Source organism: Candidatus Nitrosopumilus sp. (genome assembly GCF_028278985.1).
Classification (GTDB): domain Archaea; phylum Thermoproteota; class Nitrososphaeria; order Nitrososphaerales; family Nitrosopumilaceae; genus Nitrosopumilus.
In genome coordinates this window covers 1-56645 of sequence record NZ_JANQTA010000002.1, presented here as the reverse complement: position 1 = coordinate 56645, position 56645 = coordinate 1, and the positions used below count along the sequence as shown (strand labels likewise).

The window sequence follows — 56645 nt, the reverse complement described above, 5'->3', positions numbered from 1 at the left end:
AAACTTTTTGATCTGCTAATTGTAATAATTTTGCAATCGATGAAGTTGTAACACCCTTTCCAAGGCCAGACATAACACCGCCTGTGACAAAAATAAACTTCGTCTGCACATTAATGAAACGAATGTCTGGTTTTTGTATGTTTTGTCGATCATGAGATTGAAATAGAGGTGATGCTCAATTAGATTATGCGCTCATTTTTGTTGGGTCTGGCAATTTTATTCTCACTTGCATTTGTCTTTGATGGTGTTGCATTTGCTGAAAAGTATGAAATTATCATTCCTTCTGGTGCATCAGACCCTGGTGCTCCGTTCTTCTGGTCAGAAAAATCCACAGGTGTGACAACGGGAATAATTACTGTACATCCTGGTGACACTGTGGAATGGCATAATGCAGACACTGCATTTCATACTGTAACTACTGTAACTGAAGAAAGTTACAAATCTGGTGAGTTTGTTGAGGATGGAGTTATTGATAGTGGTTTCTTTACTGCTGGAAAATCATTCACTCAAAAATTTGATGAACTTGGGGATTTCTACTATTACTGTATTATTCATCCATACATGTTTGGAATCGTGCATGTTGTCGAGGATTCAGGTAGTGTTCAATCCATTGATGGTGTAGGTTCAGGTTATACTGAAGATGGGTTGGGTTTTGAAGTAAAGTACATTCTGGATACTAATCTTCAACGTGCCGTTCACATCAATCCTGATGAAAGTACTGTGACCTTTACTATTTCTGGAGATACTCTAAATGATCAAATCACTCTTGTCTTACCCTCAGAACTAATTGAAAACCCTAATGCAGTATGGGTTGATGGGACCATGACTGATTTTGAAACTGAAGAAACATCTTCAGGCTTGAAATTAATCATCCCAATTGAGCCACATGCAAAACAAATCAAAATCATGGGAACTCATGTGATCCCTGAATTTGGTTTTCTTGCAGTTGGAATTTTGAGTGTTGGCTTAATTTCAAGTGTATTTTTGATTCGTTCTAGACTCTCTATTTTCTAATACGATCTTTACAAATGTAAAATTATTTTGAAATTTTTTAACGTACTTTAGGAATCCTAAACATCATTTTTTTATTTTTCATATACTATACTTTATTGAGAACATCTAGAAATGGTGGTTATTGCGGAAATAGAGTTCCCCGTAATACAGTCTGTATACCCAACCACCTTTCTTAGACGGGTTGATTAGAGTATTGTTTCTTTTTTAAGTTGTTTTGTAAATGATGAAATTTTTGACTCTAATTGTTTTTCTGGGGTTTTTTCTATTAATTTCAAATATGCGCTACCAACAATCACTGCATCTGCCCCTGCTTTGATGTATTTTTTAACATCTTCTGGTGTTGAAACACCAAAACCAATCCCCACTGGAATTTTCCCTTTAGTTTGTTTTTTGACTTTTTTGATTGCATCTAACGTGTATTTTTTAATTCCAGTTTTTACTCCGGTTGTTCCAAACACCGCAACAAGATACAAAAATCCCGAAGATGCTTTTGCAATTTTATCTATTCTTGTTTTGTTGGTGTTTGGTGAGATTAAGAATATTGTATCGGCATAATTTTTTGTGGCTTTAAGATATTCTTTTGATTCTTCAATGGACATGTCAGGTAGAATGAATCCGTCAATACCAGCTTTTTTTGCATCAGTGATGAATTTTGAAAATCCTTTGTGATATAGAATATTGGTATATGTCATCAATACAAGCGGAATATCTGTCTCTTTTCTGATTTTTTTGACAATGTTGAAGAATTTACTAATTTTTGTGCCTTTTTCAAGTGAAATTGTGCTTGCATTTTGGATTACAGGACCATCTGCTAGAGGATCTGAAAATGGAAATCCTAATTCAATAATATCTACTCCTCCTTTAACCAATCCTCTTACAGTTGCAAGTGTTGATTTTTCATTTGGATATCCTGTCATGATATAGGAAATCAAAGCTTTTTGATTTCTTGCATTTAGCTCTGTAAATTTTTCTTTAATCCTTGACATTTTTATTCAAATAATTTTGCACTTCTTCGACGTCTTTATCTCCTCTTCCAGAAAGTGTAACAACGATTGATTCTGATTTTTTTCCTTTCTTTGCAACTTTGATAGCTTCTGCAATTGCATGTGCTGATTCTAATGCTGGAATGATTCCTTCTGTTCTAGTTAACATCAAAAATGCATCAATAACTTCCGTGTCTGTTGCTGCATGATATTTTACACGTTTTGTATCTTTAAAGTAAGAATGTTCAGGTCCTACACCTGGATAATCTAATCCTGCTGAAATACTATGTGTCTCAGTAATTTGACCTTCATCATCTTGTAACAAATATGTCATCATTCCATGAAGAACTCCTTTACTTCCTGCAGATAATGTTGCAGAATGTTTATTTGATTTTATTCCATGTCCAGCAGCTTCTACTCCGATGATTTCTGCATTAGTATCTACTAGTGGATAAAATGTTCCGATTGCATTTGAACCTCCTCCAACACAAGCAATAACATTATCTGGAGTTCTGTTAATTTTTTTCATTTGTGATTTTATTTCATTTCCAATAACACTTTGAAAATCTCTAACCATAACAGGATATGGATGAGGTCCAACAGCTGAACCTAGAAGATAGTATGTTGTTTCAACATTGGTAATCCAATCCCTTATTGCCTCGTTAATTGCATCTTTGAGGGTTTTTGAGCCTGATTTTACCGGATGTACTTGTGAACCAAGTAAATTCATTCTAAACACATTGAGTTTTTGACGAATGGTGTCTTTGTATCCCATGTATACTTCGGCCTTCATTCCAAGTGCAGCACATGCCATTGCTGTTGCTACTCCATGTTGTCCAGCTCCTGTTTCAGCAATGATTCTCTTCTTTTTCATTTTTTTTGCTAAAAGGGCCTGACCTAACGTATTGTTGATTTTATGTGCTCCTCCATGAAGCAAATCTTCTCTTTTTAGATAGATTCTTGCACCACCTAATTTTTCTGAGAGATTTTTTGCATAGTATAATGGAGTGGGTCTTCCAGCATAAACTTTGAGATAATAGTCTAATTCTTTTTTGAATTCTTTATTGTTTTTGAATTTCAAATAATTTTCTTCTAATTCCTCAACAGCTGGAACAAGTGTTTCTGGAATAAATTTTCCTCCAAATTCTCCAAATTTACCATTTTTAGGATATTTCAATATGCTTTCACCAATCTCCTTACTTGTTCTTCAATGTTGTCACTTTTCATAATGCTTGATCCTATCAAGAATGCTTTGGCACCACATTTTTTCAAATACTGTATGTCTTCTGGTGTTTCAATTCCACTTTCAGATAAGATTGGACGAGAACCATCAAAATTTTCAAGAACTTTTTCAGTAGTTTTAAGATCAATCTCCAAAGTATCCAAGTTCCTGTTATTGATTCCAATTAGATCTGCATTTGTTTCTAATGCATTTTTGAATTCATTTTCAGTATGAACTTCAAGTAATATCTTTAATCCTTTTTTGTGTCCATAGTCTATAAACTCGTCAATTTCATCTAGAAATCCATTATCAAATAATGATTGAATTAGCAACATGTAATCTGCACCTATTTTTTCAGCAGCATCAATTTGGATTTTATCAATCATGATGTCTTTCATTAATAGTGGAACATCAACTGCCCCTCTAACTTTGATAAAATATTCTGGTGATCCGTTGAACAAATGTGGTTGGGTTAGAATTGAGAGAGCTTTTGAGCCTCCAGAAATCATCTGTTTTGCTACGCTTGCCGGGTCGGAAATTGTCCTGATTTTCCCTAATGATGGTGATGAAAATTTGATTTCAGTTAACAGAGTTGGATGGGGATTTGAATTGATAATTTGAACAAAGTCTTTACTAGACTTTTCAAGATTAACATCTACATCATATGTTCCATCATCTATTGCTGTTTGAGAGTTGTTAACTAATTTTTTTAAAATATTTTCAGCCATTATGCAATCTCCTTTAATTTTGAAATGTCTCCTGTATCTTGAACAAAATTCTCTAACAATTTGAATGCTGCTCCACTATCAATTGTATTTAATGCCATTTCAACTGCTTCTTCAAAGTTTGTAGTCTTGTTAGATACAATCAATCCCCCTGCTGCATTTAATGCACATGTTTCAATCATTGCTTTATTTGCTGTGTTGTTTAATACTCCAACAAATGAACCAATTGCGTCTTCTTTTGTTTTAATTTGAATATCTTTGAGATTAGATTTGTGCAATCCAACTACTTCTGGTTCAATTGCGTTCATCAGGACTTTATCATCTCTTAGAATGCATACTCTATTAGTTGAACTAGTTGAAAATTCATCCATTCCATCATCAGAACGAACTGTCATGATATTTTCAGCTCCTTTTCTTTTTAGTATGGCAGGAAGCCTATCAAGATACTCAATTGAAAAAACTCCGACTAGTTGGTTTTTTACATTTGCAGGATTTGACAGTGGTCCTAAAAGATTGAATGCTGTTCTTTTTCCTAATTGCTTTCTTGCTGGTCCAACATGTTTCATAGCTGGATGGAATTTCTGTGCAAACATGAAGCAAATATTGTGTTTTTCTAGAGTTTCGGCAATTTTTACTGGTTCTTGATTTAAGTCATATCCAAAATATTCGAAAATATCTGCACTACCTGAAACCCCTGAACTAGAACGATTTCCATGTTTTGCAACTTTACCTCCTGCAGCAGCTACCACAAATGATGCTGTAGTTGAGATATTGAATGTCTGAAGTTTGTCTCCTCCTGTTCCACACATGTCAATGATGGTTCCGTCTGTTTTAGGCTCAATTTTTAGTGATAATTCCTGCATTTTATCAAGCATACCGAGTAACTCGTCATCTGTTTCTCCTTTTTCAGTAAGATTTGACAAAAACTCCATATTTTCTTCTAGGGTTGTATTTCCAGAAAGAATGTCTGTCATGGCATTGTTAATCTCATCGTATGTAAGATCTGTTTTATTTTGTAACTTTGAAATTATTTCTGCAATCATTTACTTTTCACCTGATTTACAAAATTCTCTAAAATCTTTTTTCCATCTTCAGTCATAATTGATTCTGGATGAAATTGAACTCCTTCAATTAGAAATTCTTTATGTCTTATTGCCATTATTTCTCCATCATCTGCTGCAGTTGCTGTAACTTCTAGAATGTCTGGGATTATTGTTTTGTCACCTACTAAGCTATGATATCTAGTTGCTCTAAATGGATTCTTTACATCTTTGAATAATTCAGAATTTTCATGGTTTACTGGGCTTGTTTTCCCATGTCTAACACATCCTGCATTTGTCACTTTACCTCCAAATGCATGAATGATACCTTGATGTCCTAAGCAAACTCCAAGAATTGGTGTTTCTTTTCCCATGTCTTTGATTACATCACTACAAACTCCAAAGTATTTTTTATCTTCAGGCGTTCCAGGACCTGGAGAAATTATAATTGCATCGTAATTTGATTTTTTGATTTCATCTAATGTAATTTTGTCATTTCGTATTACATCTGAATCCACATCAATTTCCCCCAAATATTGAGCGATATTGAAAACAAATGAATCGTAATTATCAATGATTAAAAATTTCAATTTGATGCCTCCTTTAATGCTTGAAGCATTGCCCCTGCTTTGTGTTCTGTTTCTTTGAATTCATTTTCTGCAATTGAATCTGAAACAATTCCTGCTCCTGATTGAACAAATCCCTTACCATCTTCAATGAAAATACTTCTTATGGCAATTGCAAAATCACAGCATCCATTGTATGAAAAATATCCAACGGCTCCAGCATATGGTCCTCTTGCTTCGTTTTCTAATTCATCAATTATTTCCATGGCTCTTACTTTTGGTGCGCCTGAAACAGTACCTGCAGGAAAAACTGCCTTAAAGGCATCAAACATGTCATTTTTTGAGGCTAAATTGCCTACTACGTGAGTAACAATATGCTGAACATGACTAAATCGCTTGATTTGCATTAAGGATTCAGGGTGGACTGTACCAAATTTGCATACTCTTCCAATATCATTTCTTCCTAAATCTACTAACATTGTATGCTCTGCTAACTCTTTTTCGTCATTAAGTAACTCTTCGGCAAATCTTTTGTTCTTCTCTTCATCATCAGTGATTTTTCTTGTTCCTGCAATTGGGAATGTTTCCACTTTATCATTTGTTATACGAACTAGCATTTCTGGAGATGCACCTATGATAGTTTTTTGGTTTTGTTTCAAATGATACATGTATGGTGAAGGATTTAGTTTTCTCAAAGTTTTGTATAATGTCAAATCGTCTCCTGATGATTCAAAAGCAAATTTTCTTGAGAGTACTACTTGGAATATATCTCCATCATGAATGTATTTTTTTGCCTTGTTTACCATTTCTGCAAATTCTTCATTATCTGAATTTGGGATGGCCTCTGTTGCTTTATAATCACTAAATTCATCTTCAGATATTTTGAATTGTTCAAATCGATTCTCATCATAATAAAAATAAAATAATTTTTTGTGTACATTATCATACAGTATTCCATCATCATATATTCCAAATTCCATTAGTGGTTGAATTGAAGAATTTGAATCAGGAATATTTTCTACTAATCTGATTGCATCATAATTAACAACTCCTACTGCTCCTCCAAGATATCGATAACTTTGATCACCTGATTTCTTTAACAATTTTTTAATTTCAGAGAATGGATCATCTGTTTGGATTGTTTCTGTTTTGTCTTTTGAAATGATTTCTATTCTATCTGAATACCCTTTGATGATTTTTTTAGGATCAAATCCCATCACTGATGTCTCAGCCAAAACTTCGGGACCAGTTAATGATTCAAAGAGAAAAGAGTGCTCATAATTTCTAGAAATTTTGTTATAAATTTGAAATTGGTTTTCAGTTAACTCTAGGGGTATTACATTCGGTTGAGAGTTTCCAAAGATGTCCACCCATAGACGAAATTAATTTGGTTTATTATTTAAACTGATTAGAATTACTCTGGAACTAATTTTTTGTCTGAATTTGTTGATATTTTATGCCTAGACAGGTTACCGTATAGTACGGTACCTTTATATCATATTTGATCTTATACATGGTATCATGCAGGAGGTAAAACATGCAATCTTACACAAGATGCATCAAGTTTCAAATCAAAAAACTACACAATCGTCAGTTTCTCTAGTAGAATGTTATGTTTGTGGAAAAGGACTACAAGATGGTCATCGTATTACTGCCAAAACTTTGCCACATGGAACGGTTCTCTTTTGTGATGTTCATTATTCATTACAGTAACTCCTAATTTTTTCTTTTTTTTCTAATAATTTTTTATCCGACCTAATCAAATCATGTTTGTGCCATTAGATAAAATGCCAAATCCAGAAGAGTTTGTTCCTACACACAAATCTATGGTATTACATATCCAGAAAAATCCAGTTTCATGTATTATTGACCCCAATTCTAAATTGTCAGATTTTGAATCTCTATTGGATAACCCACATGTAAAAGCAAAACTTGTCGGATTTCTAAACAAAGATGAAGAAATTGGATTGTTAATTGGATTCAAATTAATAATCTCTTCTGAAGACAAATCTTTTGAATATACTGTTTATCCAAATGAGCAATTAATTGACACTTTAATATTTAATGACATTATCTGCATCATAAATTCTGAAATGGATCAATTATTTTCCTTAAAAATTAATACTGATCAATTTGTTAAAACTAAATCCGAGTTTGATAAATTTCAAAATATGCTAAAATAATTTTTTAACCATTAAATTACAATGAAATTCAGATTGCACATGGTAAATTTTTCTCAAATGTTAAAAACTCGTGAACCCACATTGCTAGATCGAGAAGATGGCCATTGGTATAAAACAAAATTTGATAATGTTTACCCATCTGTAAACACTATACTTTCAGCAACTGCATCAGATGAGAAAAAGAACAGTCTTGCTTCTTGGAAAGAGAATGAGCCGGCTCATGAATATATCACTGCTCAGGCACAAGATATAGGCACACAATCCCATCAAATTATCGATGATTACCTTAGCAATTCTTTGGCTATTGAAGAATTTGATTTATTGCCAATTGCACATTTTCATAATCTAAAGCCATATTTAGAAAATATTTCAGAAGTGGTTTGTATTGAACAAAGAATGTATTCTGATAAATTAAAAGTTGCAGGAACTAGTGATTTGATTGCAAAATACAATGGAGAACTCTCTATAATTGATTACAAAACTAAGAGAAAACCTCAGGTTGATGAGTACATGTACGAATACTATTTACAAACAACTTGCTATGCGCAAATGTTTGAAGAAGTAACTGGGCAAAAAATTAACCAAGTAGTAATTCTAGTCAGCAGTGAAAAAAATACACGCCAGGAATTTATCAAAACATGTGATGATTATGTTGAACCAATGAATGAAAGAATTGAGAAATATTATATCAATAATTTATCCTAAACTAACTTCTAGAACATGCACATTTGACATAAACAACTTTGAATTCCCCATCTGATTTTATGTTATGTGACATTGGTCTTCTACAATGCTGACATTCTGTAAATCCGTGATATTCTTCTACTTTGACAATTTTGTACTGCCATGATTTTGTTTTCTCATCCCAATAAACAGAATTAATTTCATTTGGGGTTTCCATTTCTAATCTAATTTTGATTTTTTAGTATTTCAATTATTTGGATCTTGGTCTACGTCTTGGATTCTTTTCAAAAAATTTTTCCACATTCTCATTCCATTTTTTTACTTCTGGTAAACCTGATCTAGGGTGTGGTCTTTTTCCATTATTGGATAAAATATCATCATTTGATTTGTAAAATTGATCAATCTCTGAAATCAGCACATCTAAGAATTTTGAAGCATCTATGCACTCTTGACTTTTAGGATCCCTGTGTGTCGTTATTGATTTTACAAGCGTATCTATCTTTGATGTCTTTATCTTGTATTCATAGAGTACTCTATTTTCAAATGATATCATATCGTTTGACTAAAAATTACCTTATGTAAGTGAATACGTTCTTGAATTTATTCAGACCAGATTTCTTGTTTTTTTAACCATGAGATTAGTTCTCTGTATAACTTGCTTTTACTCATGTTTAGTACACCAATTTCAAGATTCGTAGATGATTTGACAGTTATTGAATAGTTGTCATATATTGCAAAAATTATTTTATCCAAATACATCTCATTTTGCATCTCTTTTTTTGCCAATTCTTCAGATTCTGTCATGGCAAAACTTGCAAACAAAACACCATCTACCCAATAGGCATTAGCAGATTCTAGTGATGACATCATGCTGATCAGATCATCCAAATCCAATTTGATCATATCACGAACATAGATCTTATCGTAAGTTTTGTGAACGAATTCTGTCATGAAAAATCTGTATTCATTTGTTTAATGAATATTTGGTATGGAGGATAACCTTAAGTCCAAAATCATTTTAGACTGATTATGACCTCAGAAAGATTTGAAACAGTTGATGTTGAATCTAAAGTAAGAGAAGGTTATTTCCATAAAGTTGTTAAAGATTTAGAAACTGGATTGGCCGTTTCTTGCTCTTGTAAATGCTGGACTAAGGGAAACAAACCATGTGCTGCTATGAGATCTATAGGCTATGAAAGTCCATCAAATAACAAAATTTAGAAATTTTATAACTAGTTTTTAGCTTATTTGAAACATGAGTGATAGTTCTAAAGACTTATCAGAGCATGATCTATTTGTTACAGAATTCCCTAAAAATGGATATGGAATTGTAGATTATCTGCAAGGAAGAGTCCACTTTGCCTTGATGGATCAAATGAAGTTAATGTCTACATCTGGAATGAAAAAAGAGGATATCAAAAAAACAATTCTTTCAAATATTACTGAAATAATTGATAATTTTAATTCTTCAAAAAGTTCTTGATTCTAACTTTGATGATTCAGCCATGATAATTTTGTGACATTTACAATAACAGTTAGTGTGTGGCATATCATTGGCCATTCTGTATTTGCATTCCTTTGTATGCTCTATGCCTGACATCTCTTCAAAGTTAATATTTTTACTAAAAAATTTTTCTTGAACACAGAATTATTTTTAAGGATAATTAACGTATTAGTGGCATGTATGATGGAAAATGCCCTTTTTTCAAATGGATTGATAGAATCTTTGGAAAACCTTCATCAGACGACACTTTTGATAATTAGACAGACTCCATCTTTTTGTATTCAAAATATTCTTTGATTAATTCATTTAATTCTGTGATTGATTTTTGATCACTGAAATCACTCTCTTTTAATAAGTTCCAAGTTTTTTCAATTTCTTGTTTTAAAACAAACATCATTCGTTTGTCATCACAATGCATATTCAAAATTATTAATTCATTCTAATGAATCTATCTAAAATTAAATTTCCTTTGTGTTGTTTTTTGTTTTAAGATGACACCAACACTTTGGACTGCATGTGAACTCTTGTTTTTTTAAATCATTCATCAGATATCAACCATGAAATTCCTATTGCATCTTCCCATGATGTTTGGTGATTGTTTTCTTGCATATTGGATGTTGGAGAAATTTCTATTTAACGCGAATGAACGATTTATCAGTATTAATTCTACTAACAAATCAGTAGTGATTCTTTAAATTCGATTTTTCCTTTAGATGATACCGACCATAGATGATGTTTGATTCAAATTTCTGATTTGAATCTCATCATTTTTGTTTATTTTCCACGTTTGCAGTTTTTTCGTAAAAGTACTCTTGCTTTTTCAAATCTTTTTCAGAAATAATTCTACACTTGCGCATTGGAACTAGTCTTGAGATTTGTTCATATGTATTCATGTCTCTGACATCTGCTGCATATGCAATTTGTAATAATGGTGATTTTTCTTCAACCATTGGCTTGGCTTGTTCATATCCCCCACTTTGTCTCATACCTGTTCTAAACAGGCCAATATGGCTTTCTTTTTTAGAAATTTGGGGGTCTTGATAACAGCAAATTGCAAATTCATCGTTTTCTTTTTCAATAATTGTTAATCTGGTGAACTTGTCACTCCAATCTTCAACTTCTTTAGCAACTATCATTGCTTCTCTTTTATCTTCAAATACAGTTGAAATTACCAATCTGTCTTTCTCGTATGCCCAGGAAATTCCATAAAAATTTCTTTTCCACTCAATCTCAAAAGACATGTTTTTTCTAAAATTAATTCAAATTTAATTCTTGAATGTCCTTTAGCAATTACTTAGATGATCGCCACTATGTCTTAATTTTAAAATAAAAAAATTTGAACTAGCAAATTTTTTCACATTCACACTGTCTACTTGTAAATATATTCATGAATGCTGAGAAACGGGAATTTTTTATTTCAGGTTTAGTTTTGCCTACAATTTTGAATAATTTTATTCCTGTTTCTGCACTAGTTCCTTTTAGTGCCCATGTTCCATTTTTCATCAAATATGGTTGTGGGTTTTTCATTGATACCTTTTTTCTGGCTTTGATATCATATGCTTCAATTGTTGACATTGGCTCTTTTGAAAAAATGAGTATTATTGAAACAAAGTAAATTTTTTGTCATCTTTTACATGAAAAATAATTTTTCATCGAGCCTGAAGGATAATTATGGGATAACGATAGGCATAGTTTCACAATCACATTCTTCTCGTTTTCCACAAAATGGACAGTTGCAGTCACAATGAAGCAGTGCTTGATGACATGAAACACATTTTGTGTATTCTGCAAAATCATCTCGTATGGTCAATCACCTTCATGCTTAATTTTGGAATTTATTATTGATAAATGACCTGTTAAAAATTCTTAAAATTAATTTTATTTTCTTACTAAAATCAAACATTTGTTTGTACTTTGGTTGATCTTTCTTTTATAATTCGAGCCTGAATTAATACTGACGCCTTCGTGTAGTAGTCTAGGCATGCTATAAACGACTACTATTCCAAGACGTCTATCGCTTTTTCAAAATTGCATCTTCAGGGGTCTTGTCTTTATTTGATTCCCAATGCCAATCATGATGTTTCTTCCAATGTTTTTCTAACTCTTCACTAGTTGGTTCTTTACCTAATGGGGTGCCACATAATTTACATTGTTTCAATTTAATCCTCTTTTGGCTTGATTACTGGATGACATTGTGAGGGCATGATGTCATCATCAGATTTTTTTGGTTTTGATTTTTTATGAAATTTTTTTCTTGATACTCTTTTTCTTTTTTGTTCTGAATTTAAAATGACATATGTCTTACCAGTTTGACATAACTTCATTTCTCCTGAGAACTCATCATGAATGGATTCAATTTTTCCATCTGTAAGTAACTCTCCGATAACATCCCATGTTCTGTCTTCGGAAATTTCAAATTTCTTAGAAATTGTTGAAATTTTTGTAAAATATCCGTTATCAGAATTTCTCAAAACAAATTTTTCAACTTTTTGTTCTGTGGTGAGTGGCTTTCTCTTCTGATTAAATTTTCTAAAAGGTCTTTGGGACATATTTTTTATCCTTATCTCTATGAATTAATTGTATCTGGATCATTGTTTCCAGGCAGATATTTGTCTCCTAATTTATCTAACATTTTTTCATCAAATTCTTCTTGTAGTCTTGTTAGATACATTTCAGCTTCTGTCTCATCCTCTGGAATTCCAGTATCAATATCATAATTGAATCCAGTAGCTAAATGATAAAATTCTTCAAAAAATTCTTTACAATCAATAATGTCTGCATCAGAGTCTATTTCTACAGAAAAACAATCATTCTCTAAATCAAAATTCAAACAAATTTCTTCATCAATCATCATGTCGGCAAATACTCCCATCAAATATGGGATATGGTTTTCTTCTATCTTCTCTTTTCCTTTATTTGCAACAAGTAATCTGCATCCTTCAGACAAGTGATCAAATGATCTTACAACTGTATCCCTTAGAACAGAATCCTTGTATCCTAATTTGGAATTCCATGAACCTATTTTTTCTCCTGGTTCAACATATAGCAAATCAAAAGTTAGATCTTCGTTTAGTTGATCAAATTCCCAGATTTGTTTATTTGTCCACATTGGAGAATACTTTTCAATTAATTTTCTAGTTGATTGTTCCATTTGAATTACCTAATCTCAAATTATGTGAGCCCTGATTTTAGGAATTCTATAGTACATTCTGCCAACTCCACATCTGTGTGTTTTTCTAATTCATGTTTACAGTTTGGGCAAATTCCGTTAATTTCAGCAGGAAATCCGTCTCCAACTTGTTTCATACAACATTCCATAAGTTCTGCTGATGAATGTGATTCCATTGATAGTTTACAGGTTGGACACTCTGTCATGATCTATTGAAAATGTACTTAGTTTATTTTACTTTTGAAATCTTGGCCACAGATGATTTGGTAATCTATGCCGATTACGTAGATACGCGATTACCAATTCCCAGCTAATCTATGGCAATACTACAAGTAGGAAAATAATTCATAAAATCTGAGATGTGTAAAAAAATTGATCATTTCAAAAATTATCTGCATCTAATATTGAGCCTAAATTAGTAGAAACTTTTAGTTAGTAAATAAACTCAAAAACTCTATTGAAAGGTGTCCTTGTAGGCATAATTGTAGTTGCCCTCTTTGGCATGATTTGGTATTTGGATCTAATCCCACTAAAATCTCAAAGTGAATCTATGGGATTGACTCCAACTGCTGAAAAAGTTCAACAATTTGCAGATTCTATTTCCCCAACTGATGACGAAATTGTCTATTACTCTATCCAAAAAGTACCTGATGTTCCTGATTTTAGTATTCCACATTCTGCCCTAGATATAGCAATTGAACAATGGGAATCTGCCAACCCTGGAATGAAATTTGTAGAATCTGACACTCCAAACATAGAGATTCGTTGGCAAAAATTTGCATCTTCAACTCATACTGGTCTTGCAACATGTAATACTGTTCTATTTGGAATTCTTAGTCACTGTGTTTTGGATATCTCAATTGGTGTAGAAGATTGCCATGGAAATTTTGTTCAAAGTGATGAAAACATGGTTGCAAATATTTTGATGCATGAGATTGGACATGCCTTAGGATTAGGACATACTGCAGAAGAAGGACATTTGATGTATTCAACAATCAATCCCCAAACATCATTTAACACATTAGGGTATGACATTCCAAATCGATTTGAAGAACTTTATGTTGGACAACAAGGATTGTTGCAAGAGCAAAAAATAATTTTAGAAGAAATTTCAACACTTGAAACAAAAATTTCTAGAACTGAATCACAATATGAGGAATATCTTAAACAATATCAGTACTATGAAGGAAAAACTCTATCAAATGATGAATACCAAAAAGCTCAAAGAGCTTATGATGTTCTGACACGTGAAACTGAGAAATTAAATACAATTATTGAAGAACAAAACCAACTGATTTCTAGATATAATGAAATAATCAAAGAACTTGGATGTAGTCCTAACTTTGAAATTTCTTTCTAAGAATACAGTAATGCAAAACCTGCAATTAATGCTGCTATCGAAATTCCCATCCAAATGTAAAATCGTGAATTCATCTATAATTTCTAAAATTGGTCTGAAATTAATAGGTAACAATGAAAATTTGTTCTAAGCCAAAAATTCCACTTTTGTGATTATACTGCCTGGGAGCCTAAACTAAAAAAAATTAGAGCTGTTGTTAGGTTTTTACAAATTCTGGAATCCAAATAACAATTCTGCTCTCATTAGATATGGATTGGGTAGAATTATTACTAAAAAAATCGTGCGAGAATACTCTAACTAAAGGAGAAGTATTACACAGTTTATTCCACATGATTGAAGTAAACGAAAATACATTAAATCACATTCAATCAGATACACGCGATTTTGGTCCCGAATTAGAAGAATTAAAGCAAACAGAAATCAGAGATTTGGATTTTCATTTAAAATATTATCGAAGTCTTGTAAATTACATCAATTCTATTCCAGAAAATAAAATTATTGAAAATCAATCCTGAGTTTCCCAGATAACCTTGTATGAAACAAGATTTTTTGTAATTGATTTTCTGACCGGATTTCCCCATTCTGAAGAAGTATGTCCTGAATTTAGTTCAGATACCTCATCCCAGTTGAATTTAGGCAGTTTGGCTGTTTCCATGAACAGATTTTTCATAAATTGTAATTAAAAAGACTGTATACAGTGCAAGACAAAATTAATGGATGGCCGCAAAGGCTTGATTGAATTTTTGTTGTTCAGACTGATTATTTCCATATTCAGTTAGAGAATCATATTCTTTTCTTTTCTGAGAAAGAATTTTTTCTAATTTTTCAACTTCTTGAGAAATCAATATTCCTGAATCTTCTTTTGCATTTTGTTTTCTTTGCTCCTCATTCTGCCCTCTAGTTGCAAATTTTTTATCATAAAATACATCAATAATTTTTTGAACATTTTCATGACGTATTTTTTCAGCTAAATCAAAATGCCCTTGTTCATGTAATAGTAATGAATCTGTTATTTCTGATTCTCGTACCCAAGATAGTAACTTATGAAAATGAACATGAATCTGGAGATCTTCAATGTAGAACAATATCTCACGTCCCATTTTTTCAGAATTCACAGTCCAAGTATAATGATATCTGATGTAACTGTGAGAATCCTCATAAACTGCAGGATTTGATTCTGCTTTAAAATCAGACCATGATAGTAGTCGATCTTTAGACCAAACTACAAGATCTTTTTCACTCATAATTACATCTGATTAGATTAACATAAAATTATTGAGTTTTTGCAAGTCCTAATTCCTTTTTCCATCTCGTCCGCTAAACTTACCAAAAGATTGAGGCGTATCAAAGCCAAGCCAGCAAGAATTATTTTTTAATTGTGATTCATGCAATTTTTGATGTTCTTGTAATTTAGCATCCCCCCACTGTCCGTCATAGAGAAAATCACATTTTTTTAATTCTGAGCCTTCTTTAGTGCCCTTACAAATTATCAGCAAGATCATTTACTCGACATTTTCATACAAAAATATTTTGATAAGAGAAAGTGTTTGACGGCAAATGAATCTAGGGTATGGTCGGTTAAGGCAAACGTAGGAACGCCGTCAAACGGATGACTCAATTTGATTAATGTAAAAAAGACTAAAAGAAAACGTGTGTGTAATTTGAACACACATCAAATCTAGGTAAAATTAGGCTCAATTTTTCTAGTTGAAAATGGATCGTTTTTTCAACCCATTTTGAGCAAATATTACGACTCATTTTATTTTATGAATTATTCAAAATACTAGTCAAGAATAAACAAGAAAGCATGAGGTTGCCTGTTTGGTGATATGTAACTCCCAAAGAGTCGATGATTTGGCCAAACTTGCATGCTTTCTTATTCTAAACTTTTAATTCATCTTTGATTTGTTCTGAATCTCATTTTTGTTTTAGTAGCTGGTTTAGACTGAAAATCATTGATAATTGAATTACTTTCAAAATTAAATTCAAAATATGTTTTTAATTAATTTTTGAAAATCCTTTATTGATCAAAGAACAAATAAGCTCTAATGTTTTTCATGAGCTCCTATTGTCAATAATGCTGTATTGATAGATGAAATATCTGCAACAAACTTATCATCAGATGAAGTAATAATTACAATATCTTCTTCTTCTGGTTCAAGTGCTTGAATAAGGTCATCTCGGATTTCTGGTTCATCTGGAAAACAAACAACTTTGTCTCCACAAAAAACAAATTCCCCTTTTCTGTAAATCAAAGTCAAAGAATCACTTGCACCATATATTATTGCATAATCTCTTTGTTGCATTCCATTTCCAATGTCGTCAATAAATGCACTCTTTAACAAAATGGCAGAATTGTGTTTTCCATTTGTTAGACAACATTTTTTTAGAAATGTTTGTGATGGCATAATTTCTCGGAAATATTCTGCAAATCTTTTTCCTTTTTTTGTTAGAAATGTTCCAGCTTTAATTGATTCTACCAATCCAGCTTCTTTTAGATGTGAAATTAATGTTCGTACCGCACCTTCACCAATTTTTAGTTCTTGACAAAAACTTGCACGACTAACATACTGTTGAGATGATAAAAGTAAAATCGATTTTAGAACGTGCGGCGTACTAAACGTTAAAGATTTACTATTTCCTTTTTTTGTGATAACTTTTTGCAAGAGTTTGATCTGCTGATGCAATATTTCCTTTCATGCCTATGAGTATTTAAATTGGATGGTATCTCCAAAGACTTATTAAGAATTTGAAAATTCTTAATAACTCATGAGTAAGAATTCTTCAATTTATGCAATAGGTGGAGGAGTAGCTGCAGTAGCCATTGCAGTAATAATTGCAGTAACAATGTACTCCGGCGAATCTGAAAATTCTCAGACAATGAATGATTTGGTTGATCAAACTAATCAAGAAATTACTAACGTACAAGATACAAAGATAATTGCATATGCATCGTTTTATCCATATTATGAATTTACAAGAAATGTAGCAGGTGATGTTGCTATAGTTGAACAATTTATGCCATCTGGAGTTGAAGCACATGATTGGGAACCTCGTCCACAAGAAATTGAATCTATGAAAGATGCAAGTGTTTTAGTATACAACGGATTAGGTATGGAGCCATATGTAGATCAAATGATTACTTCTGGAGAGTTTGACAATGTTTTGTTCATTAAAGCATCAGAAGGTGTAGAATTGATCAAGCCTGAAGGACATGCATTTGAATGGGCAGGTGTCTTTGATGTTGCTGCAGGAACATACACATGGTCATTTGCAAAAGTTGATGGTGATTATGCAGATCCTGCAATGAAAATGATTATTCTTGAATCTGATGATATAGAGTCTTCAGAAGAATTGGCTGAAACCTTATTGGAATCAGATAATATTGAATCCAAAAATGATGGTAACGAATTAGTTGCAAAAGAAGTAGCATATCTTCTTAATTTTGATGAATCAAAAGAGATGACAGTTTTTAGTGTAAATATAGAAAAAGATGGTAAATATGCATTCTTTACAGAACACATGCCTTTTGAGTTTGAAGCAGATGAGCATTTCTTTAAAGATGCATCCAAAATTGATGTTGAACCAGTAATGCAAGAACCTGACGGAGGACATGGTCATCACCATCATCATCACCATGCCGTCGAATTTGATCCACATATTTGGCTAGACCCAGTATTGGTAAAGCAACAAGTAAACAACATTAGAGATGGCTTGATTCAGGCTGATCCACAAAACAAAGAACAGTATCAAGCCAACGCATTTGCCTACAATCAAAAATTAGATGAGTTGGATATGAACATCAAATCCTCACTATCTTCATGTAGCAAAGACACTATTGTTCCATATCATAATGCATTTACATATCTTGCAGAACGACATGACTTCAAGGTTCTGGCTCTTAGTGGTATGGCACCACATGCAGAAGCATCAGCTGCAAAGATTGCAAAGTTTGTCAACTTTGTAGAAGAAAATGACATCAAGGTAATCTTTTCTGAAGAAATAGTTGATCCTAGACTTGCAGAAGTTATTGCAGAAGAAGCAGGAGTAGAAGTATTGGTACTGAGTCCTATTGAAACTCTAGCCCAAAATGAGATTGGAAAAAACATTACTTATCTTGATAAGATGGAACATAATCTAGATGTTTTGAAGATAGCACTTGAATGTCAATAACTAATCTGTTGAGGCATTGACTAATTCAAAGTCCTTCAAGTTTTTTTGGATTACTTTCGATGGTTGCAGTTTATACTTTCTTAATTCCTTGGATTTTTGTTTGGATTAGAAAGAATCATCAGATACAAAAGAAAAACTCGTATGAAATTGTTGTTTATGATACTGAAGGCCAAATCATATTTCTTGATGATTTACGTACAAAATTTCAAAATAATGATGTTGCATGGAGCTTTATGAAAGAATACAAAGTCTTGTATCCCTTCTATGATTTTGGTCTAGTCTCGATTGACAATGTTGTAGATGAAACTACAATGATCAAATACTTGTGATAAAATTTTTCATTATTCTTACTTGTTCTTTTTTGCAGCTTCTTTTTTTCTGTTCATTATCTCATTATTTCGTTCAATATCTGAATGAATCTCCACATGTTCAAATAACTCTTCTTTTGAATCAAACATCTGCTCACAGTAGTAGCATTGATGCATTGTATTATTACGGCAATCTAAGATAAAAAATTTCTAAGATTCTAAGATTATAGAATAAAAAGAAACTTGTGGATTAACCACCAGATTTGTATTCTGCTCTTACTTCAGCTGCTCTGTCGCCAAATGGGTCTTCATGCCATTGTTCTTTATTCAATTCAATCAATCCATCTTCTGACGAAAATGAGCCTTGTTCTGAAGCAGGTGCTAGCACTGCATCCTCAGGAAGATAATTTTGTTGATTATCGTGTGCATAAACCATTATCCCTGCCATAGCTGCCACACCTATTGCAATTCCTGCATAAATCATTGCATTGGACATAGAGTAACTTTGATTTTTTTGTATTAATCCAGTATGTCTTCAGTGCATTGCAATGAATGTCACTGTGTTTCTACTTCAATTTGAGAATTACATGATGGCAATTTTCCATACTCATTTTTGAAATCTTCAATTAACTGTGCTTGCCTTTCTTTAGGATTGTCTGTAAATTCTCGCTGATATGACGCAGTTTTCTGTTTGCATTCGTTTCCATCAAAATCTTGATCTACATATTTTGTAAATGTCTCTTCTAAATTATTTGTCTCACCAATATAGATTGGTTCTTTACTTCTACTATACAGGACATAAACTCCTGGAACTGGTTTTACAAATTTTGCACTTTCAATCCAAATCCTCATTTTGTCGTCTAGTAATTCCATGAATTACAGAGATCTCACTATGTATTAAATTAGATTACAAGAATTATGATATTACAAGAACCTTCATGCTTTTAATATTGATTTGAAAGAAGGATAACCCTGTCTCTTTTAGAAAAATTCCCCTCAAATTTTACCCCGAGAGAAATTCAAAAAGAAATACTTGGCGAGATAGAAGAGAAATTAAAATCTGGTTACAAAAAAATTATCTTGTGTGCTCCAACTGGAGTAGGAAAATCCCTTGTTGGTGCAGCTGTGTCTAATCATTTTGATAGCTCCTTTACGGTTACTGCCTCTAAGCATTTACAGGATCAGTACATCAAAGATATTCCTTTTCTCAAACCTGTAAAGGGAAAACAAAATTTTCCGTGTTTGAAATTAATGTCTGCTGAAAAAGTGGATAATCCAAGACGTGCCATGCGTTGGGGTCTTACATGTGACATGGGACAATGCCAAGAAAGAACTAGCAAAAACGGTAAAGAGGTAATTGAAGTATGTAAATTCAAGCCTACAATTCAGCAAGTCGAAGAAAATTCATTTGATTCAGAATCTTGTCATTACTATCTTCAAAAATATGAGGCACTAGTCTCTAAACATTCGCTATGGAATTATCATGCTTTTTTTCAAATCATGAAATTTAATAAAAAACTGTTTGAAGAATATCTTGATAGAAAAGTCTCTATTTTTGATGAGGCACACAAAATTGAAGATCAAATAATTCAGTTTGTAGGATTTGATATTTTTAGCGGTCAGGTAGATGAATGCCGTCTAAATACTGAAAAATACAATTTTACTGATTTGGATTCAATGATAAAATTAACTGATGATATTGCATATTCGTATGCAAAACAAATCAAAGACATCAAAGAAAGTGCAGCATTTCAAAACAATCCTGATTATGAATTAATTACAAAATTAGAAAGACGTTATGATAGAGCAGCTCAAGCCAAAATTGATATTTCCTCAGACAAAGATAATTTTGTCGTAAATGATCCTGTTAAAGACCTTAATGGAAATTTCAGAACCATATCTGTAAAACCTGTAGACATTTCTAAATTTGCAAAAACATTTTTTGAAACTGAACATCAAATTTTCATGTCTGCTACAATTGACAAAACAAGCTTTTGTGAAAATATGGGTTTTGACAAAGATGAAGTTGGGTTTGTTGACACCGATAAATCTCCATTTGCATTAGAGAATCGTAAAGTTGATCTTTTGAACATAAGACGTCTTAGTTATGGTTCTACAAATGAAGATGAAATTGAAGTAATCAAAGTAATTGATAGAATTTTAGATGAGCATTCTACTGAAAGAGGACTAATTCTGACTTCTTCTATTCCTCGATGTCAGAAAATACTACGATACCTTTCTCCCAAGAATACCAAAAGAGTTAGGATTTGTCATAGTGTAAATAAAGATGGAAAAACTCAAGATGAGGTGATTTCTGAGCACGCAACTGACCCTACTGGAGTCTTACTCTCATCATCCTTGTGGGAGGGAGTTGATTTGAAAGATGATTTGTCAAGATTTCAAATCATAGCCAAAGTGCCTTATCCAAATTACACTGAAAAAAGAACAAGAGCAAAAATGGAAAAATTCCCTTTATGGTATACTTCTCAAACTCTGACAAAAATTTTGCAAGGATTTGGGCGCTCTATAAGGAGTGAAGATGACTGGGCCCGAACATATGTTCTTGATACTGCAGTAAACAATGTATTTTTCAAGGCTCAACAAATGATCCCAAAGGCCTACTATGATGTTCTGGGGTTAGAAGATCTTGAGTAAAATTGGCTTTGATCGATACTGGTTTTGACCTTCATCTTTGATAGTCATAATTTGCTCCAAACTTCATGGGGTGCAAAGAGGGATATGTTCATCATTTCACATGGTTTGAAGTTTTATCAAAAAAAATGTGTGTTCACTGTTTACAAGAAGAATCCTAATTTGTATTCAGACTGATTTCTGAATATGATCGTAACATCACAAAAGATTATTCAATAACTAATTTCTTTGACTTTTGATGAGTGGGCCTGATGTTGTTCCCGATCGATTAACAAATCCATTAAATCGACCAGTAATTGGATTAATTGTAGTAATTGGGTTAGTTCTTTATTTTGTTTTTAATTCTATAACTGATGAAGAATTATTTCCAATTGTTTTTGGTGTTTCTGTAGTACTTCCTGGAACAGTGGCTTTCTTTTCTTTTGTTACTGCAAAACAATACCATCCTGGAATTTTATCAAAGGCATATCTGTCTTTAGGCTTAGGATTTGTTTGTTATCTCATTGCTGAAATTCTTTATTATACTCTTGAATTATTGGGCATTGAACCATACCCTTCTATCGCAGATGTGTTCTTTTTTGCATTATATCCCCTCACTTTAGGCCATTTAGTTTTTAATATCAAATTTTTTCATTCAAAATTCACTACATTCCAAAAAATCTGGCTTCCTCTAATTCCGATAATTGCCGTTTCTGCATATGTTATTTTATCATTTAATATTCCTGATGCAGAATTTTCTTTTGACTTTTACTATGGATTTATTTTTGTCATTGCAGCATCTGTTGTTCTATCTTTTACAGTTTTAGGCGCATCTATTTTCAAACAAGGAGTTCTTGGAGCTGTTTGGTTGCTTCTGGTGATTGGCCTAATGCTAAATACGGTTGGTGATATTTGGTATTGTAATTTAGAAATTTTTGGTGCATATTATGATGCACATCCTGTCACTATCTTATGGGATGTTTCAAACATGTTTATGATATATGCTCTGTATAAACATCGAAAAACATTGTAAATTTTTCCTCTAAATGATTTCTTTAGATTAAGGAAAGTTTCCTTCATCAAGCAGTTCTTTGTACATTGTTTTTTCTAGTCTAGTTTCAGCAGCACCGCATTTACTGCACATTCCCGTATCGTCTGGATCTTCTTCAATTTTCCTTTCACATTCTACACATTTGTGAATGCCTTTCTTGAACCCCATTACTAGAAAATAGACTAATGTACATAAAATAATTACTAAATGAAAACCTGTAGTAGACAACAGTGTGAGAAAAAGTAAATCTTTTCAGCTCTTTGGGAACAACATGGATCTAAAAAATAGATTTTTAGTCAACTTTATATAATTTTATGAAATTAAGTGTTTATGAATAAATATGGATATTCCCTTCAAGGGGAATGGTTTATTCAAGCAGTGCTATCGGGAATACGACGATACCTATATGGTAATGATAAAAATGATCATTTTTGCCAAGCAATTGAAAAATTAGTGGAAGAACAAGGAGGAGCCATGGAAGAACTTCTTAGCTTAATTGATATGTCTTATCATCGAATGTCAAAAAAAGAACAATCCGAAATTACTGGCACATATGCAGGTACAGACATTAAATTAGATCCTGAGTATCCTGATTTGGTACAAAAATTACAAAGTATGAAGGTTGTTGAACAACTATCATCAGTAGATACATGGTTTGATAACAAAAATAACGGATACGTAATAAAAGATGGAGTTTTAGATCTTGAAAACAAATTTTCTGTAGCAGAAATTGAAAGAGAAACTTTGCGTAAATTACTTGGAGACCAACCTATCAACAATGAAAATGATTCTGGAGATACGCCGCCACCTACAATTTATGGTGAACATGTGGATAAAGATAATTCTCAATGCTGTGATCATATTTCCATACTTTTAGCATGGATGAGAATTGATGATTCGCAAGACTGGGGAACAACAGGAACTGACGAAGTTTATGTTCAAGCTGCTTCAGCAGGAACAGAAGTACAAGAGCTTAAAACTAGACAATGGCCACAAAATTCTTCTGGATATCAATCCTATGAAGCCTCTACAGAAATGCATCCAATTGGATTTGAACTAGCTAAGATAAAACCAAATTCCCAATGTAGAGTAGATTTTGGAACAAGTATACAATTTTGGGAGCATGATTTTTCAGCTTATGAAGATACTCTAAAGAAAGCATCAACATACATTACTCCATTTTTGATTGGCCAATATCAGTTGGTATTACCTCCAAATATCGAAGAAGGGGTAATCGATGCATTTCTTGGCATAATTGCTTGGTTAGGGCTTAGTGATGATCATATGGGAGAAATCAATATGACGGTGTCAGGAAGTCTAAAGCAAAATGTAAGATTCTCAAGCATTTTTACTTTTCCAAGTGTTCCTTACAGATTAATAAGTGCAAACAGATTTTCATATATTGTAAATGAAAGGCGCGGTGACCCAAGCAGAATCGAGTTTTGGAGACGGGCATACAGCCATGGTGGAGTTTGGACCTATCAAGTCGAGGCAAAAAAGGTCTGTACATAATTAATTGATTTAATAATTTTTGGCCTTTTATTATTTTCAGAAATGTTTAATATCTTATTTTATGAAATATTTACATGGCATATGAAAATGAAACTATTCATACAATTCATGAATTTTCAGAATTCCTAAAAAATGATCCTAAGAAAAAACTAGAATTTGAAAAAAATCCAATAGAATTTCTTAGTACCCTTTCTATGCCTGCAGGAACTAAATCTGCTATTGCAGATATGTCATATTTCATTTACGATGTATTAAACAGAAAAGATAATTCAAATACCAAATTAACAACTCCGCTAGATCTTAATGATGGAGAAATTGATAGAGATGAAAATTCTAAGGTAGTTTTTACTGAACCACCTCGACTTCGCTCTATAACTAGGAAAGACTGTCGTTTTGTAGTAGTTGGTAGAAGAACAGTAGAAACAACTGTTATTGATGCATCTGCATTAGATGTGCTGGTAATTCCAGATGAAGTTACTACTACTGTAGAACTTAAGAGTCATTTGGAATGGGCATTGAGAGCAGGTGTATCTGCAGAATTGTCAGCAGCTGTTACCTCAGGAGCATTTTCAGCTTCAACTACAGCTAATATGTCTGCTGAAACTGTGCGACAACATGTAGAAACTTTTTTGCAAACATCTACGCTAAGATTTGTCCATTATAGAATTATTTTCTCTGGACCACTTTATGTTAGAACTCATTTGTCAATAACTCAGGACTGGGCCTGGGATGGTAAAGATTGTGACACTCCAATCCCTCCTGCTGAATCCTTAACTCATACAGTTATTGGAGACCCTACCTCTGTAATGATAAGCACAACATTTCATATCTATGATTTTTTTACCGAATCTGAAGGTATTCAGGTTAAAGAGCAAGATGCAATTAATAAGGCTAAAGCAGAATTGCAACTAAAACTCCAACATACAAAGGCTTTACCAGAACCTCCTTTCCCAACTGATGCGATTTATCCTTTGAATTTTTCATCTTCTTAGAAAAACTGCTTTGTGCTTACATTGTTTCTTTAGACTAAATCTATTTTTTTTGAATAACTTATGATTACATTACTTTCAAAAACATTTACTTTTTTGTAACCTTTAGTAGATAACAGTAATTTGATAAAGTTAATTTGATTTTCTTCCTGCTATCTCTGAATCATTTTTGTGATCGCGATCTATAAAGTTTGTGGACAAATTGATCATTTAATCAAATTTTGGAGTTGTGATTGCTCCCTGGGCTGAAGAGCCTACAAGTGAAGCATATTTTGCCAATGCTCCTGATGTGTAATTTGGTTCAGGCTTTTTCCATTCTGCCTTTCTTTTTGCCAACTCTTCTTCAGATACATGGAGGTCAATTACTGTAGTTTCTGTGTCGATGGTGATTTCATCATCATCTTTAATCAAAGCAATTGGTCCACCTACGTATGCTTCTGGTGCAACATGTCCTACCATGAAACCTCTAGTTCCACCTGAAAATCTACCATCAGTTACCATTGCAACTTTTTTTCCTAATCCTTGACCTACAAGTGCTGCAGTAGTTGCAAGCATTTCTCTCATTCCTGGACCTCCTTTTGGTCCTTCATATCTGATAACAACAACATGACCTTCATCAATTTCTCCTTTGGAAACAGCATCAAATGCATACTCTTCTCTATCAAACACTCTAGCTTTACCTCTAAATTTTGTCATTTCAACTCCTGCTGTTTTGATTACAGCTCCTTCAGGTGCAAGTGTTCCTTTTAGAATTACTGCTGTTCCAACTGAATGAATAGGGTTACCCACTGGCCTGATAATTGATTGTTCAGGTTCTGGAATATTCATTGAATCCAAATTCTGCTGAATTGTCTTTCCTGTGACTGTAATACAATCTCCATTAAGTAATCCTTGATTTGCTAATTTCTTTAGAACAAATGGAATTCCCCCAATTTTATCAAGACTGTTCATTACATAATTTCCCCCTGGTTTCATGTCTGCAATATGTGGTGTCTTTTTTCTAATTCTCTCAAAATCATCATAAGTTAATTTGACTCTAGCTTCGTTTGCCATTGATAACAAATGCAAAATTCCGTTAGTTGAACCCCCAACTGCATTTAACATTGTAATTGCATTTTCAAATGCTTCATAGGTCATAATTTCACGTGGTTTAATTCCAATTTCTAATAATTTTGAACAAGCAGCTCCTGTGTCATAGACCATTTTTTGTCTTCTTTCATCTTCAGCAGGAGGACTAGCGCTTCCAGGCAATGCAAGACCTATTGCTTCAGAAATTGATGCCATTGTGTTTGCAGTAAACATTCCTCCACATGAACCTGAATTTGGACATGCAGTATTTTCAATATCTTTTAACATTTCAAGTGAAATTTGTCCTGCATCATAAGCTCCAACTGCCTCATAGACATCAACTACTGTGAGTTCTTTTCCATCTAAAATTCCTGGCATAATTGTTCCGCCGTAAACAAAGACTGATGGAAGATTTAATCTGGCCATTGCCATCATTGTTCCGGGTAAACTCTTGTCACAACCAGCAATACCTACAACTGCATCATACTGATGTGCTCTTACCATGAGTTCAATCGAGTCTGCAATAACTTCTCTTGAAATCAGAGAAGATTTCATTCCTTCATGTCCCATTGCAATTCCGTCACTTACTGCAATAGTTGAAAATATTCTTGGTGTTGCACCATTTTCTGCAACTCCTTGTTTTGCATGTTCTGCTAAGGAAGGTAGTAAAATGTTACATGGTGTTGCTTCATTACCTGTATGACAAACACCGATGAATGGCTTACTAAGATCATTATCATCTAATCCCATGGCTTTGTACATTGCTCTGTGAGGAGCCCGTGCTGTTCCACCAACTACATTTTGACTAGATATTTCCATGATACTGAATTCTTGCTTGCTATAATTTAGACTTTATCAAGATTCTAGATGTACAAATTACATTATTATGAAAATCCTTAATTTCTATTGGATCAAAATAATTTTGTTGGTTTGCTTTAGATGTGATGGCAAAGGTAAAATCAAAAATGAATTTGGTATTATGGAGAAATGTGAATCATGTCAAAAACCAGATATGTCATTTGAAAAAGTCGAAAAAGAACCTGATTTTAATGAAGAAGGTTACTGAAAAACTCTGAGTTTAAATTGATTCAATTTAAAAATTAATTATGGAACAAAAAGCCCTTCATTGTCCTGTCTGCCAAAGTAACAAAGCAGAAATTGCTGGTGAAAATGTAAAACTTAGCGGCAGATTTGAAGACAAGGAATTTCTTACAACAGAACTAACAGTTCTTCGATGCAGTAAATGTGGTTACTATATGCTATTTGATAAAATGGCTCAATTTACTGCAAAAGATGAATAATCTTATTTGATTAATTCTTGGTTTTCTAATTGTAATAACTGTCCTTCAAGTTCTTCAGGAGTTTCAGCACCATATGAAATTAGAATTCTATCGTCTTCCATAATTTCATAATCTCTGATATCTGATACTTGTTGTCCATTAATGTAATAGACTAATTTGTAATCATCGTTGGTACAGAAACTTCTACCATCTTGGAATTCAAAACATTGATCATCCATACCTAGAGATAGTGTTTCAAAGAGATATCCTAACGTGACACCTGTTGCATGTTTGTGAATTGTGGAACCATCTCGTCCTTCAAAGTGAATCCAGCTTGATTTGATTTGATATGCTGGAGCTGAAAAGTCAAACTCATCTCCAAATATTTTTACCAAAATTGCTGCATGTGCGTGGTCACTACCTAATGCACCAGCATTTTCTGGGCCGCCTACAGCTGAATCTGAAATGTCCATAAACAGAATTGCTGAATATCCTACAATTGCTGCAATAACACCTAAAACACCAACTGCAATCATTGTCTGCTTTCTTTGTTGAGTCTTATGTTTTGCAGCAAAGTTTTCACGTTTTTGCTCTCGCTCACGTCTTTCTTTTCGGCCCATAGTTAATCAAATTCAAAAATTTGCCCTAATTAACCATTCGATGTTTTTTGATTATTGTTCATTTTGATTAAAACCAATAAATAAAATCAGATATTGGAAAATTTATGGGCTGTATTTTTTGTGAGATCTTAGATGGAAAAAGAGATGGTCACTTTATTTATGAAGATGAACACCATGTTGCATTTTTAGATAAATATCCAATAGATGTTGGACATGCCCTTGTGATTCCAAGAAAGCATTATGAACGAATTACAGATATGGATTCTCAAGAAGTAGGTAATCTGTTCTCAATTGTTCCAAAGATTGCAAATGCAATTTTGGAGGCAGCAAGCGCTGATGCATTTAGTTTGGCTCAAAATAATGGAAGGGCAGCAAAACAAATCATTCCTCATGTACATATTCATATTATTCCAAGATACAATAGCAAGGGTACAATTTGGACAAAGAGACAGATTTCAAAAGATGAAGAACTCTCTGAACTTGCATCAAAAATTAAAAAATTACTTACTTAGTATGCCCTGGATTGTATCTTAGAATTGCACCAATTTTACCTAAACTCTCAAGCATATGCCCGTGTTCTGCACTACCTGAAATAACCTCTAACTGAGAACCAGTCTTGGCTGCAAGTAATTCGAGATAATCCACAATATCTTGTTCTATTACCTCTACTTCCATGGCTTTACAACTTGGGCAAGGATTACTTGTAAATTCTGTTTTTTTGGGAATTACTAGTGGTCTTTCAAGAATCTCTTCTCTAGAATTTTGACATCTTTTACAGGTTGCTTCAATTCTAATCAAATTTGTATTATCGTTGATAATTAGGGTTTGAACAACATTGTTTTTTAGAAATTCTATTACTTCACTTAATCCGTATGATCCTTTTCCTGTATTTCCGTTAATTTCTCTAAATAGATCTTCGATGAGTTTTTTCTCTTCTACCATTCTAAAGTTGCCTAGGATGTCTGCTGATTTTGCAAATGCTTCTCTGATTCCTTCTGCTCCAGAATATGATGCATCTATTGTTGCAATGATGTTATTTTGTAATCTGTATTCGAGGTAATTTCCATTAATGAAATCTTCCTTAGTTGGTCCAGGTCCTGAAACAATCAATCCTTTGACTGGATAGATATCAATAAAATATTCTCTTGTAGTTTGAGCAACTCTGTTAAAATAATATGTTAATTCCATTTCTCGAAGTTTTTGGAATCTTTTTGCAGATTGCCCTCCTTGCCTGTGTTTTCCTGCAACACCTGACCCTGTTTGCGATAGAACTTCAATTTTGTCTCCGTGCAATAACCCCCAACCCGCATCTTTAGAATCAATTGACAAAAATCCAATTAGATTGTCATCTTTTAGCATGTCTTTTAGAATATCTACATGGAAATGATCATCACATCGATAGAGGTACTGATTCAAATCTTTTGGAGGGTCTACTTCCCAAACAGTTACAACTTCACTGCCAAGCGGACCTCCCTCTTCAGGTGGCAATGCACCACAAAACATTACCAATCCTCTTTCTGGAGTTTTTTTGTATAGTTTCAACCTCTGAACAACTTTTCCTAAAGAATCAACTACATGTGATCTTGTAAGATCTGATTTGATGTTATCTGCAGTTCCTTGTTCTTGTTGTAAAGTTCCTATAATTTCGTGAAGCTGTTTTCCTTTTGGAATGTATACTGTAATTAGCTCTGTTCCTCTACCTGATTTCTGTGATAATTCCTCAAGGGTTTTCCTAATTTTGTATAGTTTTACCGAATCTTGTTTTTCGATGTTAATTTTACCCATTTGTTTTCCTCCTTTTTATGCTGTATTAATTTTGATTGATTTGATTACAAATCATCAATAGTTTTCAAAAAAACTTCTAAAGGCTGGTTTCCTCTAATTTTGATGATTTTCTCATCATTGAATACTAGAAATGATGGTGTGGCATCAATTCCAATTTCTTTTCCAAACTCGTGAATAGCAATAACTCTATTTTGATACTTTTTCTCATCTAAACAATTATTGAATTCTTCAAGTTCTAAATTGACATTTTGGGCAAATTTATCGAGGGCAACTCTAGTAATCCATCCTGTTCTTTCTCCTCCCCAGTTTTTGTATAACTCATCGTGATATTCCCAATACTTGCCTTGATCTTCAGCACAGTATGATGCTTCAGCAGCTAATAGTGAATCAGGACCATTTAATGGAAAATCTTTGAAAACAAGTTTTACCTTGCCTGTTTCAATAAAATCTTGATTTATTGTATCAAGAGTATTTTGATGGAATCTGTAACAATAAGTGCATTGATAATCTCCCCACTCTAAAATTGTAATAGGAGCACCTGAATTACCTAAAATTGGAGAACCATTTTCAATCAAATTTGATTTTGTAAGTAATTTCGATTCATTTTCTGACTCTGGGTAAAATGCCAAAAACAAGCCTGCAATAATCCCTATTGCTATTGGAATTGCCAAGAAAGCCTTTGACATAATTTTTGAAAAATGATTTCAGGTAAATACTTTCTTAGATGAAATATTTTTAGAATTGATTTTGTATGATGGTCATGGCTTCAGCCATTTTTTCATCAATTTCTTTTTCTGTTTGATTGATGTTCACTTTATCTAATTTTTCAAACATAGTGGTATTGTCAACCATGTGGTTTAGAACATCTAATGAAAATGGTTTTTCAATAACTGCAATGGCTCGGTCTAATCTTGATAAAATTTCAAGTAGGGTTTTTTCTAAATAACCTGATGCAAATAGTATTCTTTGTTGTGGATTAATTTTTAGAATTTCCGTTGCTGCTTGCAAACCCGTCATAAATGGCATTTTTTGATCAAGTATTACCAAATCAAAACTACTTGAATTATTCTCAGCAAAGTCTTTTTTGTATGCATCTATGCATTTTTTTCCATCTGTTGTGAGAGTCGTTTCTTTACCTTTGGATTCTAAGAATACTTTGTATAATTCCAAAATTTCAGGTTCATCATCAGCAATTAACAATTTCATTGGTTTTTTAACTTCTGTTTTCTCTACTTGTTGGATATTTTCTTCACCAATTTTTTCAATTTGTTTTTTTATTGGGTCTAAAATTTTCCCATCTGCTAATCTTCCAAAAACACCTTCTGCTAATTCTGCAAATAACTCATAGTTTGTAATAATTTCTTTTTCTGATTTTCCACAAATGTTTTTCATTGTCTGCATTATTGATCTATAACCGTTTGCCCCATAAACTTCGATTAATTCTCCTTGAATAATCTCAGAAATTTGATTTTCATAATTTCCATTTGTCTTTGTGTCCGATGTACTCATTTTCTAATTTCTCTAAGAAAATATACATCAAAAAGAACAGTATGTTAGATCTCAAACTAACAATTTTAAAAAATTATGATATTTTTTTGCATGCCTAGAATATATAAATTGGATGCTCTATCCAACAACTTATATAATTTGAATAAAGATGGCCCATATTGTCTCATACAAATAACGTAACAATTTCAAAATCATCAACTCCTATTTTGGGAATTGTGGTTTTAGCAGCAATATTTGTAGCAGGATTGTTTGTTGTTGGATATGATCAAGGTCACACCTTTAGCGTTGTTTTAGGGGAGCAAGCTTTTGAGGATCTTTACATTCATGAACTAACTCATGACATGAGACATGCCGCAGGATTTCCCTGCCATTAGGTGTCTTTAATTTGAAAACTGTATTGTTCTTAGCTATTGTTTTGGTTTCAGGTGCTATATCTGGCACAATTCATGGAATTGTAAATTTAGGAATTGTTGAGCCTTACCTTGATGAGGCAATAGGAATTGAAAATCAAAACTTGTTTGAGTCAGGTGAAGAAGAGGACACTCCGCAATTTTGGGTAGAATATGATGCATATCGTGATTGGCAAAAAGGAGGACAAGTTTTAGCTGGTGCAATTTTGGGAACTTCTATTGGTGCTTTATTTGGAATAGTCTATGCATTATCTAGACATGCATTACCTGGAAATACTGATGTAAAGAAAGCATTTTTGCTTGCAGGAATAATGTGGTTTACTCTATATCTAATTCCTTTCCTCAAATATCCGGCAAATCCTCCTACTGTTGGGGATGGTGAAACTGTCGTTTTACGTGCAATTTTATATTTATCATTTATTGCAATCTCGGGTTTTGGTGCAGTTGGATTTTACCAATTATCAAAGAAATTCAAATCAAACAAAAAGTTGGTTGCATTAATTGGATATGCTGTTTTCATATCCTCAGTGTTTTTTGCAATGCCAGAAAATCCTGATGAGGTAACTGCCCCTATGGATTTGGTAAATGAATTTAGATTAATGTCAGTTCTTGGGGTATCTACTTTTTGGGTATCTGTAGGCTTGATTTTGGGATTATTTTGGAACAAATTTCGTCCACATAAGCAAATACCTGAATCTTACACATAGATATTCTAAATCTATAGAATGAGAATCATAGGATTCCGTTTAAATACATCATCCATTGTTTTGAAATTTAATGTCTAGAAAGTTAACATTACCTCAATTAAAAAAATATGATATTACTCAAAAAGTAATTGAAGCATTAGCTGATACTGAATCAAGAGCTATTCTATTTTCTATAATTCGTAAAGGAAACACTGCTGCTGAACTTTCTGTAAAACTCAAAATCCCTCTAAGCTCTGTTTACAAAAAACTAGCAGATCTTGAAGAACTAACATTAATTGAGGTTGAAAAGTGGATGTTATCTGATAAAGGTAGAAAATACAAAGTTTATCGAAGTAGAATTAGCAAGGCAGACATTTCAATTAAAAAACCCGAACCATCATTAACATTAATTCCAAACAAGTGATTCTATGTCTAAACCTAACATTATCCAATTATCTGAATTTGACATTACTCAAAAAATTATTGAATCATTAAGTAATGTTTGTACTCGCTCAGTCTTGTTTTCAGTCAAAAATGAATCAAAAGATGCAACACAAATTGCAGAAGAACTCAAAATCTCAATATCTACTGTTTACAAGACCCTGTCAACTTTGGAAGATTTGGCATTAGCTGAAGTAGATAGATTCGTTATTTCTCCTGAGGGGAAAAAAATCAAAATGTATCGAAGTAGAATAGGTAAAGTGGAAATAACTTTGGATAATTTGGAACCTAGTCTTAATCTCTATCCAAATACAGATAATCCAAAATCGAGCCTGTAGATTATGTATGAAAAATTACTGACAAAAGTAGTTTTTTTCCAGAAATGAAACTTTTGTAATTAAATTATATATCAAAATCCCACTTTTGGTTATATGGATACATGCAACAAATCTCATACGCCAATGTATAAAATCCGATATAGGCCTGCAAAAGGGAGTTCATATGAGCCTGAATGGTTAGTTTGTGAGAGTTGCCATGAAAAGCGCTACTTCGGCACTGAAGATGACATTGTCCATATAGAGAAATTAGTATAACTTGTTCTCATTCTAGAGATTTAGAATGTCAATTTAGAATGAAAAACCCGTTTAAATAATTTAGCTAGACCTAATTTTTTCAGTAATCATGAAACAAAAAACAATCATGGCATTTGTTGTTGCATTTGCAGCTATTGGCATGGCAACAATTCCATTGACACAAACCGCTCAAGCACAAGGTTCTCTTCCTGATTGGATTAAAACCAATGCTGGTTGGTGGGCAGAGGGTGCCGTAGATGATGCAACTTTTCTAAACGGAATTGAGTTTCTTGTAGAAAATGGTATCATCAATGTTTCATCTGATTCAAAATCTGTCGATGTTGACACACTAACAATTGGATTTATTCCAGTTGAAAAGGCTGATGAATTAACTCCTAAGGCTGAAGCTTTAGAAAAATTCCTTGAAGCTGAATTAGGTGTTGATGTTGAAATCGTTGTACCAACCAATTATGAAACCATAATTGAAGGAATGAAGTTTGGTCACATTGATGCTGCCTTTATGGATACAGGCCCTGCATGGATTACCCATGAAAGAACAGGAGCAGAAGCAGTTTTGGCTGAACTTGTTAAAGGTAAAGTAAATTATCAAGCAACAGTTTGGACATTAGCTGACAATGACTCTCTTCAAAACATTGAAGATGCTGTTGGCAAAAAAGTAGCATTTACTAGCATTACTGGATCTTCTGGTTTTGTTAGACCAATGGGAACCTTAGTGACTGATGGACATGTCACAATCGAAGGTGACGATATTGTAGCATTAGAATCCGCTTTAGCAAAAAACTTTGAAAGTTATACTTTTGCTGGTGGATACAAGGCAGCATTAGAATTACTCCTTAATGGTAATGTTGATGTTGCATTTGGCTCTGATATTGCACCTGCAAAATACCTTGAATTAGAGGATCAAAAGAAATTGCGTCCAGTTACCACAATTGGTCCAGTTCCTTCTCACGTATTCATGGTTAGTGCAGACATGTCTGATTCTACCAAAAACGCATTAGTTGATGCATTAATTGAACTCAATTATGATGAGCACAATTACATTCTAAAGGACTTGTATGGTGCAGAAGCACTTGTTCCTACAACTACAACTATGCACATTGGTGAGTTTGGTAACTTCATTAACGCATTAACAGGTCTTGATCAGTTGATTCTAGACAAATACAACAAGAGCAAATAAAAACTGGATATCTGAACATGAAACAAATTCAGATGACCAATACTCCTTCTTTTTCATTAATTTCTACAAAGAAAATTATTCAGATGAATGATGTCTCTACATCATATGATTCAAAGAATTTTGCATTAGATCATATCAATCTCTCAATCGATAGAGGGACAAACTATGCAATAGTGGGTCAATCAGGTTCTGGAAAATCTACTTTATTGAAATTAATGAATGGAATGATGATTCCAAGTAATGGTACAATCAAAATTGATTATATGACTCCAAACATGAATGAAAAAAAATTCAAAAAAATGATGCATACTATTGGTTACATTCCTCAGAATCTTGGTCTTGTAAAAAATCTCACAGTACTAGAGAATGTCATAATTGGATGTTTGCCAAGATTAAGTAAAATTCAATCAATGTTTAAAAAATTTCCAGAAAACGAAGTCTCTGAAGCTAAAAAAATCATTAAACAGGTTGGATTATCTGGAAAAGAAGATAGAAAAGCCTACATGTTAAGTGGTGGTGAAAAACGAAGGGTGGCTATTGCCCGTGCATTAATGCAAAAGCCCAAAATTCTACTAGCAGATGAAATTGTTTCAGAACTTGATCATGTGACTGCAAGAGAAATAATGGATTTGATTGCAGATGCTCAGAAACGAATCAATCTTACTGCCATTATGGTTCATCACGATATGCAACTTGCACTAGAATATGCTAATCGTGTTGCGGTAATCAAAGAAGGTAACAAAGTTCTTGAAATTGGTGTTGAAGGTGACAAAATTGTTGATTTTCAAACAGGTAATATGACTACAGAAGAAATCATGGAGATGTATTCCGATGACACCAAAAAATAATATCATTATTGGTGTAATAATTGCACTTTTAGTAGTAGCATCTTACAACGTAGAAGCAAATCCAATTGAATTTGTTGAAGGATTGCCAAATCTTGGGATTGTTTTAGAGGAAATGTTGCTTGTTGAACCAAAACATATTCCTACTGCACTATGGGCAATGGTTGAAACTATTCAGATGGCATTTATTGGAACTGTTGTTGGTGTAGCATTAGCATTACCACTTAGTTTACTTGCTGCAAGAAATTTGAACAGCAAGTATGTTTATGCACCAATCAGAGCATTATTAGCAGCAATTCGTACTTTTCCTTCCATTTTATGGGCAATTTTATTTGTAATTATGGTGGGTCTTGGTCCTTTTGCAGGAGTATTAGCCATTATCATGTATACTCTAGGTTTTGTTGCAAAATTACAGTATGAAGCAATTGAAACAATTGATGCAGATCCTATGGATGCAGTAAGTTCTATTGGTGTTTCAAAATGGCAACTAATTCGATATGTTGTAATTCCTGAATCTGCTTCTCACTTGTTAAGTCAAGTTCTCTACATGTTTGACTATAATGTAAGACAAACCAGCATACTAGGATTAGTTGGTGCAGGTGGTATTGGATTCTATATTATCAATTACATTAAATTCTTTGAATATGGCAAAGCTGCAATATTCATGATTGTTGTATTGATCACTGTGCTAGCAATTGATTGGGTTAGTGTTAAGATTAGAGATAAGTATATTGTAAAATCTCAACATGGTATGGAAGTAACTACTGAGTCTAAGTAGTAATTTTATCTACTTGATTTGATTCTGATGCAAGTTTTACTTCTCTTGCAATTCTTTTTCCCATACTCATTGTTTCATTGAATAATAGAGAGTAATATGGTGAGCCATCCATGTAGATGTTTGAACCTGCTACAATTCTAGCTGAAAATTCAAATGATGTGAATTTTGCATTTTCATCATACACTCCCTCTATACAAAATGGGCCATTCATGCCAGGTGCCACAACTCTTTTTGCAGCTTCAACAAAATTTTCTCCCATTGTATATACTTCATCTAGTAATGATTCACGCAACACAAGTGGACTATTTCCAATAACATTGAATGATGGTACCTTGTCTGATTTTAGTTGTTGTTCAGCAGGAATTCTTCCTAGACCTTCAATATCTGATTCATGTCTTTGATCAACTCCGTAAAATTCCAATTCTTCTTTTAGTGGAGAATAGAAAAATGTCAAATAAGCCAAAACACCTGCAGCATATTCTTGAATGTATAATGTTTCATCTTTGGAAATTACTCCTTCAGCAATCAACTGGTTTCTTTTAGTATTGTAATCCTCTTCATTTGCTGCCATAAAGTAGCCTTTTCCACCAGCTGCGCCTTGTCTTTTTACAATGGATAGTTTTTCAATTTCACTTGGATTAGTTACAGGTTTTGGCATTGGAAGATTTGCTTCTCTCATGAGTTTCTCTTTCATCTCTCTGTCTGATTCCCATCTGAGAATCCATTTATTTCCAAAAACTGGAGTCTTGATTGATTCAATCTCGTCTGAACTCATTTGAGCAATTAGAGTTCCGTGAGGAATCAATACGGCGTTGTTTTGTTCTAAAATTGATTGGCATTTTTGATCAAGAACTTCTTTAAAAGAATCTACTATGATTAATTCATCAATAAATGGAAATCTCTTGTATAATTTTTCACGTCTTTTCTCACAAACTAGCAGTGTTTTAAGACCTTCATCTTTTGCCCCTTTTAGGACTTGTAATGAACAGTGAGAACCAAGAGTTGCAATAGAGTTCATTGTATGTTTAACCTAGATTTTTGTACTTTATGAACTATGTGCGGATGTGACATATTGGAAAACTTCATCAATTAATTCAACTGATAATCCTTCTTTGAGATCTTCGGGAATAACTTTGAGAACAAAATCATACATGGTTGCATTTTGAGGTAATTCCCCTCTTTCTTGCAATAGTGAGAAAACTGAAACCCCATTAGAAATCACTGCAACTAGTTTTTCCTTATCAGATAGTGTCATGAAAATGGTATATTCCCAGGCAATTTATGTAATGTGTCTTAATGAATTACTTTTGAAACAATTACCTTCTCTAATTCTAAAATTGAGAAATTCTCTTCAAGCGTCTCAGGTTCAATTGTAATGCTGTGACCTCCTGCTTCTACAGGAGCTTGAGATGCATGATATCCAACATAACCTGCTGTGATTATGAACATTGCAATAACTAAACCGATTAGTATGTCCATCTTAATTTGCCTCAATTTACTACTGGCTATAAGCATTATGAAAATTACGGTTTTAGTGCACTATTTTGTATAAAAATTAATTACACCATGAAATATGGAGTATGTAAATTATGATCGAAACTGAATTAGGAAATTTAAGAAGATCTCATTATTCTAAAGATCTATCTTCTTCTACAGATGGGCAAGATGTTACCATTATGGGCTGGGTTGTTACTATTCGTGGACATGGAAACATCAGTTTTGCAACAATTAGAGACAAGTATGGCGATTTGCCAATTGTTGCAAAGAAAGGAGATTGTCCTGATGACGTTCGTGAAAAAATCTCTTCTCTAAAATCTCACTCTTCAATTGCTATTGTTGGTAAGGTAAAAGTCTCTGAAAAATCTCCTGTAGGATATGAAATTGTACCCTCAGAATTACGTGTATTTTCAGAAGTTGAAAAAATTCCTCCATTTGAGTCTGTGGCAAAGACTGTCAAAAATATTGATACTAGATTAGAAGTAAGACCCATTGATTTACGACGTAAAGTATTACAACATATTTTCAATACGCGAAGTCTTGTCTTAAAATCAGTAAGAGATTACTTTAATGAACAACAATTCACTGAAATCAATACCCCTAAAATGATTGCAACTGCTACTGAAGGTGGAGCTGCATTGTTCCCAATCTTTTATTACAACAAAGAGGCATTTTTAGCTCAAAGCCCACAATTGTACAAAGAACAATTAACAATGAGTTTTGAAAAAGTTTTTGAAATTGCACCTATCTTTAGAGCAGAACCATCAAGAACTAATCGACATTTAGCTGAAGCAATTTCAATTGATTTGGAAGAAGCATTTGTTGATTACAACGATGTAATGCAAAGAATTGAAGATATAATCAAAATTTCTATTAAAACTGTACAGGATTATGTAAAAGAAAACTCTGATACCGAATTTACAGTACCTGAAATTCCTGAATCAATTCCACAATATTCCTATGATGATTTAGTTGATAAAATGCAAAAAGCTGGTGCAAAAACAGAATGGGGAGATGATCTTTACCCATCAAACCTCAAAAAAATTGGTCTTGAAGGATTTTATTTTATCAAAGATTGGCCCTTAGCACCAAAACCATTCTATGTTAAAGACAGCAAGTCTAATCCAAAGATTTCTGAATCCTTTGACTTGATGTTTGGTGATCTTGAATTATCTTCTGGCAGTACAAGAATTGAAAAAAGAGGAGAGCTAGCTGAAAGAATGAAGAATAAAGGAATGAACACTGATGCATTTGAGTATCATCTTGGAGCATTTGATTATGGTGTTCCCCCACATGCTGGGTGTGGAATTGGTCTTGAGAGACTAATTATGGCTCTTACAGGCACAGAAAACATCCGAGATGTAACATTTTATCCAAGAGATGTTGACAGATTAACACCTTAGGTGTTGTGAATGGTTACTGAAGAAGAAATTCAAAAAGTTGCTAAATTAATGAAAATTGAAGTAACTGATCATAAAGAATATGTGGATAAAGTTCATGCCATGATTGATTATTTTGATATTTTAGATTCTGCTGGTGTTGAAGATGAAGAGATTGCTACACAAGAAATTTCAATTTCAAATTTAAGAAATGATGAATACATTCCATTTGATGAAAAACTAATTGAAAAATTAAACCACTACAAAGGCACCTATGTAAGAGCACCAAAGATGTCCTGATGAATCTTAAAATTTCTGCTTTAGAATATGTACAACAAGTACAAAATGGAACTATCTCTGCTGAAGATTTTGTATCTACAACACTTGATAGAATAAAATCTGTTGATGACAAACTACATGCATTTCTTTCAGTAAATGATGATGCTGTAAATCAAGCAAAAGAGATTGATAAGAAAATAAAATCTGGAGATAAAGTAGGCGCATGTTTTGGAATGCCTATATCCATTAAAGATAACATGTGTATCAAAAATAGCACTACTACTTGTGCATCAAAAATGTTGGAGAATTTTGTCGCACCATACGATGCAACTGTAATTTCAAAATTAAAACAACAAGATGCAATTTTCATTGGAAAAGCAAACATGGATGAATTTGCAATGGGGTTAACTACTGAGTTTAGTGCATATGGTCCTAGCAAAAATCCCTGGAACACAGAATATATTCCAGGAGGGTCTTCAGGCGGAAGTGCAGTTTCTGTAAGTGCTTTTGAATGCATTGCATCATTAGGTTCTGATACGGGTGGCTCTGTTAGAAACCCTGCAAGCTTTTGTGGTAATGTGGGTTACAAGCCAACTTATGGATTGATTAGCAGATTTGGGTTAATTTCATATGCAAACAGTATTGAACAGATTGGACCCTTGACTAGAACAGTAAAGGATACTGCATTTCTACTAAATCTGATTACTGGTCTTGATCCTAATGATAACACTACTGTTGATAATCACAATGAAGACTATCTAGGAGAAATTGAGGCTGGAATTGAGGGTAAAAAGATAGGCATCATCAAAGAAATGATTGCTGAAGGTACTGATCCTGCAGTAATGTCTGCAACAAAAGATGCTATCTCAAAACTTGAAAGTCTTGGTGCAACATGCGAAGAAGTATCACTTGATATGGTAAAATATTCAGTTGCTGCATATTATACAATTACAGCAACTGAAGCAGGAAGTAATCTTGCAAGATATGATAACTTGAGATATGGTTATGATTTCCCAGTTGAAGGTTACGAGTTTAACTCTTACATTGAAAAAGCTAGGAAAAAGTTTGGACCTGAAGTTACAAGAAGAATGATTTTAGGAGGATTTGTTCCATCTGCAGGACAAGCAGGGAAATATTTTCTTAAAGCACTAAAAGTCAAAAGTAAATTAACCAAAGAAATTGATGAGGCATTCAAAAAATTTGATTTGTTAATTGCTCCAACTGTTCCAATTTTACCATTTAAGATTGGTGAGAAGATTGATGATCCTGTTTCCCTATTTCTAGTAGACATTAACACTGTAACTGCAAATCTTACTGGAAAACCTGCAATATCAGTGCCATATGCGGTTTCAAATGGATTACCAATTGGAATTCAATTATTGGCAAATTCCATGAATGATAAGATGCTATTGCAAGCAGCTTATGCACTTGAACAGACAGTAAAACTTCCGGAGGTACCATTATGACAAAAATTGGTTTGGAAATTCACTGCCAATTAACAAATCTTCAAAGCAAATTATTTTGTCCATGTAAGGCAAACTATCGAGAATTTGAAATAAATGAAAATATCTGTCCTGTATGCATGGGACTGCCTGGAAGTTTGCCTAGATTAAATCAAGAAGCAGTAAAGAAGGCAACAATGATTGCAATGGCTCTAAATTGCAGTACTCCTAAAAAAATTGCTTTTTTTAGAAAAAATTACTTCTATCCTGATTTGCCAAAAAACTTCCAAATTACTCAATTGAATATCTATGGAGATACCAGTATTGGTGGCACTGGTTCTGTAATGGTTGGCGATAAGGAGATTAGAATCACTAGAATTCAACTTGAAGAAGACCCAGGACGCCTGATTTACGAAGGAAGTTCATCAAAAAATCAGATTACATTAGTTGATTATAACCGTGCAGGAACCCCATTAGTAGAAATTGTAACAGAGCCAGATTTTGATGGTCCAAAACAAGTTAGAGAATTTTTGAACATACTATCTGATTTACTAGAAAATCTTGGTGTATCTGATCCTAGCTTGGAAGGCGCAATGAGAGCTGACGCAAATGTTTCAATTGAAGGTGGCAAAAAAGTTGAAATTAAAAACATTGGTTCATTTCATGATTTAGAAAAAGCAGTTCATTTTGAAATTACTAGACAAGAAAGCCTTCATTCAAGAGAAATTGAAATTGCACAAGAGACGCGACATTGGGATGATAAAAGAAAAATTACAATCTCATCTCGTTCAAAAGAAGAAGCATTAGATTACAGATACTTTTTAGAAGGAGATATCCCTTGGGTCACAATTGAATCTGAAATTCATGACAAGTTAAAATCTGAAATGCCCGAAAGCATTAGTTCTAAAAAAGAACGATATGTATCAAAGTACAACATTCCTTCACAAGTTGCTGATGTTTTATCTTCAGACAAATTTTATTCTGATTTATTTGAAGAATCACATTCAGAGTCTACTGCAAAAGAAATTGCAAATATTATCACAACTGACTTGATGGGCCTAGTTGATACAAGAGAAAAACGAGAGGCATCAAAAATTACGCCAAAACATCTTAAAGATTTAGCAGAAACCATTCAATCAAATAAAATTTCAAGAAACTCTGCAAAAAATGCATTATATGAGATTGTAAAAACAGGAAAGGATTTGTCTCATATTATATCTGAATTAGATTTAGGAAATGTATCTGATGAATCTGAATTAATAAAAATTATTCGAGAAGTAATTTCTGAAGAATTTCAAGCAGTAGAGCAAGCAAAATCAAACCCTCAAACCGTTAATTTCTTGGTAGGAAAAGTAATGCAAAAGACCAAAGGAAAAGCAGATCCTAAATTAACACTTGATTTGCTCAAAAAAGAGATTGGAGTCTGATGTCTGAATTATCACTAGAAAACATTGAATTTATCAAAATTTTAGCTACATCTGATGCGACTATTTTACAGGCAGGCATGAATGAGGCTACAAAAACTCAATTAGATGAGCAAATTGGCCCCATTTTACGAGAGTATTATCATGAAAATACCAGATTTACAGGAAATGACAGAACTAAGCAATTTGAAAGGGCTGGAATTTCTGAAGATGATGGAAAATCAGCAATAGCATGCGCTAGACGTCTTGGTATTGATATTTCTTAATCTGAACTTTTTTTACTTGCTTTGAGAGACAGTTGGTAATTGTCAAAGTTTGAATTTATTCCAACAGAGCAACAAATCAAAGAATCAAACATACACAAATTCATGAAACAATATGGAATTTCATCTTTAGATGAATTATCTGAAAAATCAAAAAATGATCTAGAATGGTATTGGGAAGCAGTTTCAAAAGATGTTGGAATAGTCTGGAATTCTCCTTATTCAAAAATTTTAGATTCTTCAAAAGGGATAATGTGGTCAAAATGGTTTATTGATGGAAAAACAAACATCTATTCTTCTTCTGTTGAAAAATTTGTCAAAGAAACATCAGATAAAATTGCATATCATTTTGTTTCAGAAGATAATACCGTAAAAACTCTAACATATTTTGAACTTGATCAACAAGTATCAAAATTAGCAAATGGTCTAAAATCCCTTGGTGTAAAACGAGGCGATGTTGTTGCAATTTATCTTCCTATGATTGAAGAAGCAATTGTAGCTATTTTGGCTTCAGCAAAAATTGGTGCCATTCAAACTGTGATTTTTTCAGGATACAGCACTGAATCATTGCATGTTAGACTAAAAGACTGTAATGCTAAAATTTTATTTGTTTCTGATGGTTTTCACAGAAAAGGGAAACCTATCTCTCAAAAAAATTCTGTAAACAAAGCTTTGGAAGATACATCAGTTGAAAAAACTATTGTTGTAAATTACAAGAATATTGATTCTTATGAAAAATCCAATAAACTAATTTTTTATTCTGATTTAATTTCATCTCAATCTGATAATTGCCCTACAGAAATTATGGATTCTGAAGAGCCATTGTTTATTTTGTATACTTCAGGCACCACTGGAAAACCAAAAGGAGTAGTCCATACACATGGTGGTTTTTCCGTATTTGCTGGTCATCAGGCTGCATATTTGATAGATTTACGCTCAAATGATGTGTTATTTTGGCCTGCTGATATTGGATGGATTACAGGATTGGTATGGAATGTTTATGGTTTGTTGATAATGGGAGCAAGTTCAGTAATTTATGATGGTGCATTAGATTTTCCAAATTCTGAACGTATTTGGAAAATGCTATCTGATTATCATGCAACAATATTTGGAATTTCTCCTACTGCGACAAGATTGTTTAAGAAAAATAATGAAGAGCCACTTGAAACATATTCATTAGATAAAATCAGAAATATTCCTACTACTGGTGAACCACTGGATGAGGATTCTTGGTGGTGGTTATTTGAAAAAATTGGAAACAAGAAAATTCCTATTATGAATTTATCTGGAGGAACTGAAATTGGTGGTGCTATGTTATCTGTATTTCCTGGAATGAAACTAAAACCATCAACTGTTGGAATTCCTGTTCCTGGAATGCACTTAGATGTAGTTGATGATGATCAAAATCCTGTAAGAAATGAAAATGGATATCTTGTAATAAAATCACCATGGCCTGGAATGACTAGAGGATTACTAAATGACAATGAAAGATTCATTGAAACATATTGGTCACGATTTGAAAATATTTGGTTTCATGGAGATTACGTTTTCGTAGATAAAGACAATCTATGGTATATGCGTGGACGAACTGATGATGTCATTAATGTTTCAGGACATCGTTTGAGTACTGCTGAAATTGAACATACGGTTATTTCCCATACAAAAATATCTGATGCCGCTTCAATTGCAATCCCTGACGAAATTACTGGAGAAGCAATTGTATTATTTTTTGTTCCAGATGAAAAAACAAACGAAAATCTAACTGATGAAATTTCAAATTTTGTATCTGAAAAAATTGGAAAATTAGCTAGACCAAAGCACATCTACCAAATATCTGATTTGCCAAAAACAAGAACTGGAAAAATCCTAAGACGATTACTAAAATCAAAATTACTAGGAAAAGAATTGGGTGATTTGTCTTCTTTAGAAAATCCTCAAATATTAGAAGAAATTCCTAGACTAGGTTAACAAATGCTAACTTGTTAATGCCATCTAATTCACGTTTAATGTAATAATCAAAATGGAAAATACTAGCCGTTGAGATTCGTAGTAGACCAGCAGGTAGAAGACATAGAGATGCCTGAGAACCTAAAATTGAACACATTTTTGCAAGAATTTCACTCAAATTGTACTCATCCTGAATGTGGATTTGGATTCTACGGCTTTGCATTCGGTCAATCACCATTTCCTGTACCTAGATTAGTTCAAGGTGCATTGATCAAAAATGCCCACAAGGGAGAATATGCAGCAGTATCTGGAATTCCTGAATTGAGAAATGCAATTTCAAAATACAATAAACATTATTTTGGAATAGATGTATCTCCAGATAGAATTTTTGTAGGCCCTGGAACCAAAGAATTGATTTTTAATTTATTAGAAATTTTACACGGTACTGTAATTCTCCCAACCCCTGCATGGTTAGGATATCTTCCTCAAATCAGATTTTTGAAGAAAAATTATCACATGTTACCAACAAGAGCAAATAAGAAAATTGCGCCACAAGACCTGAGAAAATTAGCATTACGATTGCAAGACAGACAAAAAATTCTCATCTTAAATAATCCTCACAACCCAACTGGGATGCTTTATGATAAATCTGAACTCGAAGCAATTGCTGATGTTTGTAGAGAGTTAAACATTGCAGTAATCTCTGATGAAATTTATGCTCAAACAACATATGAGTTTTCTAAATTTGTTAGTATGGGAAAGATTTACCCTGAAGGAACATTTGTTACAAATGGATTATCAAAATCCCATGCTGCTGGTGGCTATAGGTTAGGATATGTGATTATGCCACAACATGCTATGGATTTGAAAGCACAGTTTAAGAAAATCCTTGCAACTGAATACACATCAGTAACGACACCAATTCAACATGCTGCAGTTGCAGGATTTGAAATTAGTAGAGAAATGGATGAATATTTTGAAGTTACAAGAAACATTCATCATATTATGGGTGATTATACTTATCATGCATTATCATCAATTGATGGTGTTAAAGCAACAAAACCAGAATCTACATTTTATCTTCTAGCTGATTTTAATGGATTTTCTTCAGTATTACATGAGGCAAAAATTAACACGTCTCAGAAATTATCTGAAGCACTAATCGTTCATCCATATCACACAGCAATTGTAGGTGGAGACAGTCTAGTTTTAGAGAGAAATGACTTTAGTGCAAGAATAGCATTTGTAGATTATGATGGCGCTCAAGTTTTTGATGAATATATTGAAAATAAACCAAAGAATGCATCAGATAGAATAGAATTTGTAAAAAACAATGCTCCAAAGATAGTTTCAGGAATTCAAATGATTGAGAAATTCTTTAATGATCTAAAACAACAAACTCTTCCAACATTACAAACTCGTTCTACTGAAATAATCACTACAAAACTACCTTAATTTTTCAGATAACCTTTCAAATTCTTCAACTGAAATCTCACCTTTAGCTAATCTTGTTTGAAGAATATCTTTTGGAGAATCTCCAATGATTGGATGAATTATTTTTTTTCTAATGGTATCTCTATTAATGGAAATTTGTTTTGAGTTATCATCTACTTTTTGTTTGATTCCATATACTGCTCCAAATAATATTCCCAATCCTGCAATGGCTAATACTATTTGTGCAATTTCAGGATTATCATTTTCTTCTTCAGTTGTTGATACTGAAATTGCCTCAGCTTCAGGAATAATTTCAGTATCTATGATATCTTTAACTTTGGATGTAAACTGTACAATCTCTCCCTCATATCCTACTGCTTCTTCTATAGTCATTCCAGGGTAGTTTCTATCAAACCAACTCTTGTATGCTGGTTCTGTATAGTATCTTTCCACATAATACACAGGTTCTTTATTCAAATCAACAAAATCAGCTAACCCCTTCTCTACAACTGGCTCTGGAATTGGTTCTTCCTCAATTACTTCTTGAGATATTAGATGTACGCCAGTTTGTGAAACACCAAAACTAGATGTGACTCCTTTTGACATGTTTAGGATAAATCCTGTTGCATTATGGAAACCATGATTTGAGAATTTGTTATCAATATCAACAATCTTTTCAAAAGTATTATCTGAATTGATAATTGCTTGAGATAGCATTACAAATTTTTCATTATTGTCTCTAATTACAATAGTGATTAATCCTGTATCACCCATCTCAACATTTCCTGAAAAAGTGATCCTATCTCCTTTCAAAAATGAATTTTGGTTTGTTGTTAGTGTAGTTACTTCGGCAAACACAGGAGTAGAGATTGAACTTACTAGTAATGCAAATATTGCAAATGAGTAAAGCCCATACCTATTCTTTCTCATTAAGATATTTTTGATATTTTTTCATTTAAAATCCGCGAAGAAATTATCCGGTTTTATTGTGCGTAAAGGTTAAAAGAAAAATTTGTTTGTTTTATTCTGTAGCCTTTGCAGTGATCGTTAAAGGTTTTTTTGGGATTTTAAAGAAAAATGTTGTTTGAACTTTTTCTTCACTTTTAACCCATATTTGACCTCCTAATCCTTCAATAATTCCCTTACAGATAGCTAATCCTAGACCACTACCGCTTCTTTTTCTACTAGTTGAGGTGTCAATTTGATAGAATTTCTTGAAAATCTCTTTCTGATTTTCATCTGAAATTCCGACACCATTGTCTTGAACAAAGAATTTAACAAATTCCTTGTCTTCTCTACAACCGATTGTAACTACTCCTGAGCCTGAAGTGACAAAATCAATTGCATTTTTGATTAAATTGGAAAATACCTGATTAATTCTATCTCTATCACTGAATATCTTTACATCCTCAAACATTTCCAAGTTGAGCAAAATTTTCTTTTCTTCTGTTATTGGAGTAAATTCTTTGATGATACTTTCTAATAATTCTGATACTTTGATCTCTTCTTGATTAAAATCAAGTTTTCCTAAATCTAATTTTTGTGTAGTGAGGATATCTCCAACTAGTCTTTGTAATTTTACAGTTGATGAATAAATTTCATTTACTGCTTCAGTTTGTTTTTCATTCAAATCTCCCAACAATTCTTTTTTTTGCAACATTTGAACATACCCAAGTATTGGGACTAGAGGTGTTTTTAGTTCATGAGATACCATGGATGAAAATTCTAATTTTTTCCTATCCATATCTTTCAACTTTTGTACATATTCATTTTGAACTTCTATTGTTGTCTCTACTTTTTCTCCCATACTTTCAAAATTCTCATTTAATTCAAAAATTTCTTTGACATTAGTTTTGATTTGATTCTTTCCTGTCATTTTGTTATGTTTTGAAAATTCGGTCATGTTTTGAGCTAATTTCTCAATTGGTTTTGTAATACTTCTGGAAATATAGACTGTTCCTAGTAAAGTACCTGTTGCAACAAATACCGAAAAGATAAGCAAAATTACTCCAGTAACTCCTTCAACAGATGTTAGGTAATTGACAATACCCATATAGAAAATGATGAAACTTGATACTCCTGATACTAAAAACAACGTATGCTTTATTGGAAGCAATTTAGATTTCTCCGTCCTTATGAATCAGCAGTTTCAATAATTTTTGCCAATAATTGATCAATGTCAATTGGTTTGAGGACATAGGATGTAACTCCTCTGTTTACTAATTCATCTAATTCTTCTTGAGTGATAGTTGATGCAGTAAAGACTATGATTTTGTGTTCTTTTAACAAGTCATTATCCTCAAGATCTTTTATTACTGCATAGCCGTCAAACTCCGGCATAGCAAGGTCTAAAAGAACTACATCGTACTTGTTTTCTTTAATAGCTGCAAGTCCCTCTCTTCCATCATTTGCTACTGTGCATTTGTGTTCTTTTAATTCTAAAAATGTAGTTAACATTTTTGTGATTTGTTCATTATCATCAACGATTAGAACATTGTAACTTTTTACTTCTTCTTTTTGTTTTGATTTACTCATTTTCTAATTCCTCCGTTATTTTCTAACAATTGAAAGTTTTCTTGTAAATAGTTTAGAATCATTTTTTCTTGTTCAATTTCTCTTAATCTATGTTCATATGTGATTTCAGAACCTAAAATTGATTCAGCATCAGTTTCATCAATATGGTGAGATTTTTTCCACATTAGACTAAATAGTGATCTTAGAGTGGTAACAAATGCTTTAGAATCAGTCCAGACTGCCAACATATCTTTTACTTCTTTATTTGAAATAAAGAAAATCACTTCAGAATTATCTTTAATAATAAAACAAAAGTCTTCTCTGTTTTTATCTTCAATTTTCTTTATTTTCTTTACTGGAATGTCTTCAAATACATGTGATTCTTCTGGAGATAAATCAGTAAGAATTTTTAAATCTGATTTTGTCTTGTTGAGCAAATCAGTAAATTCTGTATAATAAAATCGCTTAAAGTCTAATTCGGTTCCCAACACCAAAATGTTTTCTTTAGATTCTTTGACCATTTGTTCTAATTTTACCAGAATTGAATTTCTTCCTTGTAATGATTGGAATTTGTTTTCTTGATCATCACTGTTTGACTCACTATATTTTGGGATGACATTCCATAGTCTTGTTATTGCTTCTTTTCCAGATTCTAATTCACTAATTCTATTTTTTTCATTATTGATTAAAATCTCTAAGGATTCTTCAATTCCTACTGCATTAAATTTAGTAGGTTTCCCAAATACTGAAAAGATTATTCCTTTTTGCTGTAGAGTTGATAGTAGATGATATGTTTCGGTTCTAGGTAGTTTGAGTGCTTTGGCAATTTCAGAGGCAGTCTTGATGCCAATTTTACTTAAAAACAAGTATACTTTAGCCTGATTTGGTGTTAAATCGTATCTTACAAGCATTCTATTTAGCTCATTAATTGGATTTTCTGTCTGAAACATCCCTTCTTCGACTGTTTCTGTAATTGTCATTGATACTGTCACATTAAATGATAACATAAGGGGGTGTGTGTTATTGGATATTACAGATCAATTACATTCCAAGAAATCTTGAAACTATAATGTCTCCATATACTAATTGAATAATGAATCCAGCTGTAATAAGTAGCAAATATGGGATTCCCGGGGTAATCCAAGTATCAGGTGTAGTGCAAAATTCTTGGTTTTCTGCATGATGAATCTTCAAATCTAACTTCTTTTTTCCTTTAACTGTTTTTTCAATCGAAAAAGCAAACTTTGGGTTTTTTGCTTTATATCCCATCAACATTGCAAGAACTTTCTTAGATGTTGTCTCTTCGAACCCTTCAAAGATATCTTTTCCTTTGGCTTGGGAGATAATATTTCTAATAAAATTCACAATAAATGGAATGACAAACAGAATTGCCGCATTTGATAATGTTGTAAATGGAGTTACTATATTTTCCCCAAAAGTTGCCAAAGGTGCAATCACCGCTAATGCAATTAATGCAAATGCATCAGCACCTCCAAACAAACCCATTCTCCACATTAAAATCACAAATGGTGCAACAATTAATGAAAACCCCATTATTACCAAATTTCCTACTATATCTGAGCTAAGAAAAACTAGTGAAAATCCTACTCCGCCAAAACCCATCCAAAAATAATCATGAATTTCTCTTTTCCATACATCAATTATTGAGCCTACAACTAACATCGTAAGAGCTAAAAATATTCCGCTTGTTTCATATGGAAAATCAATCATACCTTCACAACAAACCTCTTGATTATTTCTTTCATTCAAAAAAATGATTGACTAAATACATAGAATTCTATCTGTCTCTAATATCTGATATTCTTTCTTTAATCTCTTCGATTTTTTCACCAATAGGTAATCTTTCAGTAATCAATTCCATTCTATCTGTTTTCTTTAAGAAGAATAATGATCCACCAATTACTACTGGAATTATAATTAGTAATAACGTGAATGTATCAAGCTCAAATCCTAAATTCAGAGTATTTTGTGAATTTGTCTCCAAAGGTGTTGCTTCTGATTCCGATGTTTCTACTACCGGAATATTTTGAATAGCTACTTGCTTTGATGCTAATGCATCTCCAAATGGTCCTGTTGAAATCTTTCCAGTAACAGACAAAGTTTCTCCTTGATTTGGCACTATGTTGATTGTAGCTATACCTAATTCATTTGTCACTTTATCTTCAGATAAAATTTCTCCTCCAGAGACTTCCCAACTTACATCAAATCCATTTAACGTTGTATCGATTTCCGGAATTGTCATAGTTAATTTTCCTTCAACTCTTTCATTCCAATTTACGTTTCCAAGAAAATCAAAATTTACTGTGGGATTGATTTCTACAGTATTAATTTCATATTTAGATAAGGGCAAATCCTGTGATAAAATTGCAATTTCAGCTTTCCCTTCTGAAAAAGTTTCGATTTCAACTGTTTTAAAATATTCTCCTTCTTTAATTGTAATTATTTCAGGTAAATCTAAAACATTTTCATTATTTGAAACCAAATTAATTATTACATCCTTATTAGTATAAACTGGATTTCCAACTGAATCAAGTAATTGAATTGTAGCCAAATGTTTGTCATTAGTCACCATATTATCTACAAATCCTAAGTAGATTGTTGTGGGATCAGTTGTGTGGCTTGTTAATTCTGCATTTCCGGTTATTTTTCCAAGCTGAGCTTCAATAGTGGTACTTCCAATTTCTTCAATTGTTTCAAAGGTCAATGAGTATTCTTGATTTTTCTTTACATTGATTGGTTCAATATCGATAATGTCATTTGCAGAAAAAGTCAATATTCCATCTTCAACAAATAATGTGGGTCCTTGTCTAAAGTTTACCCCTTCATCCTCTTCACTTTCGGTAGTAACTACTTCTTCATTTTCATCTGAAGATGATTCTTCTAAATAACTAAGTAAGGGGAATTCACTATCAACCATTATCATTGGCAACAAGGGTTCGATTTTTAGATCGATAGAATCTTCTGAAGGTCCGTTTGGTTGAGGAGATACAGTTTTTACACCATCATTATCTGTAATGTAAATTTCTAAATCAGAGGAAGTTGTTATAGTGCCTGTTTTTCCAGTTAGTAGTACTGCATTGTTTCCTTTCTCCATCACTACATTGTCTGGATTAAGCACATTAGTGTCCGATGATGAAATTCCTAGTTCATAATTGTCTTTGGCAGTTACTGGAACCGTAACTAACATAGTTTGTCTCTCATCGGTATTTTCAATTTTTCTTGAAACCTCAATCTCTGTTTCAAAATAAGTAACACCAATAATCTCATTTTTACCTGTAGTTAGAAAGGGCAGTGTTTGAGTGATTGCTGGACCAGCACCTTCTAAAGCTGCGATTTCATCATGTGCAACTGTAAATGAAGTACCACTAGCCAGGTAATTTTCAACTGATACAAACATTTGAAAAGTTTGTTCTGATAAATTAGAAACATCTGCTAGATTTGGTCTAGGGGTAAATGTAGTATATGCTGAATATTCTCCTTTTTTGATTGTTACCCTATCTGATGCAAAGGTTACCTCTTCCAAGTCACTACTGGTATTCACTCCAACATCAGGATTATCAACTTCTAATTTTAAAACAATATCTTCTTCTGCTTGAACTGGAATTCCACCTGAATCAACTAATTGAACAATTGCAAATCCTTTGGTTCCAGTGTAACTATTGAATTTGTCCGGAATTATTGTTAACTTAACTTCTAATGTTTCTTCAGGTTCTAACACTTTAACAATTTGACTAACTTTTCTCATATTATCTGATTCAGCAAAAATTATTGCATCTCCATACCCAATAATTTCAAATTTAGTATAACCATAGTAATTTCCATTCTCAACAGTTATTTCTGGATTTAAAATTTTGATAACATCTGTATTTGGGGTTTCAATTTTTATTACTTTATCTTCCTGAACAGCAGTTGGAAGGCCTCCTGTTGTTGCAAATTGAACTGCTATGTATCCTGTTTTAGGTCCATCTATTGGAAATTCTTCTGGAGTAGCTTTGATCATTAATTGTGTTGGAAGATTATTATTGTTGAAAACTTCTATGGCAATTTCCTTAGAAGGGATTCCGGGAGCCGCAAGAGCTATTGTGGCAATTCCAGATTTCTCTGCTTTTATCATTATTTCATTTGAGAATTTACTGTTATTTTCTTTAATTTCTAAAATTTTAATTACATCTGTATCTGAACTAACTGCCTTCAATTCAGAAATTTGTTGGGGAATCATTATTTGATTTGAACTAACAAAGACCTGTATTGTACCAACAGTATTTTCCAATATTTTTTCAGGATGAATCTTATAATCAAATTCATTAGTGGATTGTGCAAATGCTGGCATGGTAAATCCTACAAATAATAGCATCACCGTAATTATTTTTAAATACACACTGAAAATCTCTTTTTTTGTGATATATTGAACAGTATGAAACATTCTAGTACATACAATTATCCGAAAATAGCAGACACACTAAATATTTTTAGCTCAATAACCAGAATTGCACCTATTGTAATTACTAAGAGTAATGCGGAGTAAAGAAAACCTCCAGAATACGAACCAGTTGTGATTTTACCTAAGAATAATCCTGCAATCCAAGATTGAATCAGTATTGCAATTCCTAATAATTGGAATCTATCTTTAGCATCGGCCTCCATAAGTACTCTTTTTTCTTCATTTGTTTCTAATTGAGCTTCTAAACTAGTAAGTGATTCTATTACTAATAATGTTGTAAATCCTGTAATTGCAATTAGCATGAACCCTACCATCACATATGGTTTTAACATCTCTCTTTTTGTATGCTCAATGTTTCTCATTTTTTCAGAAACCTTTGCAAGAGTGTTTAGCGTGTTAACATTTCCCCCTCCTGCAGAAATAACTTCAAACAAGACTTTGAAATTAATTAAAATTTGAAAGTCTTTAGTCTCATTTTTAAGAAATTGAAATATATCATCTAAAGACATTCCCCATTGTAATTTGTTAGATATGCCATTTGCCACTGGATTAAATGATGAAAAATCATTTCTGCTAGTTGCTTTAACTACACATTTCTCTGGCCCCAATCCTGCTTTTCTAGCTTCAGCTACGTCTCTCATAATTTGAGATGTCGCATTTTCTGCATCAATTGCAAATTTGTATTTACTCTTAAACTGCATTGCAGGCCAAATTGTTGATGCAACTAAAGTAATCCCTAGTATGTATAGTGCATAATCTGGTATTATATCTAAGATCATGATAGCTACTGCCGCCATCACACCTGGGATTCCAAAAATTAAAATTTTTTGCCATGGTAATTCTTCAACTTTTGGACGATTAAGTTTGTGAGCAATAAACAAAAACAATGATGAAACCACGGGAGGCAAAACAATTACTATAATCAAAGGATCAGAATCAGAACTAGTAGTAGCCCCTGCTACTCCCCCTGAAGAAGTAGCAGTAATAATGATGTATACTGCTAAAACTACAATTTGCATGGTCATGTAAGTTTCAACTAATGTCTTAACTCGCTCTGCAATTTCTTTTTGTTGTGATTCATAAATTTCAAATCCATTATTCATTTTAGTTGTTAGATAATTTACTACATCTCCTCCGCTTTGAATTGCAGAAACCCATCCGTTGAGAAATTCTCCAAAACTAGAAACTCCTTTTTCTTTAGTTTCAGCCATAACCATCAAAGGATCTTTTCCTAAAATGTCAATTTTTTTTAAAATTTTCAAAGATTCTAGTCTAGTATTTGGTAATAGTTCTAAATCCTTAATTTTTATAAAAATAGTATATGGCCCAAATCCACTGGTGGCAAGTAATGTTACAATTGTCATGAAAAAAGGTAACTCTGCCTCAATTTTTTTATTAGTTTTCTTCTTCTTATCTTCAGCTTCAAATTTTTTTAAAAAAGACATGGTTAATCTCCGTATCTAATTTTATTCAAAAGAGAATTTGGATCTCGATAATATTTTCCAATTGTTTCTGCAACTTGATCATATCGTCTAATTCCTCGTTGTACTAACCATTTCAAAACAACTTTACGATTTTCATATTCTTCAAAAATTTCATCTAATGATTTGCCTGTTTGTTCACTAATATTTTTCAACCCTTCACTACTTTCTAATTGAGGTGCAAAATAATCTGATTTCGGATCCCATTTGAAAACATTGTGAGATGTAGTTGCTGTTTGAATTTCTTCAACTGAAATTGCTCTTCTTGTACTTTTTCCATCTTGGCCTGTCACTCTACGAATTACAATTGCACAATTCATCAATGCCATATATGATGGTGGAATGTCCATTGGTTTTTGTTGTAATCTTTTGCTTGCCGATGCAAGACTATCTGCATGCATTGTACATAATCCACCGTGACCTGTAGCCATTGCCTGAAACATTACATATGCCTCTGAACCTCTGATTTCCCCAACTATGATATAGTCTGGTCTATGTCTAACACCTGATTTGATTAAATCATATAATCCAATTTCACCTTCACCGCTATTTCCAAATCCTACTCTTGAAACAAGACTGAACCAATTTTCATGCTTGATGTTAATTTCAGCTACATCTTCAACTGAAAATATCTTGAAATCTGGATTTACTAATCCTGTAATTGCATTTAGAATGGTAGTTTTTCCACTACCTGTAGAACCAATTACCATGATTGACATTTTAGATTCCATCATCATCCACAAATATGCTGCAACATCTACATCGATTGTTCCAAATGAAATCAAATCTATAATTGAATAAGGATCTTGTTTGAACTTTCTTATTGTAAAACTAGTTCCTTTTGGAGTGACTTCTTTTTGATATAATACAGAAATTCTATGGTTTCCTTGCAAAGCTAAATCAGTAATGGGATATGCGGAACTGATGTGTTTTCCTGCTCTAAAAACAACTCTAGATACAAAGGCATTTAGATCTTCATCTTCAAATGAAACGTTACATCCGATGCTATCATACTTTCTGTGCCAAACGTAAATTGGTGTGTTAATTCCGCTACAACTTACATCTTCTATGTTTGGATCTTGCATGATTGGATCAATATTTCCAAAGCCGTCAACATTACGTTCCAAATAATATTTTACTTTTTCAAGACTTGCAAGTGGATGATCAGCAAACAATTTTTCATTTTCTTTTAAGATTTTATTTACAAAAGATAAAAAACCAAAATCTTTTTCAATATTTTCTGGCGAATCTAGATTTTCTTCAATTAATCGATATAATTGATTATAAATTATCTGCTCTGATTGGTTTAGTTTTGATTCATCAACTTGGTATGAGATACTTCCAGTCTCTTGATCTTGAACAATATTTGCATAACTAAATGGAGCTTTTAGAGCATATTTTTCAATAATTTTTGAACCTTTAGTGACAGTATGTTGCATTTCATCTAGAAATTCACTTTTTAGAAAAGTCTCTAATCCCTGTTCCTCTTTCTTTTTACCCATAAAAAAAAATTAAATTTTTGTGATATATTGAACAGTATGAAACATTCTAGTACATACAATGTTGATTTTTAGAAAATTTGAAAAAGATTTTTGGGCAAGTTTTAAAAAAAATCCTCTTGCCTAGGATTTTCCAATTACGGTTACGCTTTGTGGACCGCCTGCTGTACCTGCGAAGACACTGACAGTAGTAGAGATACCTGAGTCAAGTGAAGTAATGGTTCCATTATTCATCTTGAAGTATACAATAGCAGATTGTCCAGGATCAAGTGAAACTGGTCCTGATGCTGCTGTTGCCTCAATTATGTCAGAATTACCACCCCATGAATCAACATCGATACATAGGTAGTTGGTATTACTTGCACAAGAACCTATTTTTGACATTGCTGGACTAGGAGCAGCAGCCCAACCTGTATGATTCAATGCAGTTTGGAAGACTGTTGTAGATACATCTGTATCAGGATACCATTGTGAAAATGGAATATTTGCTCCTCTAACTGTGATTGTATCAATAGCGACAACTTTGTCTCCTGTATTTCTGATACCTGCGGCACCCCAAGCTAAACCTGTTGAATCAGTTGAGTGTACCCATACTTTGGTTCCTGAAACAGTAATGTTTTCTGTTTGTGTACCCCCTTGGAACAATGATGTTCCGTAAAGTACAACACCAGAACCGAGTACAACTGAAGACACCAAGATGATGACAGTTGTAAGTACT

72 protein-coding genes (1 of these 72 running past the window's edge) are annotated in these 56645 nt (G+C 32.9%); 31 read left to right on the top strand and 41 right to left on the bottom strand.

The window, feature by feature from the left end:
- Positions 1-109 carry the 5' end (the start) of a glutamine hydrolyzing CTP synthase gene (pyrG, locus tag Q0941_RS01090; RefSeq protein ID WP_299290502.1) on the bottom strand. Its footprint begins 1490 nt before the window's first position, so the window shows 109 of its 1599 coding nt (coding positions 1-109); the start codon lies at positions 107-109; the stop codon falls past the left edge of the window.
- 77 nt (positions 110-186) lie between these two features.
- Here pyrG and Q0941_RS01085 point away from each other — a divergent pair, with 77 nt between their 5' ends.
- Positions 187-1014 carry a plastocyanin/azurin family copper-binding protein gene (locus Q0941_RS01085; protein WP_299290500.1) on the top strand — a complete coding sequence of 276 codons (828 nt, stop codon included), beginning with the start codon at positions 187-189 and terminating at the stop codon, positions 1012-1014.
- Positions 1015-1199: 185 nt separating this feature from the next.
- Here Q0941_RS01085 and trpA read toward each other — a convergent pair whose 3' ends face one another.
- The 6 genes from trpA to Q0941_RS01055 are packed head-to-tail and all read right to left on the bottom strand — an operon-like array spanning position 1200 to position 6920.
- The gene (gene trpA, locus Q0941_RS01080; RefSeq protein ID WP_299290498.1) at positions 1200-2000 is read right to left on the bottom strand and encodes a tryptophan synthase subunit alpha; all 801 of its coding nucleotides are present in this window, start codon (positions 1998-2000) and stop codon (positions 1200-1202) included.
- On the bottom strand, positions 1987-3174 hold the full coding sequence (gene trpB, locus Q0941_RS01075; RefSeq protein WP_299290496.1) for a tryptophan synthase subunit beta: 1188 nt from the start codon (positions 3172-3174) through the stop codon (positions 1987-1989). The genes trpA and trpB overlap by 14 nt, the downstream gene beginning before the upstream one ends.
- Positions 3171-3947, bottom strand: coding sequence for an indole-3-glycerol-phosphate synthase (locus Q0941_RS01070; RefSeq protein ID WP_299290494.1), 777 nt, complete (start codon positions 3945-3947; stop codon positions 3171-3173). The genes trpB and Q0941_RS01070 overlap by 4 nt, the downstream gene beginning before the upstream one ends.
- Positions 3947-4987 (bottom strand): anthranilate phosphoribosyltransferase, encoded by a 1041-nt coding sequence (trpD, locus tag Q0941_RS01065; RefSeq protein WP_299290492.1) that lies wholly within the window; start codon positions 4985-4987, stop codon positions 3947-3949. Before trpD ends, Q0941_RS01070 begins: the two co-directional genes overlap by 1 nt.
- Positions 4984-5574: an aminodeoxychorismate/anthranilate synthase component II gene (locus tag Q0941_RS01060; protein ID WP_299290490.1), complete on the bottom strand. Its 591-nt coding sequence runs from the start codon at positions 5572-5574 to the stop codon at positions 4984-4986. The genes trpD and Q0941_RS01060 overlap by 4 nt, the downstream gene beginning before the upstream one ends.
- Positions 5571-6920: an anthranilate synthase component I family protein gene (locus Q0941_RS01055; protein ID WP_299290487.1), complete on the bottom strand. Its 1350-nt coding sequence runs from the start codon at positions 6918-6920 to the stop codon at positions 5571-5573. The genes Q0941_RS01060 and Q0941_RS01055 overlap by 4 nt, the downstream gene beginning before the upstream one ends.
- 151 nt (positions 6921-7071) lie before the next feature.
- Between Q0941_RS01055 and Q0941_RS01050 the strand changes: the two genes are divergently transcribed.
- The 3 genes from Q0941_RS01050 to Q0941_RS01040 are packed head-to-tail and all read left to right on the top strand — an operon-like array spanning position 7072 to position 8438.
- A complete protein-coding gene (locus tag Q0941_RS01050; RefSeq protein ID WP_299290485.1) occupies positions 7072-7263 on the top strand; it encodes a hypothetical protein in 192 nt (63 codons plus the stop codon).
- 59 nt (positions 7264-7322) lie between these two features.
- Positions 7323-7733: a hypothetical protein gene (locus tag Q0941_RS01045; protein WP_299290483.1), complete on the top strand. Its 411-nt coding sequence runs from the start codon at positions 7323-7325 to the stop codon at positions 7731-7733.
- Between the two features lie 39 nt (positions 7734-7772).
- The gene (locus Q0941_RS01040) at positions 7773-8438 is read left to right on the top strand and encodes a PD-(D/E)XK nuclease family protein (RefSeq protein WP_299290481.1); all 666 of its coding nucleotides are present in this window, start codon (positions 7773-7775) and stop codon (positions 8436-8438) included.
- A 1-nt stretch (position 8439) separates the two neighbouring features.
- On the opposite strand, the gene Q0941_RS01035 is transcribed toward Q0941_RS01040, so the two are convergent.
- Genes Q0941_RS01035 through Q0941_RS01025 form a run of 3 tightly spaced genes read right to left on the bottom strand, consistent with a single transcriptional unit; the run spans position 8440 to position 9368 of the window.
- Complete coding sequence (locus Q0941_RS01035; protein WP_299290479.1) at positions 8440-8634, bottom strand: hypothetical protein; 195 nt, start codon at positions 8632-8634, stop codon at positions 8440-8442.
- 33 nt (positions 8635-8667) lie between these two features.
- Positions 8668-8970 carry a hypothetical protein gene (locus tag Q0941_RS01030; RefSeq protein WP_299290477.1) on the bottom strand — a complete coding sequence of 101 codons (303 nt, stop codon included), beginning with the start codon at positions 8968-8970 and terminating at the stop codon, positions 8668-8670.
- A gap of 47 nt (positions 8971-9017) precedes the next feature.
- Positions 9018-9368, bottom strand: coding sequence for a hypothetical protein (locus tag Q0941_RS01025; protein ID WP_299290475.1), 351 nt, complete (start codon positions 9366-9368; stop codon positions 9018-9020).
- 78 nt (positions 9369-9446) lie between these two features.
- Here Q0941_RS01025 and Q0941_RS01020 point away from each other — a divergent pair, with 78 nt between their 5' ends.
- Complete coding sequence (locus Q0941_RS01020; RefSeq protein WP_299290473.1) at positions 9447-9638, top strand: hypothetical protein; 192 nt, start codon at positions 9447-9449, stop codon at positions 9636-9638.
- A 34-nt stretch (positions 9639-9672) separates the two neighbouring features.
- Entirely contained in the window at positions 9673-9900 is a 228-nt protein-coding gene (locus Q0941_RS01015) for a hypothetical protein (protein ID WP_299290471.1), read from the top strand.
- 785 nt (positions 9901-10685) lie between these two features.
- Here Q0941_RS01015 and Q0941_RS01010 read toward each other — a convergent pair.
- The 6 genes from Q0941_RS01010 to Q0941_RS00985 all read right to left on the bottom strand — a co-directional run bounded on the left by Q0941_RS01010 (position 10686) and on the right by Q0941_RS00985 (position 13296).
- A complete protein-coding gene (locus Q0941_RS01010; RefSeq protein ID WP_299290469.1) occupies positions 10686-11162 on the bottom strand; it encodes a hypothetical protein in 477 nt (158 codons plus the stop codon).
- A 100-nt stretch (positions 11163-11262) separates the two neighbouring features.
- A complete protein-coding gene (locus tag Q0941_RS01005; RefSeq protein WP_299290467.1) occupies positions 11263-11496 on the bottom strand; it encodes a hypothetical protein in 234 nt (77 codons plus the stop codon).
- 436 nt (positions 11497-11932) lie between these two features.
- Entirely contained in the window at positions 11933-12079 is a 147-nt protein-coding gene (locus tag Q0941_RS01000) for a hypothetical protein (protein WP_299290465.1), read from the bottom strand.
- A gap of 1 nt (position 12080) precedes the next feature.
- Positions 12081-12470, bottom strand: coding sequence for a hypothetical protein (locus Q0941_RS00995; RefSeq protein WP_299290463.1), 390 nt, complete (start codon positions 12468-12470; stop codon positions 12081-12083).
- Between the two features lie 17 nt (positions 12471-12487).
- Entirely contained in the window at positions 12488-13072 is a 585-nt protein-coding gene (locus Q0941_RS00990) for a hypothetical protein (protein WP_299290461.1), read from the bottom strand.
- 20 nt (positions 13073-13092) lie between these two features.
- Positions 13093-13296 carry a hypothetical protein gene (locus Q0941_RS00985; protein WP_299290460.1) on the bottom strand — a complete coding sequence of 68 codons (204 nt, stop codon included), beginning with the start codon at positions 13294-13296 and terminating at the stop codon, positions 13093-13095.
- Positions 13297-13547: 251 nt separating this feature from the next.
- Here Q0941_RS00985 and Q0941_RS00980 point away from each other — a divergent pair, with 251 nt between their 5' ends.
- Positions 13548-14450 (top strand): matrixin family metalloprotease, encoded by a 903-nt coding sequence (locus Q0941_RS00980; RefSeq protein ID WP_299290457.1) that lies wholly within the window; start codon positions 13548-13550, stop codon positions 14448-14450.
- A gap of 248 nt (positions 14451-14698) precedes the next feature.
- Complete coding sequence (locus Q0941_RS00975) at positions 14699-14965, top strand: hypothetical protein (protein ID WP_299290456.1); 267 nt, start codon at positions 14699-14701, stop codon at positions 14963-14965.
- Here Q0941_RS00975 and Q0941_RS00970 read toward each other — a convergent pair.
- The 4 genes from Q0941_RS00970 to Q0941_RS00955 form a co-directional block, all read right to left on the bottom strand.
- Positions 14956-15105 carry a hypothetical protein gene (locus Q0941_RS00970; RefSeq protein ID WP_299290454.1) on the bottom strand — a complete coding sequence of 50 codons (150 nt, stop codon included), beginning with the start codon at positions 15103-15105 and terminating at the stop codon, positions 14956-14958. The genes Q0941_RS00975 and Q0941_RS00970 overlap by 10 nt on opposite strands.
- 55 nt (positions 15106-15160) lie before the next feature.
- On the bottom strand, positions 15161-15694 hold the full coding sequence (locus Q0941_RS00965; RefSeq protein WP_299290452.1) for a hypothetical protein: 534 nt from the start codon (positions 15692-15694) through the stop codon (positions 15161-15163).
- Between the two features lie 48 nt (positions 15695-15742).
- On the bottom strand, positions 15743-15952 hold the full coding sequence (locus Q0941_RS00960) for a hypothetical protein (protein WP_299290450.1): 210 nt from the start codon (positions 15950-15952) through the stop codon (positions 15743-15745).
- A 543-nt stretch (positions 15953-16495) separates the two neighbouring features.
- Positions 16496-17116, bottom strand: a complete 621-nt coding sequence (locus Q0941_RS00955; RefSeq protein ID WP_299290448.1) for a DUF4443 domain-containing protein — start codon at positions 17114-17116, stop codon at positions 16496-16498.
- A gap of 103 nt (positions 17117-17219) precedes the next feature.
- Here Q0941_RS00955 and Q0941_RS00950 point away from each other — a divergent pair, with 103 nt between their 5' ends.
- A complete protein-coding gene (locus Q0941_RS00950) occupies positions 17220-18623 on the top strand; it encodes a zinc ABC transporter substrate-binding protein (protein WP_299290446.1) in 1404 nt (467 codons plus the stop codon).
- Positions 18624-18682: 59 nt separating this feature from the next.
- Positions 18683-18952: a hypothetical protein gene (locus Q0941_RS00945; RefSeq protein WP_299290444.1), complete on the top strand. Its 270-nt coding sequence runs from the start codon at positions 18683-18685 to the stop codon at positions 18950-18952.
- An 18-nt stretch (positions 18953-18970) separates the two neighbouring features.
- Here the strand turns inward: Q0941_RS00945 and Q0941_RS00940 are convergent, their stop codons facing one another.
- The 3 genes from Q0941_RS00940 to Q0941_RS00930 form a co-directional block, all read right to left on the bottom strand.
- Complete coding sequence (locus Q0941_RS00940) at positions 18971-19108, bottom strand: hypothetical protein (RefSeq protein WP_299290442.1); 138 nt, start codon at positions 19106-19108, stop codon at positions 18971-18973.
- Positions 19109-19181: 73 nt separating this feature from the next.
- Complete coding sequence (locus Q0941_RS00935; protein ID WP_299290440.1) at positions 19182-19427, bottom strand: hypothetical protein; 246 nt, start codon at positions 19425-19427, stop codon at positions 19182-19184.
- 59 nt (positions 19428-19486) lie between these two features.
- Positions 19487-19804: a GIY-YIG nuclease family protein gene (locus Q0941_RS00930; protein ID WP_299290438.1), complete on the bottom strand. Its 318-nt coding sequence runs from the start codon at positions 19802-19804 to the stop codon at positions 19487-19489.
- A gap of 93 nt (positions 19805-19897) precedes the next feature.
- On the opposite strand from Q0941_RS00930, the gene Q0941_RS00925 reads away from it, so the two are divergent.
- Positions 19898-21586, top strand: coding sequence for a helicase C-terminal domain-containing protein (locus Q0941_RS00925; protein ID WP_299290748.1), 1689 nt, complete (start codon positions 19898-19900; stop codon positions 21584-21586).
- A gap of 235 nt (positions 21587-21821) precedes the next feature.
- Positions 21822-22595, top strand: coding sequence for a histidine kinase (locus Q0941_RS00920; protein WP_299290436.1), 774 nt, complete (start codon positions 21822-21824; stop codon positions 22593-22595).
- A 27-nt stretch (positions 22596-22622) separates the two neighbouring features.
- Here the strand turns inward: Q0941_RS00920 and Q0941_RS00915 are convergent, their stop codons facing one another.
- Positions 22623-22781 carry a hypothetical protein gene (locus tag Q0941_RS00915; protein WP_299290434.1) on the bottom strand — a complete coding sequence of 53 codons (159 nt, stop codon included), beginning with the start codon at positions 22779-22781 and terminating at the stop codon, positions 22623-22625.
- Positions 22782-22943: 162 nt separating this feature from the next.
- Here Q0941_RS00915 and Q0941_RS00910 point away from each other — a divergent pair, with 162 nt between their 5' ends.
- Both Q0941_RS00910 and Q0941_RS00905 read left to right on the top strand, forming a co-directional pair.
- Positions 22944-24125, top strand: a complete 1182-nt coding sequence (locus tag Q0941_RS00910; protein WP_299290432.1) for a hypothetical protein — start codon at positions 22944-22946, stop codon at positions 24123-24125.
- Between the two features lie 74 nt (positions 24126-24199).
- The gene (locus Q0941_RS00905) at positions 24200-25117 is read left to right on the top strand and encodes a hypothetical protein (RefSeq protein ID WP_299290430.1); all 918 of its coding nucleotides are present in this window, start codon (positions 24200-24202) and stop codon (positions 25115-25117) included.
- A gap of 207 nt (positions 25118-25324) precedes the next feature.
- On the opposite strand, the gene ilvD is transcribed toward Q0941_RS00905, so the two are convergent.
- Positions 25325-27001, bottom strand: a complete 1677-nt coding sequence (gene ilvD, locus Q0941_RS00900) for a dihydroxy-acid dehydratase (protein ID WP_299290428.1) — start codon at positions 26999-27001, stop codon at positions 25325-25327.
- A 106-nt stretch (positions 27002-27107) separates the two neighbouring features.
- Between ilvD and Q0941_RS00895 the strand changes: the two genes are divergently transcribed.
- Both Q0941_RS00895 and Q0941_RS00890 read left to right on the top strand, forming a co-directional pair.
- Positions 27108-27248 carry a hypothetical protein gene (locus Q0941_RS00895; protein WP_299290426.1) on the top strand — a complete coding sequence of 47 codons (141 nt, stop codon included), beginning with the start codon at positions 27108-27110 and terminating at the stop codon, positions 27246-27248.
- Positions 27249-27288: 40 nt separating this feature from the next.
- Positions 27289-27483, top strand: coding sequence for a hypothetical protein (locus Q0941_RS00890; RefSeq protein WP_299290425.1), 195 nt, complete (start codon positions 27289-27291; stop codon positions 27481-27483).
- 2 nt (positions 27484-27485) lie between these two features.
- Here the strand turns inward: Q0941_RS00890 and Q0941_RS00885 are convergent, their stop codons facing one another.
- Positions 27486-28082 (bottom strand): protein-disulfide isomerase, encoded by a 597-nt coding sequence (locus tag Q0941_RS00885; protein WP_299290422.1) that lies wholly within the window; start codon positions 28080-28082, stop codon positions 27486-27488.
- Between the two features lie 104 nt (positions 28083-28186).
- Between Q0941_RS00885 and Q0941_RS00880 the strand changes: the two genes are divergently transcribed.
- Positions 28187-28594 (top strand): HIT domain-containing protein, encoded by a 408-nt coding sequence (locus Q0941_RS00880; protein ID WP_299290420.1) that lies wholly within the window; start codon positions 28187-28189, stop codon positions 28592-28594.
- Here Q0941_RS00880 and prf1 read toward each other — a convergent pair.
- Genes prf1 through Q0941_RS00865 form a run of 3 tightly spaced genes read right to left on the bottom strand, consistent with a single transcriptional unit; the run spans position 28587 to position 31376 of the window.
- Positions 28587-29867: a peptide chain release factor aRF-1 gene (gene prf1, locus Q0941_RS00875; protein WP_299290418.1), complete on the bottom strand. Its 1281-nt coding sequence runs from the start codon at positions 29865-29867 to the stop codon at positions 28587-28589. The genes Q0941_RS00880 and prf1 overlap by 8 nt on opposite strands.
- Before the next feature lie 44 nt (positions 29868-29911).
- Positions 29912-30553 (bottom strand): thioredoxin domain-containing protein, encoded by a 642-nt coding sequence (locus Q0941_RS00870; RefSeq protein ID WP_299290415.1) that lies wholly within the window; start codon positions 30551-30553, stop codon positions 29912-29914.
- Positions 30554-30602: 49 nt separating this feature from the next.
- The gene (locus Q0941_RS00865; RefSeq protein ID WP_299290414.1) at positions 30603-31376 is read right to left on the bottom strand and encodes a response regulator; all 774 of its coding nucleotides are present in this window, start codon (positions 31374-31376) and stop codon (positions 30603-30605) included.
- Between the two features lie 158 nt (positions 31377-31534).
- On the opposite strand from Q0941_RS00865, the gene Q0941_RS00860 reads away from it, so the two are divergent.
- From Q0941_RS00860 to phnE, 7 genes are all read left to right on the top strand, one after another.
- Entirely contained in the window at positions 31535-31750 is a 216-nt protein-coding gene (locus tag Q0941_RS00860) for a CbtB-domain containing protein (RefSeq protein ID WP_299290412.1), read from the top strand.
- Positions 31751-31761: 11 nt separating this feature from the next.
- The gene (locus Q0941_RS00855) at positions 31762-32493 is read left to right on the top strand and encodes a CbtA family protein (RefSeq protein WP_299290410.1); all 732 of its coding nucleotides are present in this window, start codon (positions 31762-31764) and stop codon (positions 32491-32493) included.
- A 70-nt stretch (positions 32494-32563) separates the two neighbouring features.
- On the top strand, positions 32564-32896 hold the full coding sequence (locus tag Q0941_RS00850; protein WP_299290408.1) for a helix-turn-helix domain-containing protein: 333 nt from the start codon (positions 32564-32566) through the stop codon (positions 32894-32896).
- Positions 32897-32900: 4 nt separating this feature from the next.
- Complete coding sequence (locus tag Q0941_RS00845; RefSeq protein ID WP_299290406.1) at positions 32901-33251, top strand: HTH domain-containing protein; 351 nt, start codon at positions 32901-32903, stop codon at positions 33249-33251.
- Positions 33252-33594: 343 nt separating this feature from the next.
- Complete coding sequence (locus Q0941_RS00840) at positions 33595-34683, top strand: phosphate/phosphite/phosphonate ABC transporter substrate-binding protein (protein ID WP_299290404.1); 1089 nt, start codon at positions 33595-33597, stop codon at positions 34681-34683.
- Between the two features lie 17 nt (positions 34684-34700).
- Positions 34701-35531: a phosphonate ABC transporter ATP-binding protein gene (locus tag Q0941_RS00835; RefSeq protein ID WP_299290402.1), complete on the top strand. Its 831-nt coding sequence runs from the start codon at positions 34701-34703 to the stop codon at positions 35529-35531.
- Positions 35515-36306, top strand: coding sequence for a phosphonate ABC transporter, permease protein PhnE (phnE, locus tag Q0941_RS00830; RefSeq protein ID WP_299290400.1), 792 nt, complete (start codon positions 35515-35517; stop codon positions 36304-36306). The genes Q0941_RS00835 and phnE overlap by 17 nt, the downstream gene beginning before the upstream one ends.
- On the opposite strand, the gene Q0941_RS00825 is transcribed toward phnE, so the two are convergent.
- From Q0941_RS00825 to Q0941_RS00815, 3 genes are read right to left on the bottom strand one after another with little or no spacing between them, the layout of a single operon-like run.
- Positions 36299-37324, bottom strand: coding sequence for a formate--phosphoribosylaminoimidazolecarboxamide ligase (locus tag Q0941_RS00825; protein WP_299290398.1), 1026 nt, complete (start codon positions 37322-37324; stop codon positions 36299-36301). The genes phnE and Q0941_RS00825 overlap by 8 nt on opposite strands.
- Positions 37325-37351: 27 nt before the next feature.
- On the bottom strand, positions 37352-37561 hold the full coding sequence (locus Q0941_RS00820) for a hypothetical protein (RefSeq protein ID WP_299290396.1): 210 nt from the start codon (positions 37559-37561) through the stop codon (positions 37352-37354).
- Positions 37562-37599: 38 nt separating this feature from the next.
- Entirely contained in the window at positions 37600-37785 is a 186-nt protein-coding gene (locus Q0941_RS00815; protein WP_299290394.1) for a hypothetical protein, read from the bottom strand.
- Positions 37786-37895: 110 nt separating this feature from the next.
- On the opposite strand from Q0941_RS00815, the gene aspS reads away from it, so the two are divergent.
- From aspS to Q0941_RS00780, 7 genes are all read left to right on the top strand, one after another.
- Complete coding sequence (aspS, locus tag Q0941_RS00810) at positions 37896-39206, top strand: aspartate--tRNA(Asn) ligase (RefSeq protein WP_299290392.1); 1311 nt, start codon at positions 37896-37898, stop codon at positions 39204-39206.
- Between the two features lie 9 nt (positions 39207-39215).
- Positions 39216-39482: a hypothetical protein gene (locus tag Q0941_RS00805; RefSeq protein WP_299290390.1), complete on the top strand. Its 267-nt coding sequence runs from the start codon at positions 39216-39218 to the stop codon at positions 39480-39482.
- Positions 39482-40927 carry an Asp-tRNA(Asn)/Glu-tRNA(Gln) amidotransferase subunit GatA gene (gene gatA, locus Q0941_RS00800; protein WP_299290388.1) on the top strand — a complete coding sequence of 482 codons (1446 nt, stop codon included), beginning with the start codon at positions 39482-39484 and terminating at the stop codon, positions 40925-40927. The genes Q0941_RS00805 and gatA overlap by 1 nt, the downstream gene beginning before the upstream one ends.
- A complete protein-coding gene (gene gatB / locus Q0941_RS00795) occupies positions 40924-42330 on the top strand; it encodes an Asp-tRNA(Asn)/Glu-tRNA(Gln) amidotransferase subunit GatB (protein ID WP_299290386.1) in 1407 nt (468 codons plus the stop codon). The genes gatA and gatB overlap by 4 nt, the downstream gene beginning before the upstream one ends.
- The gene (locus Q0941_RS00790; protein ID WP_299290384.1) at positions 42330-42593 is read left to right on the top strand and encodes a hypothetical protein; all 264 of its coding nucleotides are present in this window, start codon (positions 42330-42332) and stop codon (positions 42591-42593) included. Before gatB ends, Q0941_RS00790 begins: the two co-directional genes overlap by 1 nt.
- 39 nt (positions 42594-42632) lie before the next feature.
- Positions 42633-44558, top strand: a complete 1926-nt coding sequence (locus Q0941_RS00785) for an AMP-binding protein (protein WP_299290383.1) — start codon at positions 42633-42635, stop codon at positions 44556-44558.
- Between the two features lie 69 nt (positions 44559-44627).
- Positions 44628-45992 carry an aminotransferase class I/II-fold pyridoxal phosphate-dependent enzyme gene (locus tag Q0941_RS00780; RefSeq protein WP_299290382.1) on the top strand — a complete coding sequence of 455 codons (1365 nt, stop codon included), beginning with the start codon at positions 44628-44630 and terminating at the stop codon, positions 45990-45992.
- Here the strand turns inward: Q0941_RS00780 and Q0941_RS00775 are convergent.
- From Q0941_RS00775 to Q0941_RS00735, 9 genes are all read right to left on the bottom strand, one after another.
- Positions 45984-46901, bottom strand: a complete 918-nt coding sequence (locus tag Q0941_RS00775; protein ID WP_299290381.1) for an SHOCT domain-containing protein — start codon at positions 46899-46901, stop codon at positions 45984-45986. The genes Q0941_RS00780 and Q0941_RS00775 overlap by 9 nt on opposite strands.
- Before the next feature lie 91 nt (positions 46902-46992).
- Positions 46993-48087 carry a cell wall metabolism sensor histidine kinase WalK gene (locus Q0941_RS00770; protein WP_299290379.1) on the bottom strand — a complete coding sequence of 365 codons (1095 nt, stop codon included), beginning with the start codon at positions 48085-48087 and terminating at the stop codon, positions 46993-46995.
- 17 nt (positions 48088-48104) lie between these two features.
- Positions 48105-48506 (bottom strand): response regulator, encoded by a 402-nt coding sequence (locus tag Q0941_RS00765; RefSeq protein ID WP_299290377.1) that lies wholly within the window; start codon positions 48504-48506, stop codon positions 48105-48107.
- Entirely contained in the window at positions 48503-49465 is a 963-nt protein-coding gene (locus tag Q0941_RS00760) for a TrmB family transcriptional regulator (protein ID WP_299290375.1), read from the bottom strand. Before Q0941_RS00760 ends, Q0941_RS00765 begins: the two co-directional genes overlap by 4 nt.
- A gap of 61 nt (positions 49466-49526) precedes the next feature.
- Positions 49527-50216, bottom strand: coding sequence for an A24 family peptidase C-terminal domain-containing protein (locus Q0941_RS00755; protein WP_299290374.1), 690 nt, complete (start codon positions 50214-50216; stop codon positions 49527-49529).
- 67 nt (positions 50217-50283) lie between these two features.
- Positions 50284-52884, bottom strand: coding sequence for a hypothetical protein (locus tag Q0941_RS00750; RefSeq protein ID WP_299290373.1), 2601 nt, complete (start codon positions 52882-52884; stop codon positions 50284-50286).
- Between the two features lie 59 nt (positions 52885-52943).
- Positions 52944-54392, bottom strand: coding sequence for a type II secretion system F family protein (locus Q0941_RS00745; protein ID WP_299290372.1), 1449 nt, complete (start codon positions 54390-54392; stop codon positions 52944-52946).
- 2 nt (positions 54393-54394) lie between these two features.
- Complete coding sequence (locus Q0941_RS00740; protein ID WP_299290371.1) at positions 54395-55930, bottom strand: type II/IV secretion system ATPase subunit; 1536 nt, start codon at positions 55928-55930, stop codon at positions 54395-54397.
- A gap of 120 nt (positions 55931-56050) precedes the next feature.
- A partial coding sequence (locus Q0941_RS00735; RefSeq protein ID WP_299290370.1) for a hypothetical protein occupies positions 56051-56645 on the bottom strand: 595 nt, incomplete at its 5' end.

Coding starts and splice junctions, on each gene's coding strand:
- Q0941_RS01025 (WP_299290475.1), bottom strand. CDS start 9,368: ATGACAGAATTCGTTCACAAAACTTACGATAAGATCTATGTTCGTGAT.
- Q0941_RS00765 (WP_299290377.1), bottom strand. CDS start 48,506: ATGAGTAAATCAAAACAAAAAGAAGAAGTAAAAAGTTACAATGTTCTA.
- Q0941_RS01020 (WP_299290473.1), top strand. CDS start 9,447: ATGACCTCAGAAAGATTTGAAACAGTTGATGTTGAATCTAAAGTAAGA.
- Q0941_RS00985 (WP_299290460.1), bottom strand. CDS start 13,296: ATGACAGAGTGTCCAACCTGTAAACTATCAATGGAATCACATTCATCA.
- Q0941_RS00790 (WP_299290384.1), top strand. CDS start 42,330: ATGTCTGAATTATCACTAGAAAACATTGAATTTATCAAAATTTTAGCT.
- Q0941_RS00890 (WP_299290425.1), top strand. CDS start 27,289: ATGGAACAAAAAGCCCTTCATTGTCCTGTCTGCCAAAGTAACAAAGCA.
- Q0941_RS00920 (WP_299290436.1), top strand. CDS start 21,822: ATGAGTGGGCCTGATGTTGTTCCCGATCGATTAACAAATCCATTAAAT.
- Q0941_RS01050 (WP_299290485.1), top strand. CDS start 7,072: ATGCAGGAGGTAAAACATGCAATCTTACACAAGATGCATCAAGTTTCA.
- Q0941_RS00835 (WP_299290402.1), top strand. CDS start 34,701: ATGAAACAAATTCAGATGACCAATACTCCTTCTTTTTCATTAATTTCT.
- Q0941_RS00870 (WP_299290415.1), bottom strand. CDS start 30,553: ATGTCAAAGGCTTTCTTGGCAATTCCAATAGCAATAGGGATTATTGCA.
- Q0941_RS00740 (WP_299290371.1), bottom strand. CDS start 55,930: ATGGGTAAAAAGAAAGAGGAACAGGGATTAGAGACTTTTCTAAAAAGT.
- Q0941_RS00965 (WP_299290452.1), bottom strand. CDS start 15,694: ATGAGTGAAAAAGATCTTGTAGTTTGGTCTAAAGATCGACTACTATCA.
- Q0941_RS00935 (WP_299290440.1), bottom strand. CDS start 19,427: ATGTCCAATGCAATGATTTATGCAGGAATTGCAATAGGTGTGGCAGCT.
- Q0941_RS00745 (WP_299290372.1), bottom strand. CDS start 54,392: ATGTCTTTTTTAAAAAAATTTGAAGCTGAAGATAAGAAGAAGAAAACT.
- Q0941_RS00910 (WP_299290432.1), top strand. CDS start 22,944: ATGAATAAATATGGATATTCCCTTCAAGGGGAATGGTTTATTCAAGCA.
- prf1 (WP_299290418.1), bottom strand. CDS start 29,867: ATGGGTAAAATTAACATCGAAAAACAAGATTCGGTAAAACTATACAAA.
- Q0941_RS00940 (WP_299290442.1), bottom strand. CDS start 19,108: ATGCATCAATGCTACTACTGTGAGCAGATGTTTGATTCAAAAGAAGAG.
- Q0941_RS00995 (WP_299290463.1), bottom strand. CDS start 12,470: ATGTCCCAAAGACCTTTTAGAAAATTTAATCAGAAGAGAAAGCCACTC.
- gatA (WP_299290388.1), top strand. CDS start 39,482: ATGAATCTTAAAATTTCTGCTTTAGAATATGTACAACAAGTACAAAAT.
- trpA (WP_299290498.1), bottom strand. CDS start 2,000: ATGTCAAGGATTAAAGAAAAATTTACAGAGCTAAATGCAAGAAATCAA.
- Q0941_RS00775 (WP_299290381.1), bottom strand. CDS start 46,901: ATGAGAAAGAATAGGTATGGGCTTTACTCATTTGCAATATTTGCATTA.
- Q0941_RS00905 (WP_299290430.1), top strand. CDS start 24,200: ATGGCATATGAAAATGAAACTATTCATACAATTCATGAATTTTCAGAA.
- Q0941_RS01010 (WP_299290469.1), bottom strand. CDS start 11,162: ATGTCTTTTGAGATTGAGTGGAAAAGAAATTTTTATGGAATTTCCTGG.
- Q0941_RS00820 (WP_299290396.1), bottom strand. CDS start 37,561: ATGACACTATCTGATAAGGAAAAACTAGTTGCAGTGATTTCTAATGGG.
- ilvD (WP_299290428.1), bottom strand. CDS start 27,001: ATGGAAATATCTAGTCAAAATGTAGTTGGTGGAACAGCACGGGCTCCT.
- Q0941_RS01070 (WP_299290494.1), bottom strand. CDS start 3,947: ATGGCTGAAAATATTTTAAAAAAATTAGTTAACAACTCTCAAACAGCA.
- Q0941_RS01040 (WP_299290481.1), top strand. CDS start 7,773: ATGGTAAATTTTTCTCAAATGTTAAAAACTCGTGAACCCACATTGCTA.
- phnE (WP_299290400.1), top strand. CDS start 35,515: ATGACACCAAAAAATAATATCATTATTGGTGTAATAATTGCACTTTTA.
- Q0941_RS00885 (WP_299290422.1), bottom strand. CDS start 28,082: ATGGGCCGAAAAGAAAGACGTGAGCGAGAGCAAAAACGTGAAAACTTT.
- Q0941_RS00960 (WP_299290450.1), bottom strand. CDS start 15,952: ATGATCTTGCTGATAATTTGTAAGGGCACTAAAGAAGGCTCAGAATTA.
- Q0941_RS00945 (WP_299290444.1), top strand. CDS start 18,683: ATGGTTGCAGTTTATACTTTCTTAATTCCTTGGATTTTTGTTTGGATT.
- Q0941_RS00815 (WP_299290394.1), bottom strand. CDS start 37,785: ATGGACATACTAATCGGTTTAGTTATTGCAATGTTCATAATCACAGCA.
- Q0941_RS00930 (WP_299290438.1), bottom strand. CDS start 19,804: ATGGAATTACTAGACGACAAAATGAGGATTTGGATTGAAAGTGCAAAA.
- Q0941_RS00850 (WP_299290408.1), top strand. CDS start 32,564: ATGTCTAGAAAGTTAACATTACCTCAATTAAAAAAATATGATATTACT.
- Q0941_RS01035 (WP_299290479.1), bottom strand. CDS start 8,634: ATGGAAACCCCAAATGAAATTAATTCTGTTTATTGGGATGAGAAAACA.
- Q0941_RS01085 (WP_299290500.1), top strand. CDS start 187: ATGCGCTCATTTTTGTTGGGTCTGGCAATTTTATTCTCACTTGCATTT.
- Q0941_RS00975 (WP_299290456.1), top strand. CDS start 14,699: ATGGATTGGGTAGAATTATTACTAAAAAAATCGTGCGAGAATACTCTA.
- Q0941_RS00840 (WP_299290404.1), top strand. CDS start 33,595: ATGAAACAAAAAACAATCATGGCATTTGTTGTTGCATTTGCAGCTATT.
- Q0941_RS00845 (WP_299290406.1), top strand. CDS start 32,901: ATGTCTAAACCTAACATTATCCAATTATCTGAATTTGACATTACTCAA.
- Q0941_RS00865 (WP_299290414.1), bottom strand. CDS start 31,376: ATGAGTACATCGGACACAAAGACAAATGGAAATTATGAAAATCAAATT.
- Q0941_RS00825 (WP_299290398.1), bottom strand. CDS start 37,324: ATGAACTCTATTGCAACTCTTGGTTCTCACTGTTCATTACAAGTCCTA.
- Q0941_RS00880 (WP_299290420.1), top strand. CDS start 28,187: ATGGGCTGTATTTTTTGTGAGATCTTAGATGGAAAAAGAGATGGTCAC.
- Q0941_RS01005 (WP_299290467.1), bottom strand. CDS start 11,496: ATGTCAACAATTGAAGCATATGATATCAAAGCCAGAAAAAAGGTATCA.
- Q0941_RS00970 (WP_299290454.1), bottom strand. CDS start 15,105: ATGGAAACAGCCAAACTGCCTAAATTCAACTGGGATGAGGTATCTGAA.
- gatB (WP_299290386.1), top strand. CDS start 40,924: ATGACAAAAATTGGTTTGGAAATTCACTGCCAATTAACAAATCTTCAA.
- Q0941_RS00760 (WP_299290375.1), bottom strand. CDS start 49,465: ATGACAATTACAGAAACAGTCGAAGAAGGGATGTTTCAGACAGAAAAT.
- Q0941_RS01030 (WP_299290477.1), bottom strand. CDS start 8,970: ATGATATCATTTGAAAATAGAGTACTCTATGAATACAAGATAAAGACA.
- Q0941_RS00805 (WP_299290390.1), top strand. CDS start 39,216: ATGGTTACTGAAGAAGAAATTCAAAAAGTTGCTAAATTAATGAAAATT.
- Q0941_RS01015 (WP_299290471.1), top strand. CDS start 9,673: ATGAGTGATAGTTCTAAAGACTTATCAGAGCATGATCTATTTGTTACA.
- trpD (WP_299290492.1), bottom strand. CDS start 4,987: ATGATTGCAGAAATAATTTCAAAGTTACAAAATAAAACAGATCTTACA.
- Q0941_RS00915 (WP_299290434.1), bottom strand. CDS start 22,781: ATGGGGTTCAAGAAAGGCATTCACAAATGTGTAGAATGTGAAAGGAAA.
- Q0941_RS00950 (WP_299290446.1), top strand. CDS start 17,220: ATGAGTAAGAATTCTTCAATTTATGCAATAGGTGGAGGAGTAGCTGCA.
- Q0941_RS00990 (WP_299290461.1), bottom strand. CDS start 13,072: ATGGAACAATCAACTAGAAAATTAATTGAAAAGTATTCTCCAATGTGG.
- aspS (WP_299290392.1), top strand. CDS start 37,896: ATGATCGAAACTGAATTAGGAAATTTAAGAAGATCTCATTATTCTAAA.
- Q0941_RS00755 (WP_299290374.1), bottom strand. CDS start 50,216: ATGATTGATTTTCCATATGAAACAAGCGGAATATTTTTAGCTCTTACG.